Origin of the sequence: Paenibacillus sp. 1_12 (genome assembly GCF_900114475.1) — a bacterium.
Lineage (GTDB): Bacteria > Bacillota > Bacilli > Paenibacillales > NBRC-103111 > Paenibacillus_S.
The window spans coordinates 115,343-173,013 of sequence record NZ_FOTE01000012.1 but is presented as its reverse complement, the minus strand read 5'-3'; the positions used below and the strand labels follow the sequence as shown (position 1 = coordinate 173,013).

Sequence of the window (57,671 nt, the reverse complement as noted above, 5' to 3'; positions counted from 1 at the left end):
CTTGTACCATAAAGGATCGCAGGCTATTCAACAAATTGGGAGTAAGGTGCTGATGAGCAGCGGTAATATTACTTACGTTGTCGATAAGCTTGAGAAAAAGAAACTCGTATCACGTAGGGCTTGTACGGAGGATCGTCGTCTCATTTATGCGGAAATCACCGAGGCTGGCAGGGAGTGGATAGAAGAATCGTTTCCCGGTCACACGGAGATCATCGAACAGGCCATGAGCGGATTATCTGCTGAAGAGAAGCAGACTGCAGCTCAATTGCTCAAAAAACTCGGCAAGCATGCGCAGGAAAGCTTTAAGTAGTTATGCAGCTTTCGCAGCTTCTAGACAAGGTTCAATAGCTCTAATTAGATTGTGCGTGGCAGGTAGCAGTATGGCGTGAGCAGCTTACTGCCTGCAGTACTAATATCTTTAAATTAAGAGTCTTTGATTGTTGTTATTTACATAAAGCGACTATAACGAGGAGGCATTATCATAATGAGCGATTTTATAACATTATTGAAAGCACGTAGATCGGCCACAAAATTTATTCCTGGTGTGGAAATTACGGATCAGGAGCTGGATGAAATCTTTAGTCTTGTAAAATTCGCACCATCCGCCTTTAATTTGCAGCATGCTCACTATGTAGTCATTAAGGATTCTGAGATCAAAAATAAAGTGTATGAAGCCGCCTACAAACAATATAAAGTACAAAGCGCCTCCGCAGCTATTGTGGTTTTGGGTAATAAAGAGGCTTATAAGGACGCAGGTAAGATCAATGAGGGACTGCTGCATCTCGGTGTCATTAACCAACAAGAGTACGATATGACCGTCGAATCCGTTCACAGCTTCTATGAAGGTGGTGGCGAAACGTTCAAAAGGGAGGAAGCGATACGCAATGCCGGAATTTCCGCAATGCTGATGATGCTGGTCGCCAAGGAAAAGGGCTGGGATACATGCCCAATGATTGGCTTTGACCCGGAGGCTCTGAGTAAAGTGTTGAATATTCCGGATACGTATGTTCCTGCTTTGCTGATTACGATTGGTAAAGAAGATACCTCGAAGCTGCGGCCGCGCGGCTATCGCAAGCCTGTGGGAGAGTTTGTCAGCTATAACCAATTTTGAATCAAAACAAACAGGCAATAGCATGATAATTCTAAATGAAGTTAAGGAGCTGGAGAAGATGAGTCAACAAACAAAGGGTATTCATCATGTAACCGCATTTGTTAGAGATGCACAACAAACAGTTGATTTTTACGCAGGGGTGCTTGGACTTCGCTTGATCAAGAAGACGATTAATTTTGATGCGCCCGAGGTATACCATCTGTATTTTGGCAATGAGCTGGGAAGCCCAGGCACAATTATTACATTCTTCCCATATGCAGGCTCGCGTAAAGGGCGGATTGGTGGCGGTCAGGTCGGCTATACCACCTATGTTGTTCCGACAGGTACAATGGATTATTGGGAAGCCAGGCTGAAAAGCTTTCAAATCTCAGTAACGAGAGCAGAGAGGTTTGGTGAGGTGTATGTGCAGTTTGCCGATAAAGATGGGCTGCGGCTAGAAATTGTGGAGCGGGAAGCTGGATCGTTAAGCCAGTGGTCAATTGGCGGCATCCCGTCGGATAAGGCGATCAAAGGATTCGGTGGTGCGATTCTGTACAGCATGGCGCCTGAGCAAACCGGCAATCTGCTGGTAGAGGTGATGGGCCTCAAACAAATCGCGCGTAATGAGACTTATACTCGCTATGCTGCAACAGGCGATTTGGGTAACCTTATCGATGTTAACGTCAACCCTATGGAGCTAGGTGCCGGAGGAGCGGGAACTGTTCATCATATCGCTTGGCGCGCCAAGGATGATGCGGATCACGGACTGTGGAGAAGCCATGTTGAGCAGCATGGCTTTCATCCGACACCTATCATAGACCGACAGTATTTTAATGCGATTTATTTCCGCGAAACCGGTGGTATCTTATTCGAGATTGCTACGGATCCGCCGGGCTTTACTCGAGATGAGCAGCCGGAAGCACTTGGTGAGAAGCTGATGCTGCCCGAATGGCTGGAAGCGCATCGTTCACAAATTGAAAATAATCTGCCCCCAATACAGGTACGGGCATTGGAGGGAAATATCTAATGAAACATGTATTTCGACAAGGCTCGGATCCAAGCGCACCCGTCATGGTTTTGTTCCATGGTACAGGAGGTACAGAAAACGACTTGCTGCCGTTAGCCCAAAACATTGCGCCTACCTCATCCGTTCTTGGTATCCGGGGCAATGTAACGGAGAATGGAATGAATCGGTATTTCCGCAGGCTGGCCGAGGGTGTATTCGACGAAGCGGATTTAATTCTCCGCACTCAGGAGGTCAACGACTTTCTCGATCTTGCCGCAGCAGAATATGCACTGGATCGCCGTAATTTCGTCGCTATCGGTTATTCCAACGGTGCCAATATCGTGGGCAGTCTGTTGTTTCATGTTCAGGATGCATTCCGCGGAGCGATTCTGCATCATCCTATGGTGCCGCTGCGTGGACTTCAACTGCCAGATTTATCAGCAATTCCTTGCTTCATTGGTGCGGGCAGGAATGATCCGCTTTGTACGCCTCAAGAAACCGAGGAGTTAGAAGAGCTGCTGAGCGGCGCGGGTGCTCCTGTAATCGTTCATTGGGAACATGCAGGTCATCAGCTTACGAAAACCGAGGTTGCTGCTGCTGCAGTATGGTACAAATCGCAATTCATAGAAGGTGAATAAATATCAAAATCCGTTCCGAATAGGGAACGGATTTTTTTGTGTTCTGCTGATTTTCCGCGATGTGACAGTCAGAAAAAAATACTTATTCACCTCATAGGAACGAGATTGTAGCCTGCTGGGAGAATGGTCAGTTGTATCATTTTGTATGGTTTTCAGGAGCTGTCCATTCATGTAAGGATGGACTGGGGGTGTGCAGAATACCGTTCATAATAATCTCAAGCCCCCATTTAAAGCGAGTCTCGCCACCCGAGAAAAGTGGGGTCTTCAGATTAAAGATGTGAGGAAATTTTACAGAATCTAAAGAATTAATGATGTTTGCAAGGGGGTCCATACCGATCCCATTGTGATCTCGCGAGCTTTGCTCGAATGCCACAGACGTCGCATACAGAAGCAGTAAATCAACTCCCCATGCAGCGGCGGTAGATTCTAACCCAGCTTCAACAAGAATTCCAAGTATGGTTTCCATGATTTGAAGGTAGTTGGAACCCGACGGAATTGTCGTTTGTGCCAATTCGGCAAGGCCTGGAGATTGATACAAAATGGACAGATACGATTGCAGGAGGTCAAGTAACCTTGTTTTCCAAGGGCCTTCATGTCCAGAAGGTAAAATGACATCGCCTAAGGCAAGGTCCAAAACATAACCATTCAATTCATTCAAATTGGCAACATAAACGTAAAGGGAAGCAGGTCCTGTATCCAGTGCTACAGCCACTTTACGCATACTAAGTCCAGTTAGGCCATCCTTCCTGAGTAGTTCAAGAGCTGTTGTAATAATTGTTTCTTTACTTAAAGGAGCTTTAGCAGGCCGTGAACGACGACTAATAATCGGTTTGTTAGTGTTTGTCATAACTTTATATATAGCACATCGAACATCATTCGTAAATGAACACGTTTATCACTACTTCCTGAGCTCTTCGGTTTGTGTTTACTTCATCCACTCAAGGGATTTGTGTATGGCATTCTCATGTTAGTAGGCACACTTGCACGAATTATTAAGGAATTGTAAACATTCAGTTCGTATTCAGGCGCTGCTTAGAAACAGTTCAGGTAAGCAGGTTAAGATGAGTTTGTAAGCAAGAGAGCTGCACAGGAGTGCTGTTATGGAAAGGGGTGCCACATGAAAAAGCAGCTGAAATATCGCCATGAACTCAAGTTTTTCATCAATCAGCATCAGTTTTACCTGATCCGCCAGCGGCTCAAAGGGTTGATGAGCCAAGACCAAAATGTCGGTATAACAGGAGAATATCATATCCGCAGCCTCTACTTTGATGATGTGAACAATAAAGCGCTTCATGAGAAGCTGGGCGGCATCCGGGATCGGGTCAAGTACCGTATTCGGATTTATAACGTGCAGGACAACGTGATTCATTTTGAGAAAAAAATCAAATTTAACGATTATATCGCCAAAGTGAAAGAACCGATCAGCAGAGAAATGTACGAGGCTATCGTTGCGGGAGATATTGAAGTATTGAATGTACCGGACAAACCTTTATTGATGGAAGTGTATCGGGAGATGAAACACAAGCTGCTGCGCCCCAAAGTGATTGTCGATTATGTACGGGAGCCTTATGTGTGCCCGACCGGTAATGTGCGAATTACATTCGACAAGGAACTTAGGACTGGCCTTCATGGTACAGACATATTCAACAAGGATTTGCAGGCGGTGCGGGCAATTGATGAGAATCTGATCATCTTTGAAGTTAAGTACGATGAATATATTCCTGAATATATCCGGGCTGCCATACAGCTTGAAGGGCTGCATCGGCAATCCGCTTCTAAATATGTGATTTGCCGCAAGTTTTTGAAATTTAATACGTGGGAGGATTATTAATTATGGATGTTGCAATGGCTACAACAACAGAGACGGCTGCTGCCGCTAATACTGCCGGAACGACGGCTACTACTTTTACCAATTTACTAAAAAAGTCTGTCGTCAACAACTTTGTTTCCGATATCAACCTTACCAAAATGATACTTACCTTGGCAGTTGCCTTTTTTATCGGGTTCTTTATTTACCTGCTCTATAAACGGGTATTTAGCGGTGTTCTATATTCGAAGAGCTTCAACATCTCGCTGATCGGCATGACGATGGTAACGGCAATGGTCATTATCGCGGTCAATTCCAATCTGGTTCTGTCACTCGGGATGGTCGGTGCTTTGTCCATCGTTCGTTTCCGTACACCCATTAAAGACCCTACGGATCTGATCTTCTTGTTCTGGGCAGCAGCAGCGGGTATTGTATCCGGGGCAGGCTTCTACACACTGGCTTTTGTCGGTTCGGCTGTCATCGGTGTCATCATGTTTTTGTTTATCAAAAAAACGTCTTTCGAAACTCCCTATTTGCTGGTAATTAACTGCGATGGGGATAACAGTGAGAAGCAAGTCCATACGGCTGTAGAGAAATTAGTGAAAAGATACAACGTAAAGCAAAAGACAGTAACTCATGGCAATATCGAAATTACGCTCGAGCTGCGGCTGAATGATAACGAAGGATCTTTCGTCAACGAGGTTTCGGGAATGAATGGTGTTAAAAATGCCGTTCTAATCAGCTATAGCGGTGACTACGTGTCTTAAATGGAACAACTGGAAAGGAGGTCGTGGAAGATGAAAGCCAAGTGGATGGAGCTGCTGCTGTGTATCATCCTTGTCATCGGATTGGCAGGCTGTATGGCAACAAACAAGTTCACGGGTTCGAGCAGCAGCCCCGTATCTTCGGCAGCAGCTAGCAATCAGCAGAAACAAGCGACAAATGTATTTCCCAAAGATCGTGTGGTTGATGTGAAGATTACAATGGGTGCGGCCGATTTTCAAGATATGCTGGATAACGCCAGCCAGGAGGAATTTAAAACTGCATCCGTGGACTACAATGGACAGCACTTTGACAATGTAGCCATCCGTACCAAGGGCAACCTCAGCTTGAGAAGCGTAGTGAGCTCGGATTCCGATCGGTACAGCTTCAAGATCTCGTTCGATGAATATATATCCAGCCAGCAGCTGGACGGTATAAGTAAAATCAATCTGAACAATAATTACAGTGATGCCTCCTACATGCGTGAGTTTCTAACCTATGAGCTTGCCGAACGATTGGGCTTGCCGACACCTGGATATTCGTTTGTGAATGTCTATGTGAATGGTGAACTCAAAGGCTTTTATTTGGCAGTGGAGCAAATAGGGGAGTCTTATCTGGAACGTAATTTTGGTAATGCATATGGAGCCCTGTATAAAGCTAATGGCGGCAATGGCAGCGAATTGACATGGCTGGAAACGATAGATGCCTATAAAGGACTAGATTTGAAATCGAAGTCCACGAATGGCAACGTCATTCTCGATATGCTCAAGGAGCTGAACACGGGAACAGATTATAGTAAGGTGTTGGATGTCGACGAAGCACTCAAATTTATTGCACTCAATGTGCTGACCGCGAATATGGACAGTTATCTCGGTACCAACAAGCATAATTATTATTTGTATGAGAACAAAGGAGTATTCTCGGTACTTCCATGGGATTACAATATGGCTTTTGGAGGTCTTGGAGGATCAAGCATTTTGATTGATGAGCCGACTCAAGGAACGCTTTCGGAACGGCCCCTCATTGATAAACTGCTCAAAGTTGATGCTAACAAGCAGAAGTACCATCAATTTTTGACGGAAAGCATCCAAGGTTTTTTATCCAATGATGTATTTGCAGCCCGTGTTCAGGAACTGTCACAGTTAATTTCAGGCTACGTGGAAAAAGATCCAACTGCATTTTACACCTATGCTGAATATCAAAAAGGCGTCACGCAGCTGACCACATTCGCCGCTCAGCAGGTCACAACGATTGCCAAGCAGTTGGACGGAACGTCCCCTTCATCGGGAGATGGAAGTGGCAGCGGCGGCGGAATGGGTGGAGGCGGAATGCGTGGCGGCATGGGCGGTAAGCCCGGTGAAGGTGCGGCAAATGTTCAAGATGCCGTTCAAACCTCGCAGACGGATCAGTCGGGTATTGCCGTTCTAGCGTCGCAGCCTGCGCAGATCGCACCAAATGGCCAAGCAGATCAAATTGCTCAAAAAGGACAAGTGGACCCATCGGCACAAACGAACCCAATGGGTCAGGCCAATCCAACTGGCAAATCCAATCAAACTGATCAACCCAATCAATCAAATCAAATTCAACCCAATCAAAATCAGACCAACCAAAATGGACAAACAGGACAAATGGCTAACCGTCAAGGCGGAGCCGGAGGTATGGGCGGAGGACAAGGAGGCCCTCCTGGTGGCATGGGTGGAGGAGGACAAGGAGGCCCTCCTGGTGGCATGGGTGGAGGAGGACAAGGAGGTCCACCTGGTGGAGGCATGGGCGGTGGCCCAGGCGGACAAGTGAACCAGCAGCAGCAGCAGGGTACTGTAACTGAGGCTATAGCTGCTGGCGTGGCCTTCCTGCTGCTGCTGGTATCCTGCATCTTTGTTGCTCGCTATAAACGCAAAAGACTATGAATAGACAAACTACAAAAAAGGACAACCGCTGATGGGTTGTCCTTTTTTGATATAAGTTGTTTTTCTGCCAACATTTACAAATTAGATAATACCTTGGGCAATCATCGTGTCTGCGACTTTAATGAATCCAGCGATATTGGCGCCTACAACGAGGTTGCCAGGATATCCGTATTCTTCAGAAGCTTCAACGGAATTTTTATAAATATTTTTCATGATCACATGAAGCTTGTCATCTACTTCGTGGAAGCTCCATGAATATCTCATACTGTTTTGAGCCATTTCAAGTGCAGATACAGCTACGCCGCCAGCATTGGCTGCTTTAGCGGGTCCGAACAGCACATTAGCCTCCAGGAATACATCGATCGCTTCCAAAGTACATGGCATATTAGCACCTTCGCCAATTGCTTTAACTCCGTAGGCAACCATCGCTTTCGCAGCAGCCTCGTCAATTTCATTTTGCGTTGCGGAAGGAAGAGCGATATCACACGGTATGGACCAAATATTTTCGCAGCCTTCAACGTAAGTAGCTGTTGGGTGCTCCTTCACATATTCGGAAATCCGTTTTCTTTCGACTTCTTTCAATCTACGTACGGTATCAAGCTTGATGCCGTCCTTATCGTAAATATATCCATTAGAATCGCTGCAAGCTACAACCGTAGCACCTAATTGCGTTGCTTTTTGAATCGCATAAATCGCAACGTTACCGGAACCGGAAACAACAACTGTGCTGTCTTCAAAGCTTAATCCCTTGGATTTCAGCATTTCATTAACGAAATAGACCGCACCGTAGCCAGTAGCTTCCGTACGAGCCAAGCTGCCGCCATAAGTCAAGCCTTTACCCGTAAGAACGCCAGCTTCATTGCCGCCGCGGATACGTTTGTATTGACCAAACATAAAGCCGATTTCCCGAGCGCCTACACCGATATCTCCAGCAGGAACGTCAGTGTCGGGTCCGATATATTTACATAGCTCTGTCATAAAGCTTTGGGTAAAACGCATAACTTCGCCATCGGATTTTCCCTTAGGATCGAAGTCGGAACCGCCTTTACCGCCGCCAATTGGCTGACCAGTTAAGGAGTTTTTGAACGTTTGCTCAAAACCAAGGAATTTAATGATACTGGCATTTACGGATGGGTGAAATCTGAGTCCACCTTTGAAAGGCCCGATCGCACTGTTAAATTGCACGCGGAAGCCGCGGTTTACAATAACTTTGCCTTCGTCATTTACCCAAGGCACACGGAATGAAATCATTCGCTCTGGCTCGACGATTCTTTCCAGAACACCATGCTGCATATATTTCGGATGCTTAGCGATGACGGGAATAAGGGATTCAAGAATCTCTTTGACCGCTTGATGAAATTCGCTTTCGTTGGGATTGCGGCTTACGACAGTTTCAAAGACGCTTTGCACATAATTACGTGCAGTTACATCAGCTTCATTCGTGGATTGAACAGTAATCACAGGGTCTAACCACCTTCATCGAGTAATTTCGTAAATTTAAAGACTACAGTGTTTATTTTCACATAATTTGAAGCTCGCGGCAACATTTTTTTGCAAATCGTGTGAAGTATGAGCTCTTTAACCCAGCTGGTTTTGAACTCTGCAGTGCCCGATAACGCAGGAAAACTATAGTCGTGACAACTATTGTAACATTACCATTTGTAAATATATTTGACGAAGCGGTGAAATTAACGGGAGAGTCATTGAAATTATTGGTTATACAAAGAGATTATGACTAATAATTTTGGAGGATTGTATATTGCGCTTACATGCAGTTCGGTTATAATTAGAGATGCTTACTAATGAGATGCCAACTCCGAAGGTCCCCCTCTATGATGGTGAAATACCACTCTAAGATGAAACTCTGTTAACTTCCTAATGGTATTGGAATGAAAAGCGATTGAATTTGCAATGAACGATTTAGGCTTGCAATGCCCAATTATAATGCGTATAATCAAGTTGAAAATGATAATCATTATCAATTGAGTTGCGCTTCAACAATGTACGGCTGTTCGATTTTATATTAAAGAAGTTGAAACTAAGTCTGAGCTTCTTCGTATATGACAACGGGTACACATATATCTACCATGGATTCGAAGAGAGGAAGATTTAATACAATGCTTCATAAGGAACAAGGCAGCTGGCGCAAAGACATCGCACCCTACGAAAGATCGCATCTAAAGCACAGTGTGTGGCAAATCCTGAATACCGTTATTCCTTTTTTCGTCCTTTGGTATCTGGCTTATTTAAGCTTGTCGGTTTCTTATTTGCTTACCTTACCGATAACGATCGTTGCAGGCGGATTTCTCGTACGGGTTTTTATTATTTTTCATGACTGCTGCCATAAATCTTTCTTCAAAAATAAACTGGCTAATGAGATTGTCGGGACGATAACCGGGATTTTGACCAGTGTTCCCTTTCGCCAATGGAGACACACGCACTCCGTTCATCATGCGACCAGTGGTAACCTGGATAAGCGGGGTACAGGAGATATCTGGACGATGACTGTGGATGAATATTTGGCTGCTTCACTGTTGAAGCGGATCATCTACCGGCTGTACCGCAATCCGATAGTGATTCTCGGTATCGGTCCAACATACATTTTTCTGATTGATTACCGTTTTAATCGTAGAAATATTAACATGAAAGAACGGATCAACACGTATATTACCAATATCGGAATATTCGGTTCGGCATTCTTGCTGTGCTGGACATTGGGCTGGGAAACATTTCTGCTCATTCAAGTTCCGATCTTCCTAGTTTCCGGTACGGCTGGCATCTGGATGTTCTATGTTCAGCATCAGTTTGAGGAAACGTACTTTGAGAATAATGACAAATGGGATTATGTAAAAGCGGCTATGCAAGGAAGCTCTTTTTATAATTTACCCAAGGTATTGCACTGGATAACCGGAAATATCGGCTTCCATCATATTCACCATTTGAGCCCGCGTGTGCCTAACTACTATTTGGAAAAGGTCCACAATGTGAATCCAGTATTGCGGGATGTTGAGACGATTACACTGCGCACTAGTCTCCAACTGCTTCGCTTCCGAATCTGGGATGAGCGGGATAAGAAGTTTATCAGCTTCAAGGATATTAAGCATCTGGCTATCAGTCGAAAAGTCGTTGAGGAAATGTAACTCTTACAGCTATCATTACTTTCATAAATATCAACAGGAAGGGCATCCCACAGGGTGCCCTTTTAGTATGTGTTCAACCGATGAATTAACCCGCATCAGCCTGCGCCCATACCGATACACTGCCGCCATTGACTGGAAAGCTTGCGAATCCGTCAGCTCCAATCGTGATTTTATCATCACGCGTGTTGGTAAAGTCAATCCATACTTCGCCTGCTCGCTCCGGCCCAACACACATTCGCTTCTCGCCTTTATCCCCATTGGAGATGACCACTGCACAGCCTGAGCGTTCAATATCCGGAACACCGCGGCGTACCCAGCCAATTGTGTTCGGATGGTCGAAATAGTCCTCCTGCTCCCCGTACGCCTTGTGGTAGCGTGTATACAGCAGGGGATCGATGGCAGCTTTTTTGCCTTCAATTGACGGTTCATCGCCAATGCCGAAATAATCGCCATAAAACACACACGGATAACCGTCCTTACGAAGCAGGATGATCGCGTAAGCGCTTTGCTTAAACCAGTCACCCACCCACGATTCCAATGATTGTCCCGGCTGCGAGTCATGGTTATCGACGAAAGTAACCGCATTTTGAGGATGTGAGGCCACTAATGAGTTCTTAAAAATCGTAGTCAGATTAAAAGCCTTGCCCGCTTGTGCAGCTTCGTTAAAATTATAATGGAGACATACATCGAATAATGAAATCTTGCAATCTACCGTGTCCAAAAATTCCTGACAAGCGCCAGGCTCGGAGTTCCAAAATTCGCCCACTATGTAAAAGTTTTCACCGCGAGCCTTCATGACCTCGGTCACAAAATCCTTAATAAACTCACGACTGATATGTTTAATCGCATCAAGCCTGAACCCGTTGCATTGCAGCGTATCCGCGAGCCACTTGCCCCACTTGATCATCTCTTCCTTGACCTTGGCATGGTTATAGTCGATATTCGCGAACATTAAATAATCATAATTTCCGTACGCATCGTCCACGTGTTCATTCCACTTTTTATTTTCACCGAGGATTCGGTAAATCCCACTCTTATTTTGCTTGGCATCAAAGTCGGTGCCATTGAAATGCTCAAAGGACCACTTGAAATCTGAATATTGATTGCCGCGGCCTGGGAAAGTAAATTTGGTCCAGCCTTCAATATCAAAGGGCTTGGAAATTTCCTCGGTCCGGTTATCTTCTTCCACCTGAATTACCTTAAAAACTTCCTTCTCGTCAGCCCCGGCTTTATGGTTCATCACGAGATCGATGTATACCGCAATTCCGTGCTCCTGACAGGCTTTGATTGCGGCTTCAAGCTCCGCTTTTGATCCGTATTTAGTGCGGACCGTACCCTTCTGATCAAATTCCCCAAGATCGTATAAATCGTACACGCTATATCCCGTATCGTCGACCGATTGGCCTTTAGTTACAGGTGGAATCCATACGGAGTCGATCCCTCTTTCCTTCAGTTCAGGCGCAAGCTTGGACAGGTTTTTCCAATGCTCCCCGTCCGATGCCAAATGCCACTCAAAAAATTGCATCATCGTGTGATTGCGTTCCATTGAGGTTTCCTCCCTATGCTACGTACATATCGATCTTTTAAGAGATTACCCATCCGCATGTTCGGATAAACACGATATAGCAATGAAATCGAGCTTCTTTTTGAATCGGGTCTAAAAAAGACTTTGAGTGAACCGAATCCATTCGCGCGCGGCTAGAGAGAGGTAGCTGTTTTTTCGCCAAATCATGACTAAATGCCAAGGGATTGAGGGCTCGATTAAAGGAATCGCTTTAACATGGGCAGGATCGAGTCTTTTGCAGATGGTTTCCGGTAATAAGGCAATACCGAGATTGGCCGCGGCCATTTCATGGATAAAATCCCACTGCGAGCTTTCATACAACACATGAGGATGGAACCCGCTCCGGACACATTCTGCGATGATCTGATCGTGCAGGGTAAAATCCTTGTGGAATAGGATGAACGTTTCCTGGGCCAATTCCGATAAAGCTACCTCACTTCGCTGTGCGAGTCGATGGGAAGGATGAACGATCAGCTTCAAATTTTCCTGAATAATTAAATGAGTATCGAACAGCTCCTCATTCGTCGGCAGAAGCACGACACCCATATCGAGATGGCCGTTAGCAATTTCGATCTGCAGCTTTTTGGAGCCTTCTTCCACCATTTCTATCGTTAGTCCGGGGTAAAGCTCGCGAAATCGGCTCATGACTTGTGGGAAAAAGCTCGACCCGACCATAGGCGGCAGCCCGATGCGAATATGGCCTTTATGTAAATTCGTCAAATCACTCAGCTCAGACGTGAGGTTATTGAAGGAGCTCACGATATGCTGCGCCTGGGAGAGGATAGCATGCCCGGCGTCTGTTAATTCCACACGTTTGCCAACTCGGGAGAACAGGGTCAGGCTGAGCTCTTCCTCCAGGCTTTTGATCATCTTGCTCAGCGTGGGCTGAGTAATATGCAGCGCATGGGCTGCTTTGGTGAAGCTGTTGTACCGAGCCAGTTCCAATACATATTGCAGCTGCTTGATATCCATCAGTGTATTCTCCTAGCTATAGATAAATGGAATAGTAATCATTCTATATATTCATTTTACCAATGATAGAACTTGAAGTACACTTTAGATGAAAGGAAGGATTCATGATGAGCAAGCTCTTGAAATGTGTGGTTCAGATCGGTTTTTTTATGTTGATTTCGATAGCTATGAATAAACTTGTGGCGCTGCTGCATATACCGATTCCTGGGAGTATTATCGGGATTGTAGTCGTTTTTATAGGATTGCAAACAAAGCTGATCAAGCTGGAGTGGATTGATGCTGGAGCAAGCTGGCTGCTGGCGGAGATGCTGCTTTTTTTTATTCCACCGGCTGTAAGCCTGATTCAATATAAGGAGCTAATGATGTCCAGCGGGCTGCGTATAGTGCTCGTTATGCTGGTCAGCTCCATTGCGGTGATGGTAGGCGCAGGATTTCTGGCGCAATGGATGGTCAAAGACAAAAGGAGAAATGGATGATGCTTACACTCGCAATAGGATGTCTGATCGTAACGATAGCTGTGTATGGGTTGTCCAAAAGGTTGTACCGCTCTTTGCCCAAAGTGTATTTGTCACCGATTCTGCTTACGCCGACTATGGTTATGATTGTGCTGCTGCTTACCGGAACGCCCTATGAAACCTATCATGCGGGTACGGAGTGGCTGAGCGATATGATCGGTCCGGCGACTGTAGCAATGGCCGTACCCTTGTATAAGCATATAGCGATACTAAAAAAGCACGCGCTGACGATTATCGTGAGTGTTTGCTTCGGCTCAAGCCTGGCCATTATATCCTCCGTTTGGCTGGCCAAGGAGCTGCATCTTCAGAATCGAATTATCGACAGTCTGGCTGTGCGCTCCACGACTACACCTATAGCTATGGCTGTGACGGAGATGCTGGGAGGCACACCGGCGATCACGGCGATATTTGTCCTGATGACGGGCTTGTTTGGCATGATAGTGGGTCCGCTGATCATTCGCCTATGCCGGATTGAGCATGAGATTGCTCGGGGTGTGCTTTTCGGCACAAGCGCGCATACAGCAGGTACCTCCAAAGCATTCGAGTTTAGCGTGGTTTCCGGCTCCATCTCCAGTATAGCGATGATTGTGACAGCCTTCTTTACACTTGGTATCGCACCTCTGGTGTTGTTATGGCTGCTGTGATGATATTATCCTTCCGTTTCAGTGAGAAAAAGGCAACCGATTAACTAAACCGGCTGCCTTTTTCTTGGTGATTGTCGTACTCCCATTTTCGTTCGTGTAGTCTTTTCATAAAAATCATATATACCGAGCGATAATCCGAACTAGCTTTGCAGGGAGCTCATTTACAATGGCTTTTTCCAGACAAGCTCTTTTTCTACTTCGGTGAGTTGTCTTGCAGGTGACAAATAATATTCGTTTTCAATCAATTGTAATCCCCCATTTCTTTCAGTAGACGGGACAATACACGAAGTCGTTCTCCAACCAGTTCGCCATCTTCACTAAGAATCTGCGAAAACAGCTTAATATCTTCATCGATCAAAGGATTTTCTGTACAAACGGATACATTCATGGCACCCCCTTGAAGCCCGATACGATCAATCATTGTGTGATCAGGATCATACAGTTTCGGGAAACGATAGGCGTCTTGAAAATATAAGCTGCTTCTACAAATCAAAATGGCAAGGTCAAGAACACGATGCAAAGGCAGCTCTTCTGAATGACCGGACCCTGTTTCTCCACTACATCCCCAGACTTTGGCCGTTATATCAGTTTTCCCATTATCACTCCGCTGAGCCAATCCCAGAGAAAGGCTTTTGGCATCGGTATTTTGGGCGAATCGTCCGTCAATATGCTCATAGCTTTCCGAGACGATAACAGGCTTATATTTTACAGTGGTTTGTATTTTCATTTTCTTTTCCTCTTTTCATTTCATTTTTGGGGCTGCGCCGTAGGCTCCTTTTGTTGGTATGGCAGCTTAAACAGCGGGATGACAAACAGAAGGCCGATGATGAACACAGCGCCTGCAGCTTCGTACACGATAAGAAGTGAAAACTTGTCTTTTACCCATCCTGCTGTGCTCATCGAAATGACCATCATTCCCATGAAAAACGGGTTCAGCACGCCGTTGACGCGGCCGATAAATGACTGCTCCGTATTTTGTAAAATCAGCGTGCTAATACCGATCATGAAGCATGGGAAGAAAAAGCCGATCATGAACTGGGCGACGACCGTGAGCGCTATTGAGGTTGACATCCCCATCGTCGCCAAAGCAATCGCAGCCGCTAGCATGCCGATAGCCAGCAGTCTTTGCGGTGCAACCTTCTTTGATAAGGAAGCGATTAGACCGCCCCCGATCAGCATCGCAGCGCCGTTTACCATCATGAACCATTGTAGATTTTCCTTCGGCAGGTGGAGCCGCTCCGTCAGCAAAAACACGCCGAGCGGCTGTGTTATACCACTTGCGAGTCCGATCGCAGCAAACGTTCCTGCTAAAGCGGTCAATACATATTTGGACTTCACATATTGAACCCCGTCATAGAGCTCCCGCCAAAATCCGGTAGAAGATTTCGCTTGAACCTCGCTACGATCAGCAGGCAGTCGCGTTAGTACGGCAGCGGACAAGAAAAATGCGATTCCCGTCACGACCATCGACGTTTGAATGCCGAACGACTGAAAAACAAGCGTGCCGAATACCGGACCCAATATCATGAAAATCGCTGTATTGGTCTGAAACAGTGCCATTCCTTGCTGAACCTGCTCGGCTGGCACATGCTGCTTGAATAGTTTCATGCTCGAAGGCTGAGAAAACTGAGACAATATCGCCGATACGAGCGTCGCAAAAAATACAGCCTTCCACGACCCGAACAAAAGCGTGGCAAATACAGCAAACACGGAAGTCGCACTCAGCATATCGCACCAAACCATCGTTCGTTTAGGGCGCCATCGGTCTGCGAAAGTCCCACCAATGAAGGAAAACAGAAAGATCGGGGCATATTCCGCTACGGAAATGAGCGAAACCGCGTAAGGGTCATTTCCGGTCTGTTCCATCACAAACAATAAAACCGAAAAGTTTCGTACCCAAATGCCAATTTGTAGCAATATATTGGACAACAAAATCGTCCGGACAAATCGGTTTTGGAAAAGGCTTGATTGGACAGCCTGATTGCCTTTCATTATTCCACACCTCTCTTGTGATAGCCGCTCTTGAACAGTTTCTTCTCGTCTATCCATTTCTTTTCTTTTTTCATATATAAAAAATTCAAACATATAATAAATTTGTTTGATTATACCTAGACATAATAAATTATTGTTTGAAAATAGTCAACAATAAAAACTAGATGTTTGTATATTTTGTCTAGATATTATCTAACTCAGCTTCACTTTTCAGTGCGGCCAAACGGATGTTGTGAAGTTAGAAAAACCCATGGGGGCAACATGTACAGCGCCAACTGTGTCCGCAAAGGGATGCTGACAAACTTGACGGACCTCCCTGAAAAAAAGTGCTGGGCAAACCGCGGGCCGAATTAAGCTGCAACAAAAGGGAATGCTGAAAAAGACCATCCGCAGGAGAATGGCCTTTTTCTTCACATTATTTTTATTAAACTATTTCATACAGATTGGGTTGTCAGAATCTATTTTTTTGATGTCTCAAGAATCGATATATCCTGTAGACAATAAGACCAATCAAACAATAAAGAAATATAGTAAATATGATATTGAATAAGTTGAATGTAAAACCAATGATAAATAAGAACAAAATAATCACTACTATGAAGTTGCTCATTGATTTAATTGTAAGGTAAGTATGGACTTCATTTACTAAAGATAAGGAAAAAATAATGATAACACTCCAACGTACTATCATAAGTGTTTCCTCAGTATGGGGAGACGAATAGTTAGTCCACCATAAGAGAGCTAACATAACCGGAACGAAAAGTATTTCAATAAGTCTGCTCATTCTCTTCCAAGACAGATTCATACACCTCAAATCGGCTTTGATAAATTAAAAGCAGCCTTCTTGAATAGCAAGGCTGCCCGATTAGATACGTTTGACAACTAATTTACATCGCCGCGATTCACATACTTAATGCCTTCGACTTTTACCGAAATGACCCCGGAGGGCACTTCAAGCTGATACGTCTCGTTGACTTGAGACATGAGTAATTGAAATCCCATAGGAGACAAGAACGATATCAGGTTTTGGTTAGGATCGGCATGTTGGGGGAACACAATAGTAAAGGATTCGATCCAATCATCATTTAAATACCGCAGCTCCAATCGGCTTCCGATCAAGGCAACGGAGTTTAGATTTTCCTCGTTCAAATCAGAGATGATTTTTTCAAGAGTTGAAGTATAGACAGATAATATCCGCTCAAACGCACTGCGCTTGTGATTATTTTCAGGATAATAATGATTCAAGAAATTGATTTTTTCATCATCAAAGTAAACAAGCTGATTGATCAACTGCAGTCGTGAACCTACGATCAACGGACTAAGGCTCATAGTAGATTTCGCCTCCTTCACGACTCACGAACCTTCTTGGATGATTACAATCCATTTTCACACAAATCCCTCCCATATAAATAGAGGTCTCCCATACGGAGACCTTTACAGCATTATACCAAGTATTATATGTAAATCCAATCCATTCCTTTTACACAATTCAGTTATGTATTCTGGAGATTCCGTTTCTTAGTTTGACAGTCGTCTAGAAGGGTGCTAAGATAACCTAAAGTGAAGGCATTCCGCAAGTTTGCGGAATGCCTCATTGCATTTTCACACCCCTTTTACATTAAATGTAACCGAATTCAGGTGTGAGCGTGATGAGGTCACTTATCGGAGTGCACATATGTAAAACCATTGAAAAGGAGCTGCTGCAATGATCCAAGTTAAAGAATTTCTCGATACGGATAACTCTTATGCGGAGAACAAAGCAAATGAGTTTTTGGCAGGTTTAAAGGATGATCAATTGATTAACGTTTGTTATGGTTCGGTCATCAAATCAACGCTTTCTGGTGTAGAGCATCAAAGAAGCGCTATTTTGATCGTTTACAAGACGAATGAAAAAAAGCGAGTGACTTAGAAGAGGCCACTCGCTGAATGATGAGGTGGGCTGCTCAATGAAAATGAAGAAATCATTTCTTGACTTTAACAAGTTAAGTAAAGACAAAACGAGAACTTTCTTATTATCAGTATCCATAAGTTCTACTGTAATTCTCGTAGTTTTCGTAATTTATGTTTTCCTTACCGTCTTATTGAAAAAATAATTGTTTTGCAGGAGGCTGGTTTCAATGGAACCCTTAGTGTTATCACACGGAGTACTTGCATCGAGAGTGATCTACAATGGACCATAGTGAAGCATCCAAAGTCGCAGGAACGATGAAATTGCGCAATCCATACCTGCATAAATTTCCTGTGCGTAATGCTGAGTCGGAACTTGAGCAGGTCGATATTTGGAAATGTGGAGACAGCATGTGTACTTGTTGGATGAGGGTCGGAATGACTTTTGAAGAAAGCCCGCTTTGTCCGCTTTGTCAAACCTCCATGATCAAGTCGACCCTACATGCAGCTCCGCTGCAAAAAGTTAACATGTAGCATTTTCAACAAGGAGATCATACCCTGTTTAAGGGAGAGGATCTCCTTTTTCATAAAAGAAACCTTAGAACTCACTAATGGTACAACATAAATTGTATAAATTGGATCTATAGATGAGGCCAATCTCTTGATATGATATAAGAAAATCATGCAGGAGAGTGATCGTTTGTTGGAAAAGGTAGCTTTAACGGGGAAACGGGTCAAGCTGGTTCCGCTTGAGCAAGCACACGTACAAGGTTTATTTGCAGCCGGAAATGATCCACAAATATGGACGTATCTCCCTAGTAAAATGAACGCTTTAGAGCATATGAATGAGCTTGTGCTGGAGGCTCTTGATGCACAGGAAAATGGACTGCAATTACCCTTTACGATTATGGATGTGCAGACCAACGAAATCATAGGATCTACCCGGTTCCTGAACCTCTCGCTGCCCAACAAGAACCTGGAAATAGGCTGGACCTGGTATTCACCTAAAGTATGGCGAACGCACGTAAATACCGAATGTAAGTATTTGCTGCTTCAATATGGGTTTGAGGAGCTTGGGCTGGTTCGTGTTCAATTTCGGGCGGATGCGCGAAATGAAAGGTCCAATAAAGCGATTCTCAGAATTGGAGCCAAGCATGAAGGTACCTTGAGAAAGGATCGTATTCTCCATAACGGATTTATCAGAGATACTCAGCAATACAGTATCATTGAGGCCGAATGGCCGGGGGTTAAAGCAAGTCTGGAAGCTAAGCTCCAGAGAGCATGATGAGTTCGTGATGAATGGTGAAGGCACTTGGACACCCTCTGTGGGTAGCCTAAGTGCCTTTCTGTCTGTATTCACGTTCGCCCATGAAGAAACCGGTGCTGCCTCGGAACTCACGATCACAGGGAAGTAAGTAACCTGAGGCTACTTCTTCGTTGTCTTCACATAACATTTCCTTTTATGAAAGGAGATGGATCGGTAGGTTCTTGCCAGCTTCTTGATCCGGGACTTGGGTATTCCTGCTGGATTCATGCTTAAGCTCTTGTTCAATGCTTTTTTCAGGATGACACGTTTGGGCGAGCTGGCATACAGGAAATTCCCGTACGTCTCAAATTCGGAAAAACCAAACTGTTTGGATTTATTGATGCTGCGAATAATCGCCGAATGCCAGCTGGTATGGTGCCGGGCAGCGATCTTCTTTTTGAGCCGGGCCAGCTTTGCTTTTTCAAACAGCATATAGTGGGTGACGAAGGAGGACGGTCTGGGCGCACGCTTCCCCAGCAGCTTTCGATAGGTGGTAAAGTATTCGGGTTGACTCCAATTGCGGCAATAAAACACCTGTTTGCTGCCTGTTCTGAACAGATGAGGGCGAATAAGCACGGTGTCCGCGTCAATGACGAGATAAAATTTTTGGGAAACCTTCGAGCTGCCACCGAATTTTAACAGCTGCTGAAACAGCCAGCCGGACCGGTCCCATCTGCGGGAGCTGTAATGAATACTTTTTTTGGTTATCGGCAGGACGGTATTTTCATGAACAAAGGTGCAATTTTTTCGTGCGCAGAGGCTTTTGATCCGGTCACTGTTGGGGGACACAATCATAATTTTTCCGATAGGATGCATCACATATTTTCGTACACTATCAATAACAAAAGGCAGAGTGGCTAAATCCTTATCTATCGCAGGGATAAGTACATCGATTTTTGTGCGGCTGCGCCGCTGAATCCCGGTTGAACTGGACATTTGGTCAACTCCATCGGCTAGGTTTTGGACGAAAGCGCTTGTGAGCTGAACATGATTGGACTCCACGTCACAGCCCTCTATGAATTAAGAGTATGTGAGTGAAGCAGGTGGCGTTCCGAATAAGGCATGCAACTTTGGCCCAATTGCGCTAAAATGAAATCAAAGCCGTTAAGGAGCCAATTTATGATGTTCGAGGAACAAGAGGCTAGACGCAATATTGGGATATTCGCTCATGTGGATGCAGGGAAAACGACGACTACAGAACAGATGCTGTATCAAAGCGGCCGTATACGGACGCTGGGCAGTGTAGATACAGGAACGGCACAGACGGATTCACTGGATGTGGAGCGGGAGCGGGGCATTTCGGTTAGAGCTTCCGTTACGCGCTTACTCTGGCAGGGGGTTTCGATCAACCTGGTGGATACACCTGGACACGTCGATTTTCTATCTGAGGTGGAGCGGTCGCTGCGAGTGATGGATGGCGCGGTCTTGATTATTTCAGCCGTGGAGGGCGTGCAGTCGCAAACTGAGGTCATTTGGCAGGCGCTGCGCGATATGCGGATGCCCACGATCCTATATATCAATAAAATGGATCGGGTGGGTGCAGATCCGCTAGCTGTGATGGAGCAAATTCGTCGTCTGCTCACACCCGCTGCAGTGCCGATACAAGCACCGGATGGTGTCGAGGACACCTTTGTCGGCTCAGTAGATCTGCTTGACGAGGGCAGGACTCCATACGAGCCATGGGCAGCCCCTTATAGGAAGCTGCTTGTCGAGTACGCAGCAGAGCAGGATGATGCATTGATGCTGCAGTATATGGATACCGAGGATGTGCATACGGCAGAGCTGCTGCCTGTCCTTATCGATTCCGTTCAACGTTCGCTTTGTGTGCCTGTATGCTTCGGGGCTTCTAATCGGGGTGTAGGTGTAGCGCAGCTGATGGACACGATGGTTCGTCTGCTGCCAGCACCTGCAGGTAGTAACGAAGCGGAGCTTTCTGGAATTGTTTTCAAGCTGGAAAAGGACGCGGCGATGGGAAGAATCGCTCATGTACGCCTCTATAACGGTGTTATCCGCAATCGCGATACGGTGTTTAATCATACGCTTGGCATCGAGGAGAAGGTAACGCAGATTCGCAAGGTGGAGGGGCAGAAGACGATAGATACAGGGATTTTGCAAGCGGGAGATATCGCTTCTGTGTACGGCTGGAGCCGGGCAAGAATTGGAGATATTATGGGTTCCCCTAAAGGTGTGCCAGGTGAGCAGCGGCTGGCGGTTCCACTGCTCACCGTGCAGGTGCATTGGCGTAATGAAGCCGAATATCCGGCTGTCGTAGCTGCGATGCAGGAGTTGGCCGATGAAGACCCTTTGTTGGACCTGCAATGGCTGCAGGATGAGCGTGAGCTGCATCTCAAGGTCATGGGACGGATTCAAATGGAGATCATCATTCATCTGCTAAGCAGCAGGTACGGACTCGTTGTTACCTTAGGTGAACCTTCGGTGATCTATAAAGAAACACCGGTACATGCAGGGGAAGGCTTTATGGCCTATACGATGCCTAAGCCTTGCTGGGCTATTCTGCGATTTCGGATTGAGCCTGGGGCCAGAGGGAGCGGATTGCGTTACAGCTCCATTGTCAGAAATGAACATCTGCTCGAACGGTATCAGAATGAAGTGGCACGCCGGGTACCGATAGCTCTCGAACAAGGTCTGCGGGGCTGGGAAGTCACAGATCTGGTCATCACGCTGATTGAAGGCGAGCATCATGTGTGGCATACGCACCCGCTGGATTTTGTTATTGCAACTCCGATGGCAATTATGGATGGGTTAGCCAACACCAGAACTAAGCTGCTGGAGCCGCTGCTGCGGTTCCGATTGTCTACACCGGAAGAATATGGCGGCAAGCTGATGAATGAGCTCGTGCTGATGCGTAGCCAATTTGATACTCCTGTGCTTCGGAACGGACGGATGGACATAGAAGGTATGCTGCCGGTAGCGACTTCTCTCGATTTCCCTTCACGGCTTGGCTCGCTGACCAAGGGTCGAGGGACGTTATCCGTGTTTTTTGCGGGCTATCAAGATTGTCCGCCGGAGGTAGAGGTGGAACGACAACGAAGAGGGGTTAACCCACTCGATCAGTCCAAGTATATTCTCGCTGTTCGGAATGCGCTTACACAGCTGTAAAGAAGCCAAGAGAATGACATCCATTCAAGATGAAGGAACGAGGCGCTTGTGCATGATACAGTCATATGTACTTCTGATTTTGTGTGTGGTCTGCTGGGGTAGTAACTTTGTTTTTGGCTCGATGCTGGTCCATGAGTTTCCGCCGCTGCTGTTGTCGGCTTTTCGTTTAACAGCGACATCCATCTGCTTGCTCAGTTATGCGTGGGGTACACGGAAGCTGGGCAAGCTGGTCTCTCGGGATTGGAAGCTGCTTATTCCACTTGCGATCTTTGGTACATTGCTCAACCAAACGGCGTTTTTTACCGGACTGCAAACCGTTGATGCGACGACGGCTTCATTGATTTTATCTTTGGCGCCGCTGACCATTGCTGTACTGGCAAGAGTGTTTCTAAAAGAATTGATTACGAAGCGAATGCTGATCGGGTCTGTGATCGCCATTACGGGTATTTTTTTCGTGGTCGGCCGATCGGATGGTCTCCAGATTTCCATAGGCATGCTGTATGTTTTTATAGCGATGTTCACGTTCTCCGTGTCCGTTATTATTATGCGTAAGCTGACAGAACGAATGGGAGCGTTTACGGCTACTGTCTATTCGACGGTAATCGGCTCAGGACTGGTCATACCGGTAGCACTGATCAAGGAGCCGCTTCATCAGGTAAGTCCACATCTGTGGGCGTGGGTGCTGTTGTTTGCAACGGGAATTGTGATGCAGGGTGTGTGCTCCGTCATATGGAATATCCAATTAACGCGGGTAGGTGCCGGCAAGGCTTCGGTTTTTTTGAATTTACAACCGTTTGTCGCGATGATTGTGGGATTCCTGCTCCTTGGCACTGCAGTTTCCATCGTCCAGGTCGTCGGTGCGCTGCTTATTGTTGGCGGTGTTGTGCTGGCTACATTACAGAGAAAAGCAAAGGGAAATGGACTTATAGAACCCGTAGTTGCAATGAATATTAAGGAGGCAAAATAATGAAACATCAGGTGGCATTGATTACAGGCTCAGCAACAGGAATTGGTAAAGCGGTTGCGCTTCGCCTGGCCCGGGAGGGTGTTCATATTACGATCAACTATTCCAAATCGGACAAAGAAGCGGAAGAAACCCGGCAGGAAGTTGAGGCATTGGGTGTACAATGTTTGCTATTTAAAGGTACTGTATCGGACGACTCGTTGGTGAGGCAGATGGTGCAGGCCACAATCGATGCTTTTGGTAGACTGGACATCTTAGTTAATAATGCCGGAGTGACGGACTTTGTCAGCCATGATGATCTGGAGGGTCTAAAAGAAGAATATTGGGATCGGGTGATGGATGTGAATGTGAAGGGGATGTTTTTCTGCTCCCGCGCTGCGTCCGCTGAGTTAAAGAAGAACAGAGGCTGTATCATCAATATCACCTCGGTTGCCGGGCTCACAGGGCTTGGCAGCTCGATTGCGTATGCGGCTTCCAAAGCAGCGGCCAACAGTGTAACCAAATCACTGGCACGTGTGATGGCGCCTGAGGTGCGTGTAAACAGCATTGCGCCTGGCATTGTGCAAACTAGATGGGTTGAAGGTCAGGAGGATCATGTGAAGCGCCTGGGTGAAGGTACTCCGCTTGGCAGAGTTGCTGCTCCTGAAGATGTGGCTGATGTAGTGTATGCGGTCATCGCCCATTCCCATTTTGTAACAGGGGAAATTATTAAGGTTGATGGAGGTATGTACATCTAGTGGGCTAGTCGTATTTCTCATCGTCGATTCTGATGGTTTTTTCTAGAATTAACTCGACTTCAGTCTCAAAATTCAGCAGCAGCGGTTCCGGCAGCACCTCGAGAATTTCCTTCATGACCGGTAACTCCATAGCTTCCTCAAGGGTTTGGGGCCGCTGCTCAAGCTCGTACACCCAATCACGGACAGTCTCGATCCATACATAAAAAGAAGCTTCAAATTGATCCGCCGATGACTCGGCTTCCTCGCTCTTAGACGCAGCCATCGATTTCCAGTTTCTTATAACAGCAGCGAGCGCTTGCTCGATTTTCTGATTCATTGTGCAGCCTCCTGACTATTACCTGCGTTACACTCGTATTCACAATAACATAAACACCCTCAGTAATACGAATGCATCTCCGCTCTACAGGCTATAAAGCCGATAGCCCCGAAATAACAGCTGTATCATATCCAAACAAGAAACCGCCTATCGCAGCAATAATGGAGTATAACGTTGCGACTTGGGTAATGGTTTTATCCTGCCGTTTTACAGTACTCAATATGACCACTCCTTTTATCATTGTGGAACTGCGAGCTAAGTGAAAGCGTAAGAAGTGTGCACTAACCCATATTTCCTTATAAAAGATTAATTATAACGTTTGTGGAAGAAAGGATTGTGGTAAATATTTCAATAAGGCAAATAAAACAGAAAGGTATCGACGATGTACTTGGCATCTTTATCCAGGATTCATATGGAACTAGAGCCTGAGGTACTACATGAATTTAGTACTTTTTTTATGGATTTATTGTAGTAAAATGGAAACCAACCGAATATCACTGAGAAACGGAGGGGAATTCATGGACGAATTTAAAGAACGGCTGGTTTCGATCAAAGATAACCAAGCTGCGTTAATGAAGGAGTATCAAGCTTTAATTCATGAATACGAATCTCATGATTTGATTCATGAAAACCAGATGCTTCGTCAGCAATACGAGGATTACAAGAGCCGTCTATCAGAGCTGCAGGAGAAGTACAGGCATAAGGACGAGGAAAACGCCAAGCTGCGGGTTTCCCTGAACGAGCAGATGATGGATGAAAAGCTGAACCTGATCAAAGTGTCTCGTGCAAAGCTCAATACCTATTTTGCCGGCGTCGATCATGCACATATGAATCGCATGAATGCGTATGAAATGGACGTCAAGAAAAATGTCGACCAATTGATGCAGCGAGCCAATTCAGAGCTGGGGGAAGAAAAGCAGGAAATTATCGGCAGGATTGAGCAGCTTTCCACTGAGCTTAATCAGCAAATCACTGCACATCGCGAGCGATTGGCTGAGCAAGAGCGTCAGCGCCAACAAGATGTTAAAGGTGGGTTTGACCGTTTTGCTGCTGAAGGAGTCAGCGAAGAGGTTATGCAGAAGCGAATCAAGCAGAACCAATTTGAAATGAAAATCGGCTTGAACTGGATCAATAAGCTTGGCATTCTGTTAATTATTCTCGGGGTAGGAGCGGCTTTTAGATACACGTATTCCACCTGGTTTAATGATTATATGAAAGGTAGTGTATTTTTCCTACTGGGAGCGCTGCTGTTGGCAGGTGGAGAATGGTTGTTCCGCAAGCAAAAGCAAACTTTTGCGCTCGGATTGCTGGGTGGCGGTATTTCGATTTTGTACGGTTCGATCTTCTATAGCTATTTTTTACTTCATATTATTGATCTTTACGCTGGATTATCGCTGTCTGTGCTGGTTTCATTAACTGCCGTGCTCTTATCGCTGCGCTATCAGTCGCAAACGGTTTGTGCACTGGGTCTGATTGGCGGTTTTTTGCCGCTGTTTTCGTATGCTGGAGCGATTGGACTGGAAGGGAACGCCATCTATGCAGCGATGGGTTATTTGTTCCTGCTGAACCTCGTTATATTAGTGGTCTCGTTCCGTAAGCGGTGGACCATAATTAGTTATATCAGCTTTGCGTTTAATGTGCCCTCGATGATTGCTCTGGTGCTGTACGCACCAAGTGAAGCTGTAGGAATGATCTATTCCATACTGACCTTCGCGATGTATATCGGTGTCACCTTGGCGTATCCATTTCGATATCAAGCAAAGCTGTCCATCGGTGATGTATGCCTGCTGGCTTTCAATACATTAATCAGCTGCGGCGTCCTGTATGGTCTGATGGTCAAAGCTGAATTGCAGGATTACATGGGCTTGCTGGCGTTGATCTTCTGCTTGATCTACATCGGATTGGGCCGTTTTATCGAGAAAGTCATGCAGCAGGAAAAGGCGACGATGATGCTGTTCTATGCAACGTCGCTGACTTTTGCGGTCCTGATGATTCCATTTCAATTGGGTATTCAATGGCTGGCGATGGGCTGGCTAATCGAAGGAGTCATTCTGATTCTGTTCGGTCGCATCAATCGTTTGAATAAGCTGGAAGGAGCGGGCTGGGCCATATTCCTGCTATGTCTGGGTTCCTTTTACTTGTGGGATGCGGTGCTGCTTGAAGTGCTGCTGTCCAGAGGACAGTATTTCGATATCAAATACAGCTCTGTGATCGTCGGAATGCTGCTGGTGATGCTGTTTTATGCTATTGGCATTCATCGGGGCCAAGGAAATCTTCAAGAGCCTTTACGTTCAGTGCGCCCTTTAATTCGCTATGGTCTAACAGGCTTCAAATATTTTACACTCGCCAATCTGTGGGTATACCTGCTGGTTGAGTGCCATAAGCTGTATGAGCATTGGGTGCCCTATACTTGGGTTCAATATGACTTTTACGAGCTGCTTATGTCAGCGATGATCACCATTGGACTTGCTTATGGGCTGAGTCGAACGGCAGTGCTTTATGACAGGATAGTCAAATACTTCAGCTGGTTTCTGTATATAGTCGGGTATATCCTGTGTCTCGTAATTACAGTGGCAGAACCTGTGCTGCAGCCGAGCTACATGGATAATACGGCAGCCGACTATGTTGCATTGGTTCTGCTGATCGGATTTCATGTGCTTGTATTTTTCAGCGTACGTGATTTCCTGCTGGCGGCTCTACGCCGTACGTATACGAACTCAGAGTTGTATCCAGTTATACTTGGCGTATATGTGCTTGGGGTTTCGACTGCGCTTCTAGACGTCCAGCTTCGGTTGGGTGATATCAGTTTGATGTTCAGCTTTTTGTATCTGTTGTTGGCTATCGGCTATATCGTATATGGCTTCCGCTATAAATATGTATATATTCGCAGGTTCGGTCTCGGGCTGACGCTGTTCGCAACGGCCAAGCTGGTCTTCTACGATCTCAGCTTCATGTCGTCCGGCGGCAAGGTGATAGGTTACTTCTGCTTCGGTCTTGTGCTGCTCGGTATTTCCTATGGCTATCAAAAGGTATCAAGCAAGCTGGAGGTGCCGCCTAATGATCACCACGATCCGTCGCAGTTGGCTCCCTAAGCCTAGTCTCATCGTGGGTATGGTCATAGCGACTCTGGTCGGCAGCCTGCTGCTTAGCAGTATCACTTTCGCTGCCGAACCCGCAAACCGCAGTGATTGGCGGTATACGAAATCGATTGAGCTGCAGGGGAGTGGCAAATATGTGGCCCTATTTCTGGATGAGGAAGTGTATAAAGGCGCACGGGAGGATCTTGGTGATTTGCGGATCGTTAACGATAAGGGACAATTTGTCCCTTACTATGTGGACAGCGGCGCTGCTAAGGCCGCGGACAAGCAGGTTGTCTATCCATCGAATTTGATCAATACGGGTAAAAGTAATAAGGACACCTTCATCGATTTCCGAATTGTTGCTCAAGATGTAACCAAGGATATACAAGGGAATAGGGTAGCGCTAAGCTTACCTGAGCAAGCTTTTCTGAAGCATCTCGAGCTCTATGGGAGCTATGACGGTAATCAGTGGGAGCTGCTGCACAAAGACTATGTGTATCGGACTGAACAATTGGAGAAAAATACGGTAGTGCTCGATAAGACAGTGAAATTTGCTTATTATCGTGTGAAGATTATCGATAATGTCGAGAATTTGGTATTTCCACAGCTGCAGCTGATTCATTATACGCGTGAAACGAGCTGGCAGGAATTTGCAAAAACAACCTCGCTGCCCTACGACACCAAGCAGGATCATGGACAGACATTGTTGTCGATTCGCAATGATAACCGACTGCGAATTACGGCGATACAGTTGGAAGCGCAGGGAAGCTTTCGACGTTCCTATACGGTGCAGACAGCAGAGGGACAGGATATTGCAATTAAGGGAAAGCGGGAGCTGTACCGGCTTGACTTTAAGGATGTACAGCTGCAAAATACGACGATCATCGGGGCTGATCCGATAACGAATCCTGTGTTTACGATCAAAATCAATAACCAGGATAATGCTCCAATCCTGCTAACTGGCTTGAAGATAGATTATGTGATCGATAAGGTCGTGTTTGAACGCCAAGAGGGACGGACGTACCAACTGATGTATGGAAATAGCAGTGCAAGCAAGCCAAGCTACGATATCGCCAGTTTCCGGACACAGATCGAGCAGGAGAATCCCGTGCTTGCCAAGCTTGCGGCACAGGTCGAGGCTCCTGGAGCAGCTAACGCAGACACAGCAGGTCCATCATGGTTTCAATCAAAAACAGCGTTTAATTTCATTATTATTGCCGTATCCGTGCTGCTGGCTGTTATACTGGGTATGAAGCTAAGTCGGTCCAAAAGGTCATGACAGACGTCACCAACCTACATTCCCATCAAGGAGGAACAAGGAATTGAGCATTCATATCGAGCAGGTCAGTGAAATCTTGGACAAGGTGAGGACTAACAATCCGCTTGTTCATAATATTACGAACGTTGTAGTTACAAATTTTACCGCTAATGGGCTGCTGGCTCTTGGCGCTTCCCCAGTTATGGCCTATGCCAAGCAGGAAGTGGCGGATATGGCCAAGATTGCTGGAGCTTTAGTATTAAATATGGGGACATTGGATAAAAAAGTGATTCGTGCGATGCTTATTGCCGGCAAATCAGCGAATGCGCATCAGGTTCCGGTTGTATTTGACCCGGTTGGAGCAGGAGCGACCCCATACCGCACGGAATCAGCGCGGCTTATTATGAAAGAGCTGAAGGTTTCCATACTCAGAGGCAATGCAGCAGAAGTGGCTAATGTGATTGGGGAAGCATCGACGATCAAGGGTGTAGATGCAGCACAATCAGATAACGGGAATGCGGCTGAGCTTGCCGCTCATGCGGCTCGTACTCTTGGCTGCGTCGTGGTTGTAACCGGCAAGGACGATTACGTTAGTGATGGAACGATCGGTTATAAGGTAAGCAATGGGACACCATTGCTAACGAAGGTGACAGGCACAGGCTGCCTGTTAAGCTCGATTATTGGAGCTTTTGCCGCAGTTGAGCCGGATCTGGTTCTGGCCTCAGCTGCCGCGCTGGCTTATTATGGGGTAGCTGCGGAAGCAGCCGTTGCTGTATCCGGTCCGGATCGCCCGGGTGCATTCCAAATCGAACTAATCGATGCTCTGCATCGCACGGATAAAGAGGCGCTGCAGCTGAGCGCAAGCATTCAGCAGCTGGTGTAGATGGGGGAATTGGCTCCGTTCAACAAAGTATCTGCCCTACAATTGCAGTATTGACAACAGCCCTGCCATTATGAATGGCGGGGTTATTGTTTGTGTGCCTCATGTTCGTGGTAATACTGGATATAAGGACATTTTAAGCTATGCAAACCATAAGGGGAGGGCGTCCGAATGAGAACTATTCAACTGTTGGTTATGCTACTGTTTGTCTTTTTTTTCAATTCACCAATTCACGAGGTATACGCAGCGAATGTACCTGAACGATCTGGAGTGGTGACAGACGCAGCCGGATTGTTTACTGCAGATCAAGTCACACAATTACGACAAGCCTTGCAGGGACAAAGCTTTGAGCTGGTTGTTGTTACAGCACGAGGCTTGGATGAGGAAACGATCCAGCAATTTGGCAATGATGTATATAACACATGGAAGCTTGGGGCCAATCAACTTTTGCTTGTTGTCACTGACAAGCCTGGCACGATTCAGTTGGTCTATGATAATGAGCAGGTCGCTAAGGCGGTATCAGGCAGTGAAGAGGGTAATGCGCAAGGGGTTATTGCTTCTCATTATAGTCCATTAGCAGCAAAAGGACGGATAGCAGAAGGCATCGAGGCTGTCAGCAGCTATGTGAATGGTCTGAATGTGCCGGTTACCAAGCCATCACCGCAGACAATCCCGAATGGGGCAGGGACAACACCAATTCAGCCTTCGGCACCAGGAGGAGCCGTGGGATCGGTGACCCCGACTGTGCCTAAAGTGGAAACACCAACAGCAACTATGCCAGGCAGCTCTTCACCGCAAGATCACAGCAGTGGAACCGGAGCAGTGGAGGGAACAGGTACCCAGTCGTCATCAAGTAGCGCTATGACGTTTGCAATTGTCGGGATCGTGCTGCTGCTTGTTATCTGTGTCGTTGTGTATATGCTAAGGCGCTCCCGCAGAGCACAATAAGGTTCGTTATGAAGCTATAGACTCAAGGTCGATTAGCGAAGGATAAGTTGGTGTAAATGATGATGTAAATGATCAGAAGAACGAGACGGAGCAAGACTTCGGTATGAGCACAAAACCACTCCATGATTGAAGCGACCCTAATTGTTAGACACAACTAACAATTGGGTACTTCAGATTCGGAGTGGTTTTCTATTTATAAATTATTTATTTAATATATTATCCTCTAATACAGCCGACTTATCCCCGTATATTTTGGTAATATGAATATCTCCCCATGCGCATAATGCGCTTAATATGCTATCCAGACTCCATCCATATTCACTGAGTTCATATTCCACCTTTGGGGGAATTTGATGATAAATAATTCGATTAATAACCCCATCATCCTCTAACTCCCGTAATTGCTGGGTGAGCATTTTTTGTGTGATATCCGGCATCAGGCGTTTTAATTCGCTTGTGCGCTTTTTCCCATGTGTCAGATGGCAAAGAATTACGCATTTCCACTTCCCGCCTATGACCTCCAAGGTCGCTTCCACTGAAATATTGTATTTCTTTTTCAGCATCCCAATCCTCCTCATTTATAGGTACTTTTAAGTACCTATAAAACTTTATAGTGCCTATAGAACTTAAAAGTACGTACTTTTATTTATAACTCATATAGATCATAATAACATTTGTCGTCTTGCTGCCACAACAACAACTAGAATTGGAGGTTATGAAATGGTCTTGGATAAAAGAAGAAGTACGCTGGCCCTGCTGGCTTTAGCGGTTAGTGCATTTGCGATTGGAACGACCGAATTTATTAGTGTTGGCCTGCTGCCGCTCATAGCCGCCGATTTACAGGTTTCTATGACAACCGCCGGATTAACCGTTTCGATATATGCATTGGGGGTCACCTTCGGAGCACCAATTCTAACGTCGCTTACCTCAAGGATGTCACGCAAATCCTTATTGCTATGGATTATGGTCGTTTTTATTATCGGCAACGGTATTGCGGTTAGTGCTGCCAGTATTAGTGTTCTACTCACGGCCCGAGTTGTAGCCGCGTTGGCACATGGTATTTTTATGTCGATTGGCGCTACGATTGCAGCGGATTTAGTGCCGGAGAACCGCAGAGCCAGTGCGATCGCGATTATGTTTACAGGACTTACCGTAGCGACCGTGACAGGTGTCCCTTTTGGTACCTTCATTGGACAACAGTTTGGCTGGCGATTTGCCTTTCTCATTATTGTAGTCATTGGAATTATTGCTTTGGTGGCCAACACCATTCTGGTTCCGTCGGATATTAGAAAAGGCGCCCGTACTACATTGCGTGATCAGATGAAATTGATTACCAACGGGCGTTTATTGCTTGTGTTTATTATTACGGCTCTTGGCTATGGAGGGACTTTCGTAGTCTTTACTTACCTGTCTCCATTGCTTCAAGAGATTACCGGCTTTCAGGCAAAAACAGTTGCAATCATTTTACTTGTCTATGGAATTGCGATAGCTATAGGGAACACGATTGGCGGAAAGCTTGCTAACCGTAATCCGATTCAGGCTTTATTTTATATGTTTCTTGTACAAGCAGTGGTACTTGTGATCCTGACGTTCACGGCTCCATTTAAGGTAGCTGGTTTAATTACGCTTTTTGTGATGGGATTATTCGCTTTTATGAACGTGCCAGGACTTCAGGTGTATGTGGTGACGCTGGCCCAACGTTTTGTTCCGAGTGCGGTAGATGTGGCCTCTGCTATCAATATAGCCGCGTTTAATGTGGGAATTGCGCTTGGTTCCTTCTTGGGAGGGATGATCGCCGATTCTATCGGACTTATTCACACAGCCTGGATAGGCGGACTGATGGTTTTTGCAGCTATGCTTTTGACAGGCTGGAGTCGTGCATTGGAGAAAAAGGATCAGAAAGCTGAAGCATAAGTTGAACATCATAGGATTATTACTTTTTGTTATTTGTTATTAGCGCCCATCTGCACGAAGTATTGACTTCCCTCGTATTTATATTTAAACTTAATCTAAATATAAAAATAGAGGGTGAGATGACAATGACACGAAAAGGAACGTTGACCGTACAGCGCAAAACGATTTTGGATATCGTATCGATGGCAACTGATCATCCGACTGCGGCTGATGTGATGGAAAGACTAAAGGAGCGCGGCTGTCAGTTTGCCTATGCGACGGTATATAATTCACTCCGCTATTTGACGGAGGAAGGGATGATTCGCGAGCTGAAGCTGGATGGCGACTCCAGCCGATACGATGCACGAACCGAGGATCATCAGCATATCGTCTGCATTTCCTGTGGCCGGGTCGATGAAGTATTCACCGAAGCACCGCAGGAATGGCTGCATCGTGTAGCGGAAGAGACCGGTTATACGATACAAGAGCAGCAATATTTGTTTAAAGGAGTGTGCGCGGCATGCAAAAAATCAACCAAACCGATGCATTGAGTCTAAGTCCGCAGCTCATCCCACCGCAATCTGCCCCAGCAGACTACCCGCAGGATGGTGACTTTTGCGACACCACTCGAAGAATCATGATCATCAGTCCATGGCCTGCCTCGCTGCATAACCTAGTGGGCGAATTAACGATTCGCTGTTATGATGTCCTCTTGTTTCATCATGCCGATGATTCTGCACTTAGCCTGCTGCAAGGTGACCTGCTGCTGCTTGATCAGACGCGGGGCAGGATGACGGGGGAAGAGATTCAACAATTACGTGCGCGCGACATTCCGATGCTGTCTCTGGTCAGTGAAGGAACGCCGTCGAGTCAGGTAGGGAGTGATTTCATTGTTTGGCCTTCATCGATGGAGGTACTGGTGGATCGTATTCAATCGTTCGATGCCCCTAGCAGCCGTCCTGTATTCGGAGGCACAGATCAATTGCAGCACAAGGATATCCGGATGGATTTGAAACGGATGACTGTATCCCTTGGAGATGTTCGGATCGATTTGACCAAAACCGAGTTCGATTTGCTGAAGGTGCTGCTCAGTGCTGACGGCAGTGTGCTTTCACGGCAAACGATGATGGATCTTGTATGGGGAGATCAATATTTCGGAGGCAGCAATACCGTGGATGCGCATATTAAAAGCTTGCGGCACAAGCTGGGCGACGATCCGAAGCAGCCGCAATATATTGTAACCGTTCGAGGTGTAGGCTACCGATTGACCGATTAAGCTCTTCATGAAACCTTCACGATACCTTCATTATACCTTCATGCAGTCATCTTGCTTGAATGGTATTCTTTTTTTAGCAAGTTTTTAAACTTAGTCTAAATTCAATAAAGGGTTGATCGAAACCCCATCCAAGGAGTGAATACGATGTCCACAGCTACAGCGAACGTCATTGTCTATACTGGTAACCATTGTCCCTATTGCACACAGCTCAAGAAATATTTAACCGAGCAAAATGTCGTTTTTGAAGAACGTAATGTCGAAACTAACGACCAATATGCAGACGAATTGCAAAATATGGGGATGAGCTCCATACCCGTAACCGTCATCGGGGAGCACCGAATTCTCGGGATGAACACAACACGAATCAAAAAAGCGTTAGCCGGAGAATAAGCTGGCGCACCGCCCACTATATAACCCAAATTAACCATCAGGAGGAACATCTAATGACAATACAAACACAACAACTTCCAGTAGCAGCCCAAGCCAAAATTGGGGAAAAGGCTCCTACCTTTAACTTACCTTCCACCAAAAATTTATCTACTCTTGAGGAAAATGTAGCTTTAGAGGATTATGCAGGCAAATGGCTGCTGTTCTTTTTCTGGCCGTATGATTTCACTTACGTATGTCCGACCGAAATTATCGCCTTTAGTGATCATGCAGAAGCGTTCCGTGAGCTGGATTGCGAGATTGTAGGCGCATCTGTGGATAGTGTGTACACACACCGTGCCTGGATTCAAACGCCGCGCGATCAAAGCGGCATCGGCAGTATTCAATACCCGATTGCCTCCGACTTTACAAAAGAAACCGCACGCGCCTACGGTATTCTTGACGAAGCCACAGGCTCTGCACACCGTGGATTGTTCATCATTGACCCTGAAGGCATTTTGCGTTATCAGGTCGTGACCGACATGAACGTGGGCCGCAGTGTGGAGGAAACGCTCCGTATCTTGCAAGCTTTGCAAGCTGGTGGCTTATGCCCTGCCAACTGGAAGCCAGGACAAAAGCTGCTCGGATAAGCGACCAAATAACAACCATTGTATGTATTCGAAAAGGAGCTGCCGCGGCAGCTCCTTTTACTTGAACACAGTCGTAGGATGCGTTATATAAGCTATCATAACACAGCTATGAATGGGAACGTATGTATGGTATAGTCGGAATAGATGTTTACTTGGAACCGATATTCCTGATCAACGGATAGGTGATACGATGCAAGGGAACGAACCAACCCAGCCCACAACACCCATGAAGCCAACAATTTCAGAAGCCGTTACTACAATGGCTATATCCAATAAAACCGAAGTATCGACCATACAAATAGCAGTACGGGCCCTGGTTGAATATGTATGTCGCAGCGGGAGTATCGAATCGGGGTTCCGGACGGTAACCACGCTGACCGAAGGCACCAAGGCCCATCAAAACATTCAGAAGCAGTATGGCGAGCAGGACTTGAAGGAAGTGTACCTGACAACGGAGATCCCTTATGGCGATCTCTTGTTTGTCATTGATGGACGGTGTGACGGGCTGCTGCTGTCGGAGGCTGCTGCATGCACTGCAGCATACACGATTGATGAAATTAAATCGACGTCGATGCCTATTGAGCTGATTACCGAGGATATGTACCCGGTCCACTGGGCGCAGGCCAAATGTTATGCCTACATGTATGCGCAGGCGCAGGGACTTGAACGGATGCGCGTGCAGCTTACCTACATGCAGGTAGACACCGAGCAGCAGAAGCGGTTCGTGCAAGAAGCAACGTTGGCAGAACTGGAGCTGCATATGCAGGAGATGATCCGGCAGTATGCCCCCTACGCGCAAATGCTGCAAACGCATATAAGGCAAAGGGACAGCCGTATCCATGAGCTAAAATTTCCTTTCGAGGCTTACCGTGAAGGACAGCGCAAGCTGGCAGGTGCGGTGTATCAATCGATAGAAACAGGCGGCAAGCTGTTCGCCAAAGCGCCTACAGGTACAGGGAAGACGATATCGACGATTTTTCCTGCGGTCAAAGCGATGGGCAAAGGGCTATTGCAGCGTATTTTTTATGTAACCGCGAGAACGACTACTAGAACGGCAGCGGAGGAATCCTTTTCACTCATGCAAGCGTCGGGGCTGCACATACATACGGTGACCCTGACCGCCAAAGATAAAATATGCTTCAAGGATGAAGTCAGATGCACGAAGGAGCATTGCGAGTATGCGGATGGCTATTATGACCGGATTAATGGCGCGCTGCTCGATTTGTTATCGCAGGAAACGCTGATTAATCGGCCCGTCATCGAGCAGTATGCCCGTAAGCATCGGGTATGTCCTTTTGAAATGTCGCTCGATGCGGCTTATGCAGCTGATGTGATCATCTGCGATTACAACTATGTGTTTGACCCGCGTATATCCTTGAAAAGGCTGCTCGCCGAACAGAAGAAGCAGACGGCAATTCTTGTCGATGAAGCTCACAATTTGGTGGATAGGGCGCGTGAAATGTTTTCCGCTGTGCTGCATAAATCGGACTTTTTGAACGTTCAGCGCGAATTCAAAGTACTGAGTCTGAGCGTCAGCAAAGCGGCGAAAGCCGTCAATGAGCAGTTCATCTCTTTAAGAAAGCAAAGCCCAGAGCCTGTTCGGATTACCGAGGAGCCTCCGCAGGGGCTGCTGGATGTGCTGGAAAGTTTTATCGTCCAAGCTGAAAAGGAGCTGGCCGTCCATGGAGGGAAGCCGACCCATATGCTGCTGCTCGACACCTATTTTGCTGCTCAGAGCTTTGTACGGATTGCGAAGCTGTATGATGAACGGTACGTGACCTACTCCGAATGTACGAAAAGCGAGGTAGAGATCAAGCTGTTCTGCCTGGACCCGTCTTACCTGCTGCAGCAGATGGGTAAGGGCTACCGTTCCCATATTTTTTTCTCGGCTACGCTGGCTCCATTCGCTTATTTTATGAGGATGCTGGGAGCGGGAGAGGATGATTATACGGTGTCGATCCCGTCCCCATTTTCGAGAGAGCAGCTGGATGTAGTTATTCAACCACTCTCCACCAGGTATCAGGATCGTGAGCGTTCGATAGGACCGCTTACACAGATGCTAAGCCAGCTGATGGATACGAGACCGGGTAATTACCTGTATTTTTTCCCTTCTTATGCTTATATGAATGTGGTATATGAGGCTTTTACTGCTTTGGCGCCACATAAAAAGACACTTCTGCAGCGGGCGGACATGATGGAGGAAGATCGCGATAGCTTTCTGGGCGCATTTGTTGCCAATAATCGGGAAGCCTTTGCGGGATTTGCTGTAATGGGCGGGATCTTCTCGGAAGGGATCGATTTGGTCGGAGATCGTTTAACAGGCGTTGTGGTCGTTGGCGTTGGACTGCCACAGCTTGGTCTGGAACGCAATATCATCAAGGATTATTTTAATGCATCGGGTCTTCATGGCTATGATTATGCTTATGTGTTTCCAGGTATGAATAAGGTGCTGCAGGCCGGAGGCAGATTGATCCGCTCGGAGCAGGACCGCGGTCTGCTTATGCTGGTGGATGATCGCTACCTTCAACCCCAGTATCAACGCCTGCTCCCAGAGGAATGGAGGCATTATACAGTGCTTCGGCTCGACGACGGGATAGCAGATTTGCCATAAATATGCTTACGATAAAGAACAATTATAGTTAAAATTTCCATGAAAAATGATTGACAGCATCTTACGCACCATGTTAACTTACACTATATCCAATCGATCTTATTTGAATCTGTAACACTTCATGCATCCCTAATAGTTCTAGAAAAGGAGGAATCTACGATGAATAACATGAATACAAGCACAATGCATCACCATTTCGGGAATCACAGATTTGTTCTTAATTTCATAGTTGATGACGTGGCCTCCCTGACCTTTGGATGCTTGATACGCAGTTAGCCCTACGTGGGGTATTGCTAATGAATCCAAGGCTCATGTCACGTTTCTCGTGGCATGGGCCTTTATGATATAAGGCACATCGCATCCGAGCGGTGTGTTTTTTTGTATTTTGAGATAGGAGAGTGACCTATGATTGATGTGCTGCACAAGCTGGGATGGTTTTTTAAGCTGGAGCGCAGGCGGTATACCGTGGCGATTATCCTGCTTACCATGGCGGGTATTCTGGAAATTATTCCACCGATGCTGGTCGGGCGTACGGTGGACCTGATTCAGCTCGGACAAGTGACATGGCAAGGAATTACGATGACGCTGCTTCAACTGGCGAGTATTTTGGTAGGCGTTTATGTACTGTCTTATTTTTGGCATTATAAGCTGTTTGGCGGTTCTTTTGTGGTCGAGCGAATGATGAGGTCAAGGCTAATGAGTCATTTTCTGAAAATGACACCGACGTTCTATGAACGGAACCGGACTGGGGACCTGATGGCACGTACGACCAACGATTTGAAAGCCGTCGCACAAACGGCCGGGTTCGGGATCTTAACATTTATTGATTCCACACTGTGGATGGCGACCCTGCTTGTGACGATGACCGTGTTTGTTTCGTGGAAGCTGACGTTGGCCTCGATTATCCCGCTGCCAATTATGGCGATACTGGTCAGCTTGTATGGGAAGTGGATTCATCAACGATTTATGGACGCGCAAAATGCTTTTGGCCACATGAATGATGAGGTGCTGGAAACGATTTCGGGTATCCGCGTGATCCGTGCGTATACACAGGAGCGAGCGGCAGAGCGTGATTTTGCCGATATTACACAGGATGTGCTGGATAAAAATTTGGCAGTTGCCCGTATTGACGCTTTATTTGAACCGACGATTAAAATATTGGTAGGAGCCAGCTACCTCATCGGGCTGGGATATGGTGCCTATCTGGTTTACCACAATGAGCTGACCATAGGCGGTTTGGTATCTTTCAACGTCTATCTTGGGATGCTGATTTGGCCGATGTTTGCCGTCGGTGAGCTGATCAATATTATGCAGCGGGGTAATGCTTCGCTCGATCGTGTGCATGAAACGCTGGGCTACAAGCCGGATGTGCCTGAGCCTTCGGTGAGTGAGACCACGGTGGTTGAGCAGCCTGCACAAATTGAATTCAACCACGTGACCTTTCGGTATCCATCTTCATTATCTGACAATTTAAGTGATGTCTCCTTTATTTTGAAGCAGGGCAGCACACTGGGGATTGCAGGGCGCACTGGCAGCGGCAAAACCACGCTCATCAAGCAGCTGCTGCGGGAATATCCTTCCGGACAGGGGACTATCTCGATCTCGGGTGTACCCATCGAGCAGTTGGATATGGATCGGTTGAAGTCATGGTACGGATATGTACCGCAGGAGCCCTTTTTATTTTCCAGAACGATTCGCAATAATATTTGCTTTGGTAATGATACTGCGGAAGAGGAGCTGGATCGTGCACTCCGTGCAGCGGCACTCAGCAAGGATTTGGCCTATTTGCCGAATGGTCTGGAGACGCTGGTTGGGGAAAAGGGAGTTGCTCTATCCGGTGGACAGAAGCAGCGTGTATCCATTGCCAGGGCACTTATTAAGAATCCGCCTATTCTGATGCTGGACGATGCTCTGTCTGCTGTGGATGCACGGACCGAGGCGGAGATTATCTCCAACGTCCGTTCATTGAGGGCAGATCAGACGACGATTATTGCGACCCATCGATTATCGGTCATACGGCATGCCGAATGGATCTTGGTGCTGGACGCAGGACGAATCATCGAGCAAGGCACACATGAACAACTGATGCAGCTGAAGGGCTGGTATCAAGAGCAGTATGAACGGCAGCAGTTCGAAGCCGAAGGAACCGAAGGCGGGTGATCAAGATGAGCTTGGACAAGGAAAGCAAGGGAAAGAAAATAAATACCAATAAAAATCCGGAGCGGAGACCGGTTCAGCAAGAAGCGGAACCCTCTCAACTAGCCGATCGGGGAGTGTTAGCTGACGGCGCTGAGAAGCGCCCGACAAAACCTCCCATCAAGGATAAACAGCAGCTGGAAGGGACTGATCTTCTGCTGGAGCTGGACAACGAACCGCCCAAGGGCAGTAAAACAGCGACGATCCGAAGGCTTATCGCTTATGCATTTCATTACAAAAAGCAGCTGCTGATGGCGCTGATTATGCTGTCGGTCGCCGTAGGCACCGATCTCGCAGGACCCTTCATAGCCAAACGGATCATCGATGTGCATATTTCCGGCATCAGCAAGCCTTGGTATACAGCGGGAGCTGACGGACCGTATACCGTTGCTCTTGAAGGCGTTTTGTACAAAAGGGCCGATCACTTTGCAGCAAATGAAGCGCATGGCGGCGAGGTACGAGTGCTGCAGGTCGGCAAGGATTACTACTTTATAGCAGAGCCGATCAAGTCAGACGGGCTGCGAAGCATCACGAATGAAGGGAAGATCTCCATAGACAGCGGTATGAATGTCAGTACCTACCCTGCGAAAAGGCTGAATACCGGGGAGCTTGTCCGATTCTTCGAGCCGGAATTCAGCGGATTGATTCGCTTATGCGTGTTTTATCTCGGTTTGCTTCTGGTATCGGCTTTGTTCTCTTATGGACAGCGTTATTTCCTGCAAGCTTCGGCCAACCGGATCATTCGCCGTATGCGTACGGATGTGTTCGGTCAAATTAATCGATTGCCGATTCGTTATTTTGATAATCTGCCCGCAGGCAAGGTCGTATCGCGCGTCACGAATGATACGGAGGCAATCCGCGAGCTGTATGTGACGGTGCTGGCCAACTTTTTTACAGGAACGATTTATATGGCTGGTATTTTTTTGGCACTGTTCCTGCTGGACGTACGGCTGGCCGCGATTTGTTTGTTTATCTTGCCGCTGCTTGTACTGTGGATTTACGTGTATGGCAAGTTTGCCAAGCGTTACAACCGAATTATCCGTGCAGCGGTCAGCGAGATTAACGGGATCGTGAATGAATCGATACAGGGAATGCCGATTATTAAAGCTTTTCGCAAGGAAAAAAAGATGAGCGGCGAGTTTGAAGCGTTCAACACGGAGTTATATAAGTATCAAAACAAGCTGCTTAGCCTCAACTCAATGACTGGACATAATTTGGTCGGGGTTCTCCGCAACTTGGCGTTTCTCTCTCTCATTTGGTATTTCGGCGGGATGTCCTTAAGTGGGCCGGAGCATGTGATCACGCTTGGGGTGATGTATGCATTCGTGGATTACTTGAATCGATTGTTCAATCCGATTGTCAATATCGTGAATCAACTGCCTAATCTGGAGACAGCCCTAGTATCGGCGGAGCGGGTGTTCGAGCTGCTGGATGTAGAAGGAACGGACGTAGCCGACGGTAAAATGGACCGTTATCAGGGTCATGTGCAGTTTAACGATGTATGGTTCGCCTACAAGGAAAATGAATATGTATTAAAGGGTATATCGTTCGAAGCGATGCAGGGGCAGACGGTGGCGTTCGTTGGGCATACCGGCTCCGGGAAAAGCTCGATCATGAACTTGTTGTTCCGTTTCTATAATGCGGGGAAGGGCAGCATCACGATAGATGGTATGGACATAAACCGCCTGCCGCAGCAGACACTGCGCGAGCATATGGGCATCGTGCTGCAGGATTCGTACCTGTTTACCGGAACGATAGCGTCTAATGTGTCTTTGAATGATCCGGCAATCTCGAGACAGCGGGTGATAGCGGCACTTGAGGCTGTTGGTGCCGATCGGCTGCTTCAGCATTTACCTCATGGCATTGACGAACCTGTCATTGAAAAAGGCAGCACGCTTTCCTCTGGGCAGCGGCAGTTGATCTCGTTTGCCCGCGCGCTGGCGTTCAATCCGGCCATTCTAATTTTGGATGAAGCGACCTCCAACATTGACACCGAAACGGAGACTGTGATTCAAGAAGCGTTGGAAGTGGTGAAAAAAGGCCGCACGACCTTCGTGATCGCCCATCGATTATCAACGATCAAAAGCGCCGATTTAATTCTCGTATTGGATCGTGGACAGATCGTTGAGCGTGGGTCTCATGATAGCCTAATGAGTGAGCGCGGCAAATATTATCAAATGTACCAGATTCAGCAGGGAGAGCTGCTGGCTTCGATATGACTACTCGATAAATCCAATTCAGACAGTGTGAGCAGTAATACTGTATGGGGCAGGGGCGGCTTGCTGCCCCTGCATAATGATGAAATCAGAGCTGGAAATAACTATATTTGTTAAATCGTTCGCTACAACTTGCTATCCTTAATTATGTGTGGTAAGATGAAGTCAATAAAGAATCCGTAACCAATATTCACATATTGCAAAGGGTTATCATGCTCGATGGAACCTTTTGTAATGTGTGAATTTTTTATTTGTGGTAATAAATAAAAACAGCATGTTAATAAAATTTTGGAGGTCATTACACATGGCACAAACAGGTACAGTTAAATGGTTTAACGCAGAAAAAGGATTTGGTTTTATCGAAGTTGAAGGTGGAAACGATGTATTCGTACATTTCTCCGCAATCACTGGCGAAGGCTTCAAGTCTTTGGACGAAGGTCAACAAGTAGAATTCAACGTTGTTCAAGGCAACCGTGGACCACAAGCTGAGAACGTTGTAAAATTGTAATTTAAAAAGCTTTACAAGCTGCCCTTAACCTACGTTGGGGGCAGATTTTTTTTGAGATCATTGAGGAGGCTCATCATGTATTTTCGGAAAAAATCGACTGAGGATATCCCTTTGGAAAATACCGCGGTTTGGTCATGCGAGAATGAATCCTGTATGGGATGGATGCGAGATAATTTCGCGTTCGAATCGGCTCCGATCTGCAGCTCGTGTCAAGCCCCTATGATCAGCGGCATGAGAATGCTGCCTATGCTGTCCAACACGAACAGTAACTTCAAATCGCTCAAAAAAGGTGTTCAGATTTCGTAGTCTTCGATAAGATGGTGTTAATCTCAACGCTTACTCAACATATAAACAAGGATCGCCCCATTGGAGCGATCCTTGTTTGTATTGTGGCACATGCTTACAAAATAACTTTTTCTAATCGCAGCTACACAGTCGTTTTGGAATCATAGCTGGAGGACCACTCATGGTATTCCTTCTCCGCGCGATCTTTTTCATAACCGTATCGTTCTTGGATTTTGCCGATCAGCTTCTCACGTTCACCATCAATAACGTCCATATCATCATTCGTCAGCTTCCCCCATTGCTTCTGGGTTTCACCCTTGATTTGCTTCCATTTTCCTTTAAATACGTTGTTATCCATCTTAATCACTCCTCGTAAGTTTGATTGGATAGATCATTATGCTCAAGATACTATTACCCGTGGATGCCCTTTTTTAATCAAAAGGTATCCATTTCTCCGAACTTGGAATGGTCGTTTACATTGCGTTTATATAATTAGGGTATAGTCAACTTAATGAATCGTAATCCATGACATAAACCATGATAGGAAGGTTGATAGCTATGAAACAAACCAATAAAACCAGTGGCTGGAAAGATTTCGTCCAACTGATCTGGCAGACGAAACCTCCGCTCCTGCTCATGGGCATTGCGCTTGTGATGAGTATGAGCTCTACATTAGTTGGACTCAGTATTCCGCTATTTACTAAAAATTTGGTGGATAGCTTTTCGCTTGCCACGCTCGACCGGATTCACATTATTGGTCTGGGGGCGGCTTTTATTATGCAGGCGGTTGCCGCGGGGGTCTCGATTTTTTTGTTGAACCGTGCGGGCCAGACGGTGGTCGCGTCGCTGCGGGATCGGCTATGGAAGAAACATTTGCATTTGCCGATTGCCTATTATGATAAGAATCAAACCGGAGAAATGATCAGTCGGATCATCAATGATACGGGTGTCGTTAAAGGGCTGATTACAGAAAATTTGACTAATCTGATTACCGGATCCATCTCAATTATAGGCGCTATAGGGGTACTGCTGTATCTCGATTGGAAAATGACGCTGCTCATCATATTGGTCATTCCACTTTCCATGCTGTTCCTGCTGCCATTAGGCCGCCGGATGTACAAAATTTCCAAAGGCTTGCAGGAGGAGACCGGGAAGTTCAACGCAGTGTTAGGTCGGGTATTGACTGAGATACGGTTGGTGAAAGTATCCAATGCGGAACAGGTCGAGTATGACAATGGCAAGCAAGGGATCGACCATTTGTTCCAATATGGCTTGCGTGAGGGGAAGATTCAGGCTTTTGTTGCACCGCTTATGTATTTTGTGCTGATGCTGCTGTTTGTGGCCATCATTGGTTATGGGGGGCTTCGGGTATCCTCAGGAGAGCTGACGTCCGGGGATTTGGTTGCATTCCTGCTGTACTTGTTCCAGATCATCATGCCGATTACGCAAGTATCGAACTTTTTCACGCAGTTTCAGAAGGCAATGGGCGCTACCGAACGGATTATCGCAACCTTGCAGGTGAATGAAGAGGAACTGCACAGTGGCGTTACACTTGAGGATAGTCAGCAGGCAATTCGACTGGAGGAGGTATCCTATGCCTACGAGTCTGGTGAACCTGTGCTGAAAGATGTGAGCTTGACCGTCGAGCCTGGTAAGGTAACGGCGATTGTCGGCCCAAGCGGTGGAGGCAAAACGACATTGTTCTCATTGCTGGAGCGTTTCTATGAACCACAGAGCGGGATGATTCGGATGGGAACGGAATCTGTAACTGATATGTCCTTGAAGTCATGGCGCGGTCAGATTGGTTATGTATCCCAGGAAAGTCCGTTGATTGCAGGCACGATTCGGGATAATATTACGTATGGCACTGAGCGGGAAATCACAGATCAGGAATTGCATCATGCCGCGCGATTGGCTTACGCAGATGTATTCATCGATGGGCTGCCTAACCAGTACGATACAGAGGTTGGAGAGCGTGGAATCAAGCTTTCGGGTGGCCAGCGGCAGCGAATTGCAATCGCAAGGGCACTGCTCCGAGATCCGCAAATATTGATGCTGGATGAGGCTACGTCCAGTCTAGACAGTATGTCTGAGGTTGTTGTGCAAAAGGCATTGAAGAATGTGATGCAAGGAAGAACAACTATTGTAATTGCCCACCGTCTATCGACTGTTGTAGATGCTGATCAAATCGTATTCATCGAGAAGGGCAGAGTGACAGGCAGCGGTACACATGAACAGCTGTACCAGACGCATTCGCTCTATCGCGACTTTGCCGATCAGCAGCTGCGGATGCAGCCGTTGGTTTAATAGGAGATATATTTAGTTTAGGTTAGGCAGGCTGAATCGAGCCAGATGTGGACGGACGATAAGGATGTCGCGGGCAGACGCGATTGTCTGCTTCGCAGTTGGCACAGTAGGTTTGCTATGAGGAAGCAGTGCAGTAAATAAAATTCTGATGTATTGGAGGTGTAAGTACGATGCCTGTAATAATGGTTGCTGATGATGATCCGCATATCCGTGAGCTGGTGCGCTTATTTTTGCAGCGGGCTGGGTTCGATGTGCTGGAGGCCGCAGATGGAGAGGAAGCTCTCCATAAGCTGGAGGAAGTCAAGGCGGATATGGTCATTTTGGATATTATGATGCCGAATATGGATGGCTGGGAGCTGTGCAGAGAGCTGAGGGAACACTACGATATGCCGCTTTTGATGCTGACTGCCAAAGGTGAAACGGCTCATAAGGTGAAAGGCTTCGAGCTCGGGACCGACGATTACCTGGTGAAGCCGTTCGAGCCTGCTGAGCTCGTTGCCAGAGTAAAAGCACTTTTGAAACGATATCGAGTAGCGGCATCCCAGGAGGTACAGATTGGTTCGCTGCACATGAACCGCCATACGTTTGAGGTGAGTCTTGGCGCTCAAGCATTGACGATGCCCTTAAAGGAGTTTGAGCTGCTATTCAAGCTGGCCAGCTATCCGGGCCGAACTTTGTCGCGAGAGCAGCTGATCGAGGATATTTGGGGTTATGATTTTCAAGGAAATGAACGCACATTGGATGTGCATATAAACCGTTTGAGGGAGCGATTCACGGACGGTGATCAAGTATCTTTTAAAATCAGTACGATCCGTGGGCTGGGCTACAGGCTGGAGGTGGAGAAGTGAAGAAGGATCGTCTGCGGAATTTCGCAAAGTTCATGCAGGGTACGTCTATGGTACTGCTGGCCGAGGTTGCCTGCTGTGCGCTGGCGTATGCCGTGACCTCCTGGTTTTATGCATATAAAGGCATAGAAGTATCCGACTTTATCAGTCAGCTCATTAATGTGGCGCTGGGAACGATATTCGCGGTGTCCATTATTCTCGTAATCGGCTTCACCACAAGGCCCAGGCAGCTGCACTTTATTCATGCGGTGATGGAGGCTATGCGGCAAATAAGCCAAGGGAATTTTAATGTCAGCCTGGACAAGACGGCTCGCCATCAAGGCCACTTCGAAGTGTTCGTTGATAGCATCAACCATATGGCGCAGCAATTAAAGCATATGGAAGCCATGCGTCAGGAATTTATCTCCAATGTATCGCATGAAATTCAATCACCGCTTACGAGTATTAATGGCTTTGCCCAGGCGCTGCAGCATGATCGTCTAAGCGAAAACGAGAGACAACATTATTTGCATATTATTGAGACGGAAAGCAAACGCTTATCACGGTTAAGCGATAACCTGCTGAAGCTGACCTCGCTGGAATCCGAGCATTATCCTTACGATCCGAAGCAATATCGGCTTGATAAACAGCTGCGTAATTTGGTATTGGCTTGTGAACCGCAGTGGCTCAGCAAAAAGATCGATATGGATATATCGCTGGCCGATCTGGAGATTGTTGCTGACGAGGAGCTGTTGAGTCAAGTATGGGTTAATTTACTATATAACAGCATCAAATTTACACCGGATGGCGGTATGATTACAGTTCGTTTGGTAAAGGAGCTGGATCAGGTTATTGTAAGTATTGCTGATACCGGGATCGGGATTGCCGAAGAGAATCAGTCACGAATATTCGAACGTTTTTTTAAAGCGGATGTATCCCGGAATCGAGCGGTCAGCGGCAGTGGACTGGGCCTGTCCATCGTACACAAAATTATAGAGATGCATCAAGGAACCATATCTGTAGAGAGCAAGCCGGGGATAGGGACGACGATGATCGTTGCATTGCCAGAGACGGCGAAACCTCTCCCGGAATAAAGGGGATAGCCGCCTACACAGGATTCCGCAGTGTGAAGTGTTAGGATTACAGCGGTCTAGTCCCAAAGCTAAGTGAAACTTCTGACCTGATTCCGTCCCTCCTGCTTAGCCTGGTATAGTGCTCTGTCCGCTTTGCTGATGAGCACATCCTTATCCATATGGGAGTAAGGGATGATCGTCGCCACACCGACGCTGATGGTCACGACATTATTTCCCTTGGAGCCTTTGTGCTGGATGGCTTCAGCTTCAACCGCTTTTCTGATTCTCTCAGCGATCAATAAGGCATCCTGTGCATTCGTCTGGGGCAAAATAATCCCAAATTCTTCTCCGCCATAACGAGCGATAAAGTCAGGCTTGCGGTAAAGCGATTTCTGGGCTATGGAAGCTACCCGCTTCAAGCAAAAATCTCCGCCCAAATGTCCATAGGTATCATTATACAGCTTGAAAAAATCAATATCGAACATGATTAAGGATAACGCCTCTGAGCTGCGTTCCGCTCTTTTCCACTCGCGTTCCAGATTTTCCTCAAAAGAACGTCGATTCGCAATCTCCGTTAACCCATCCATCATGGATAGCTGATGCAAAATACGGTTGGCCTCCAGCAGTTTTTCCTCTGCCTGCTTCTTCTCTGTAATATCTGTACCGATACCCAGATAACCGGTGATTTGATGATCATGATCTCTAATGGAGCTAACGATCATATTGACTTGCAGGTGGCTCCCGTCCTTTCGGACGTAGGTCCATTCTTTTTGCTGTGAGTCCGAATGCTTAGCGAAATCGACCAAAACATCAAATCCTTCAATCGGATGCTTGTGTAGGCGGCTTAATTGTTCGCTGTATTCCTGGATTTCCGATGGCAAATGCAGCAAATAAGGCGTATGCCTGCCAATCAGCTCCTCTGACTGATAGCCGAAAAGTCTTTGTGCGCCTGTGTTGAACAGATGAATAACGCCTTTGGCGTCCGTTGCAATAATGGCAACATCTTGAGCGGCATGCAGAATCGTATCATATAACGTAAACAGGCTGCGGTAGCGCTTTTCGCTCTGTTCAACGGTAATGAGCAATTGATCGGACTTTTCCAGAAAACGGATCAAATAAGCAGCCAGCAGGCCGCTTGCTAACATCATAGGCAAAAAATAAGGTAATATTTCAGTGCTTTGGGCCGGTACAAGAAGAAGGATGGATGATATCGCCAGTATGATATTTACCGATATGGAGCTTAACCATGCTTTCCAATATCCGGACACCTTTTGGAAGAGAAGGACGGATAAGAGGGAAATGATGAACGCATTGAATGTCCCCATAAGCGAGGAGGGATTAATGCCGCCAAACAGCAGAACGCGTCCTGTGGATATAATTAGGGTCGTGATCAGGGCGGAATAAATGCCGCCAAAATAGGCTGAAACGACGATTGTATTATTTCTGAAATCAAACATAGTCTGGGCCGATACGCTTACACTAAAAAACATAAGGATAACGCCAAATAGACCATGAATGATACCTACCTTTACTTTGTTGGGCATCGAAGATGAATGTGCTGTAGGTTTGAGTTTGAACAATCGGCTGGAGAAAAATAGAAAGGTCGTAAGTAGTGCCAAATTTGATAACAATGTTTGGATCATAGCTGCAGCCACCAATCGTAGATGTGAATTAATTAACAGTAATTGGAAAAGTATTCGACATGATCGGCCTATTTCCTCTGTCTTTTTTGTTGTTTTCTCAAATAAATTCAAAATGGAAAAAAGACTTTATTTCGGTTGTGATCGTTGGGGGATCAAGCTAATCCCACTCAGGTTCATATGCCCATATAAAGATTGGACAAGAAGTCATGGCAACCCAAATGGTAATATCGTAATATAGAGGAAGGGAAAGTAGAATCAGCGGGTGAAGCGCCTTTTCCTGCAGGAGAGGAGAGATAATTAACGATGAAGCTTGAGAGAAAAGCTGAACACAAGCACACAGCCGGGAAGCCTTCTTCCCGATATCGAATAGGTTTAGGGGTATTGAGTGTATTGGTATGTGCGGCTGTCATAGTATGGTTTCAACCCTCCGTAAAGGCACCGGATGCAAGCGGCTCCGTTACGGCTGTCAACCCCAAAGCAGAGGTGAAGAAACGGGAGCTGCTCGATTTTCACATGGATAGCTTGTCTCATGGCTGGGTTCGGTACACAGATGGCATGATGGTTACCCAGGACGGGGGCGTCCATTGGGTAGCTGCTGCGACAGACACTGCTAATACTGCCCCATCCTCAGAGACCACTAGTGTAAGCGATATTCCGGTAAGCTGGATGAGCGGCAAGGAGCAGAATCCGCTCGTCATTCATGTGTTGGCTGAAGATTATAAAGTACAGAAATCGCAGTTTCTAACTCGCAATGTGGGTTGGGTACAGCTTGAAAATGGATCAAAAGCGGAAGCACCGCTGTGGGTAACGGTTGATGGCGGTGTTACTTGGCATAGTAAGGTAACGACGGATATTGCCAAGGAAATGGATGCAGAACGTGTGCGGATACAGGCGGCCGTGAAAGAGGCTTCCTTTTATAATGAACCGGAAACCGCACAAAAGGCAATGGAGGCCCAATGGACAGTTCTGCCGGAAGCTGCATCTCCTGGAGATGTTGTACTCGTAAGGCATAGGGAGCCAGGAGAAGTCACCTGGGAAGGGAAAACCTATAAGCTGGAGCCCTTCGGTGCAGGCTATTTTACTTATTTGCCGATGTCACTTGGGATCAAGGCGGGCAGCTACCCGATTGGTGACAGTACGCTTACTATCAAGGCGAAAAAGTTCCAAACCCAGTACCTGCAGGTCACCAAGCAAATGGAAAGCATGAAGCAGGACACAAAGCGTATTGAGGATGATCAGAAGATAATCGATAAAGCACGGAGTGACTCCCAGGGTGAGTTTCTATTCAGTACGAACTTTATCAAGCCGATAGAGGGGATTTTAACCACACCCTATGGCTATACCCGCTATGTGAATGGGAAGTTCGACAGCAGTCATCGTGCCCTTGATCTGGCGGCCAAGGAAGGTACTCCGATCAAGGCAGCGAATGATGGTATTGTCGTTTTGTCGGAAATGCTCTACTTGACGGGGAATTCGATTTATATTGATCACGGCATGGGCTTGTTTTCGCAATATGCGCATATGTCCGAGCTTCGTGTGAAGGCTGGAGACCATGTTAAGCAAGGAGATATTATCGGACTGGTGGGCACAACGGGATTCTCCACCGGCCCGCATCTGCATTTCACATTTTGGGCTCATAATGTGCCGGTGAACCCGGATCTGTTTTTCGATACGACTCCGTTTCATTGGCTGCCTAAGGCGAGCAATGCCCTCCCGCAGTAAATTCATAGAGTCAATTCCAACGCCAACGCCGAAATCGAATTCTCTAACCGGACTTGTAACAGCTTTATAGTTACCTATATGTAATTTACATTCTTATCGATACTAACTGAGCATGAATTCAGCTCTTCCTTCCATCGGTTATATTAGGTATGATTCGAGATAATAAATCATAGCTTTACCGAAAGGAGACCTTATGACTTCGGCAGCTGCTCCACGTTCTTACCGTATTCCTATGTTCTGTGCTGTGACGTTATTATTCTGGTTCTCGATGTACACCTGTGTGCCGATCTTGACAGCCTATGTCGAGGATTTGGGTGCATCGCATAAAATGGCCGGACTGATTGTTGGCATGTATGGCTTCAGCCAAATGCTGCTGCGTATTCCTGTAGGGATCATGTCCGACCGGTTTCACAAAAGAAAGCTGTTTATTACGTTTGGCCTCTTATTCTCAGTGCTTGCCGGCGCAGGTATATTGGTCACAAACAGTCTGACCTGGATTTTGATCCTGCGTGCGTTGGCGGGTGCAGCGGCGGCGACCTGGGTCGATTTTACGATTCTGTTTACCAGCTATTACAAGAAGGATGAGACGACCAAAGCAATTGGCACGATCAGCGTCTATAACACATTGGGACAAATGCTCGGGATCTTGTGCGGTGGGTGGTTTGCCGATATGTATGGCTGGGAGTCATCTTTCCTGATCGGTGCGGTTGTGGGAATGATCGGGATGGCCGGGTCCTTCTTCCTCATTGAGAAGTTTGATGACAATGCACAGAAGATTACTGCCCGCGGAGTTATGGAGGTCGCCAGTGACCGCACACTGCTGGTCGTTTCGTCTCTCGCCATATTATTTCAAATTTTGACCTTTGCAACCGTTTTCGGGTTTACGCCAGTGTATGCGCTGTCGCTTCATGCGACGAAGCTTGATATGGGGCTGCTGACGTTCTTTTCGACCTTTCCGACAGCTGTGGCGGCATGGGTGGGAGGCAGGCATTTGGCGCAAAAGTTCGGGGATAGGCCGATTATTATATTTGGCTTCGTGCTTAACGGTGTATTCAGCATGATGATCCCGTTTACATCGGATTTGGGCTGGCTGATCTTCACACAGGCGATTGCCGGGTTTGGCCGAGGACTGGCTACGCCCATTCTGATGTCGCTCAGCATCAAGCATATGCATCCAGATAAGCGGGCGACGGCGATGGGATTTTATCAGGCGATCTACGGTTTTGGAATGTTCGTCGGACCGTTCTTTATGGGAGTCGCAGGGGATTGGCTGACGCTAAAGGAAGGCTTCGTTATTATAGGGGCGCTCGGCTGTGCGTCTGCAGTACTAACCCACTACTTATTGAGACAGAAGCCTTTGCCCAAAAGTATTGACGGCAAGTCGATATCAAACTAATCAGGAATCGAAGAGATGACTACGTTTCACATTGAGCCAGCCAGCGTTTGCTGACGCAATTGTCGGCACGACCAATCTTGATCGTTAGCTGCCAAATGCCGCACTCGCCGATAAAGGCGATCAAGCCTCCATTCAGCAGACATTAGAACAATATCAAGGCAAGCAAAAGACCCTGTTTTCTACTCAGTAGAGAACAAGGTCTTTTATGCATGCTTAGCCTCCAAACTCCTCGTTTCGCACCTCATTTAGGGGGATTGCTTGGATGCAGGGGCTATAAGGTAATGATAATCAAGGTCCCTTTATTTTCTTCCGATTGAATAGTCAGGGTTCCCCCATGCTTTTCTACAATATTTAAACAAACCATTAAGCCAAGCCCTGTGCCTTTTTCTTTTGTCGTATAAAACGGTTCAAATAACTGAGCCATTTTGGCTTTAGGTATGCCGCAGCCCGTATCCGAGATTTGCAATTCAACCTTTTCCTGATTTTGTCTGGTGACGACAGTGAGCGTTCCGCACTCATCCATAGCTTCCATTCCATTTCGTATGAGATTAAGCAGAAGCTGCTTGATCTCCTTATCATCCAGCAGCAGGTCGCTTATCGTTTCATCCAGGTCGAGTACCATGGTATGCCCTTGGAGGTTAGCTTCCGCTGATATGATCGGATACAGCGTATGTATGATGTCGTTGAGGCTGCGCATTTTCTTCTCAATGACACGATTTTTGGATAACGCTAGGAAGTCGCTGATGATATCATTAGCCCTATCGAGCTCGTCAAGGATGATAGGATAGTAGGCCTGCGGATTTGTAGTGTTCATCTCACTGAGCAACTGAATAAATCCGCGGATGGTCGTTAGCGGATTCCTGATTTCATGTGCAATACTTGCAGCCAATTGACCAATTGTAGATAACTTGTCCGTTCTGCGCATTAGCTCTTCTTGTTCATCTCGCAATAATTCCAATTTTTTTCTATCCATAATGTCTTCAATTTGTGCAATAAAATATAAAGGGTTACCTTCATCATCGTGGACTAGAGACACGCCGAGTAATGCCCATATGATCGATCCATGCTTATGGATATATCTTTTCTCCAGAAAAAAATGACTTGCGGCTCGGTTCATAAGCATATCCAACAATTGCATATGTTTATTTAAATCTTCCGGATGAGTAATATCCATATAACCAATTTGCAGCAGCTCCTGCTCGGAATAACCGATGATGCTGCACAGGGTTTGATTGACTTTGAAATACTGTCCATTTAAATCGACAAGTGCCATCCCGATCGGTGCATGGCCGAAAGCGCTCTGAAAGCGCTCTTCACTTTGCCGCAGATTTTCTTCCGCCTGCTTACGTTTAGTGATGTCTCTCGCGATGCTTATATTATACTTCAGAGTGCCATCTTCATTTTTTATACTTTTGAAAGCGGATTCAAACCACAAATAGTGACCAAACTTGTGACGAAACCGGAAGCTTGCAACGCCACCCGCCTTGTTGACACCTAAGCTGTGCAGAGCGTTTATATCATCGGCATGAATAAAATCAAATGTTCGTTTACCAATTAATTCTGCCGTTTCATAGCCGAGCAGGGATTGAACCGAGGAAGACACATATTTGCACAATCCGTCCCCTGTACTGTAGGAGATCACATCAGAGGTATTTTCTGTAATTAATTGGAATAATTCATTGATTTCTTGCAGCCGTTTTTCGGTGTTGGTATGCCAAATGCTTTCCATGGAATTCATTTTCATATGTACTGTTCCTCCACGTCTGGTTGAAAGCCAATTCAAGATTGATGGTAGTCGCAAAGACGCTCATAGAATTGTGTGATATATACGAAGAAAGACATACTTGAAAGACTCCCTTGTTAATAATTCCTTAGTCATTCAGCAGTTATGGCAGCAGCTCTTGAAATAAAGATTTGTACCCTTAACTATTTTTTATTTCGTTTCCTTTATTTAGGACTATATTACCATTTTAATAACACTTTGTCATGGGCACGAAACAAATAGCTGTTCTTGGAGATGTATGGAAGTGTTAATGAAATCATGTGGATATATGTGCATGAATTGTGGATAAAATTGTGGATAACTATGGAAAAGATGAATAAATAGCGGTTTTTTATGTTTATAAATACCAATTTACATAATTAGGAAGGTTTGCGGTAGAGAAATTGGGGTAACTGTAGTCTAGTAATCTGCTTTTTATGATTTACTATTTTACATTGCCTTAAGGAGGACCTATACGCATGGATCAAAGGAATATAAAATCACTGTATGTTCTTCTGTTTTTTTGCATACTGGGATTGAAACTGGACTTGCATTCATATGCTAGCAGTAGCTGGGAGCTGAACGCTGCTTCGATGGCTGAGTCCGATGCCAAAGCTGATAGCACCATGAATGGTCCCGTTTGGGAGCCGAGCCAACAGTCTGAGCTGGAAGACGTACAGCGCAACCAACCAAAGCGAATTCTATATCAGGTTAATGAGGGGGATACCCTTGAGCATATTGCGCAGCAGTTTGGTAATTCCGTGAATTCTCTTGCCGAGGAGAACCAGTTGGAGCCCACGCAGCTTCTTGCTGCAGGACAACAACTGCATATCCCTGCTGCTGAAGCTGTCATCCCCATACCAGATGATCAGCCCAAGGTCATTAGTCAGGTGATGAGTTCAACCTTAACTGCTTATACAGCGGGTAAGGAGTCTACAGGCAAGTCGGAGGGCCATCCGGAATACGGCATTACCTTTAGCGGAAGTAAAGCGGAGGAAGGACGTACAATCGCTGTAGATCCAGCGGTGATTCCAATTGGCACCGAGGTGTTCATCGATGGAGTCGGCATACGGACGGCTGAGGACACGGGTTCGGCCGTCCGTGGCGCCCGAATTGATGTATTTATGAACGATGTGGGAGAAGCGCTAGAATTTGGTGTCAAACGGAATGTGAAGGTGTATGTGCTGTCTGCAAGCCGTTAATTGAGAGCTGGGCAGGGTGAAGTCAGGGGGACCAGCCTAAATGATATTAAGCAGCCGCTTGATTTGCGCGGTGTCTATTGGCTTTCCTGACAATAGGGGTATAATAAAGTGTAGTGCTTAAATACAATTATATTCTTAAACGAATCAGGTGGAGAAATGAGAATAGCTTTTTTTGATTCGGGATTAGGCGGTATCACGGTTCTACATGAAGGCATGAGACGCTTTCCCCAAGAGGATTTTTACTATTACGCAGATACGCTACATGTTCCATATGGAACAAAACCGAAGCAAGAGGTTAAACAGTATATTTTTGAAGCGGTAGACCGGATGATGCAGCTGGATATTAAAGCGCTGGTTATCGCCTGTAATACAGCCACAAGCATTGCGATAGCAGAGCTGAGAAGCGTCTACACCTCGATACCCATTATTGGTATGGAGCCAGCAGTGAAACCTGCTGTACAGCTGAGCCGTGCGAACGGAAGGCGGGTGCTGGTTCTGGCTACGCCATTGACCCTGCGTGAATCCAAATATATCGAATTGGTGAACCGAATAGACGACCTCAGTATTGTGGATTCATTGCCACTGCCTGAATTGGTCCAATACTGTGAGCAACTGCAGTTTGACGAGACCGTAATGGCAAACTATTTCACAGCCAAGTTCGCGCCGTATGATCTGAATAATTATGGAACGGTAGTATTGGGATGCACGCATTATCCTTTTTATAAACTGATCCTAAGAAAGCTACTTCCCAAGCATATCCAAATTATTGATGGCAGCAGTGGAACGATTAACCATCTGGATGAGCTGCTAGTTAGCCATTCCTTGCTGGAGAGTTCGGGATGTGCCGATGTGCAATTTATTTGCTCCGACAATAGCCCGTCCTACTTGCAAAGAATGGAGCAGGCACTGAACATTTACAAGAACCATCACAGCTGATTCATGGCTGTCTGGCTGTCTGCTAAACGTATCGGTGTTGGGCGTAATCCTAACTCTTTACCTGTTTGAATTCAGAGGGTGATAAGCCGGTGTATTTTTTAAAGCAGACACTAAAATACTGTGGGTTGCGATAACCGACCTTTTCGGCGACCTCATACGATTTGAGATCTGATATCCGCAGCAGCTCCATGGCTTTATTCATCCGCAGTTGGTAAAGGAAATCGCTGAAATTAATATTTTTTTCCTTTTTGAAAATAATGCTTAAATAGGTGGGGCTGATGTGCACGACGCTGGATACATTCTGTAGTGACAGCCCCTCTTGATCGTAATGCAGCTCCATGTATGCGACGGCTCGATGAATCAACTTCTTGATCTGGTGATCGCGTTGATTGTTAACGATCGCGACAAGCTGAATGACGAGCTGGCGTATCGAGGCAAAGATTTCATACACGGTTTGCATCTGCTGCTGCTTCGTATAGACGGCATAGAAATCATCCAATTGCTTCGCCTGCTCCTCCAACTCCTTATACAGCAGTACGGAAATCTCTACGCCAATCAGACGCATTCGGGATAAGGAAACCGATTGGCTCTCGATAATTGCCTGTTCCATGCTGCTCAGGACAGATAGTGCCTCGTCCTCCAAGCCCAGCTTGACCTTAACGGCCAGCTCCTTTTCCAGAACACTTAATTCAACAGATTCCTTATGTGGAGCATCGCCGGTATCGGCTACAGTCAGGACGCGATTGGTTCCCAGGATATGCCGAAATTCCAAAGCAGAACGTGCGCCTTGATATGACAGCGCGATTTCTGCAGTGTGCTCATACGCGAACCCAATGCCCGCTGTGACGGTGGTTTTCAAAAACTTCTCTACGTTGCCGCGAATCGTCTCTGCAATCTCATACGCTTGCTGTTCGGCTTCCTTCTCTTTGCCATCGGCGCAAACAATAAGTACGACTTCATCCTCGAAGGAGTTAAACACCAGTCCCTTGCCCAAGCTGGTCAGCGTTTCTTCGGATACGTTGAGTATGCAATATTTGAGCACCTCTTTACCAAACCGATTCTGGTATTCCGGATAGCTATAGTCATCAGCCTTGAGCAGAATAACGGCATAGCGCGAGGCAGCTAGTTGGAGGTCGAGAAATTCACTACCGGAACGGATCTCCGAAAGCGTAAGCTTTCCGTCGATCAGCTTTTCGAGAAAACGCTGCTTCAGAAGCGGCATGCCCTCGACGACCTTTTGCTTCATGACGCATTCATATTCAAGCTCCTGCATGGCTCGCTTGGCGGTGTCCAGCAATTTTTCACTGTCTACAGGTTTAAGTAAATAATCAAATACCTTTAGCTGGAGCGCACGCTTGGCAAATTCGAAATCATCATAGCTGGTCAGCATGATAATCTTTGTGTCTGGGTAAGCCTTGACGACCTGCTCGGTCAGCTCGAAGCCATCTACGAAGGGCATACGAATATCCGTAATAATGAGCTGGGGCCGTTTTTCGGCTATGAGCTTCAAGCCTTCCTCTCCATCCGATGCGGAGCCGATCAGCTCGAAGCCGTTCCCCTGCCAATCTATATTTTTGCTTAACCCGCGAATGATAATGACTTCGTCATCAATGATGGCTACTTTGTACATGTGGGGATCCCCTCCTAAAAGTTGTCCGTAGGAAAACGACTTTGCAAGCGTTACTGAGCTTCCTGTCGGAAAACTACTGTTTTCTAAATGTGACAATTGCTACGGTTCCCGTCTCGGGGCTGCTCTCATAACAGAGGCCGTAGGACATTCCGTAATTCAGCTGCAGCCGCTTGTGCACGTTGCACACGCCGAAGCCGACCGCCTCTTCACCTTTATTCATGACCTCCAGCAATGCGCGGTTGATGTGCACCAGCTGCTCAGCCGACATCCCGGCACCATTATCCTCCACACGAATTACGCCATCTTCGCCTTGGATCGTTCCAACGATACGAATATGGCCTTTCCTGCGGATTTGCTTCATGCCGTGATAGATCGCGTTTTCCACAAGAGGCTGCAGGGTCAGCTTGACCATTTTATAATCGAGCAGCTCGGGGTCGACTTTAATGCTATACGTAAAGCTGTCACCATACCGCATTTGCTGGATCGTAAAATAATGGTTGATATGCTCAATTTCCTGGGAAACAGGGATAATTTCACTGCCTTTGCTGATCGAGATTCGAAAAAAATCGGCAAGTGCGGACACCATTTGACTGGCTTCCTGTTTTTCGTCCATTTCGATCAGATGCTTGATAGAGTAAAGCG

Annotated in this window: 53 protein-coding genes (2 of these 53 running past the window's edge); 37 read left to right on the top strand and 16 right to left on the bottom strand. The window is 46.5% G+C overall.

Features of this window, described 5'->3' with window-relative positions:
- The 4 genes from BM210_RS23790 to BM210_RS23775 form a co-directional block, all read left to right on the top strand.
- Nucleotides 1–310, top strand: the 3' portion of a protein-coding gene (locus tag BM210_RS23790; RefSeq protein ID WP_091174286.1) for a MarR family winged helix-turn-helix transcriptional regulator. 134 nt of this gene lie to the left of the window's left edge; only the last 310 of its 444 coding nucleotides appear in the window; its start codon lies beyond the left edge, outside the window; its stop codon occupies nt 308–310.
- A 174-nt stretch (nt 311–484) separates the two neighbouring features.
- A complete protein-coding gene (locus BM210_RS23785) occupies nt 485–1,111 on the top strand; it encodes a nitroreductase family protein (protein WP_091174282.1) in 627 nt (208 codons plus the stop codon).
- Between the two features lie 58 nt (nt 1,112–1,169).
- Nucleotides 1,170–2,117 (top strand): ring-cleaving dioxygenase, encoded by a 948-nt coding sequence (locus tag BM210_RS23780; RefSeq protein ID WP_091174343.1) that lies wholly within the window; start codon nt 1,170–1,172, stop codon nt 2,115–2,117.
- Entirely contained in the window at nt 2,117–2,734 is a 618-nt protein-coding gene (locus tag BM210_RS23775; protein WP_091174280.1) for an alpha/beta hydrolase, read from the top strand. The genes BM210_RS23780 and BM210_RS23775 overlap by 1 nt, the downstream gene beginning before the upstream one ends.
- 136 nt (nt 2,735–2,870) lie before the next feature.
- Here BM210_RS23775 and BM210_RS23770 read toward each other — a convergent pair whose 3' ends face one another.
- The gene (locus BM210_RS23770) at nt 2,871–3,581 is read right to left on the bottom strand and encodes a TetR/AcrR family transcriptional regulator (protein WP_091174277.1); all 711 of its coding nucleotides are present in this window, start codon (nt 3,579–3,581) and stop codon (nt 2,871–2,873) included.
- A gap of 270 nt (nt 3,582–3,851) precedes the next feature.
- Here BM210_RS23770 and BM210_RS23765 point away from each other — a divergent pair, with 270 nt between their 5' ends.
- Genes BM210_RS23765 through BM210_RS23755 form a run of 3 tightly spaced genes read left to right on the top strand, consistent with a single transcriptional unit; the run spans nt 3,852 to nt 7,210 of the window.
- Nucleotides 3,852–4,565, top strand: coding sequence for a polyphosphate polymerase domain-containing protein (locus BM210_RS23765; protein ID WP_091174275.1), 714 nt, complete (start codon nt 3,852–3,854; stop codon nt 4,563–4,565).
- Between the two features lie 2 nt (nt 4,566–4,567).
- Entirely contained in the window at nt 4,568–5,308 is a 741-nt protein-coding gene (locus tag BM210_RS23760) for a DUF4956 domain-containing protein (RefSeq protein WP_371263529.1), read from the top strand.
- Between the two features lie 30 nt (nt 5,309–5,338).
- Nucleotides 5,339–7,210, top strand: coding sequence for a CotH kinase family protein (locus tag BM210_RS23755; protein WP_091174272.1), 1,872 nt, complete (start codon nt 5,339–5,341; stop codon nt 7,208–7,210).
- Between the two features lie 81 nt (nt 7,211–7,291).
- On the opposite strand, the gene gdhA is transcribed toward BM210_RS23755, so the two are convergent.
- Complete coding sequence (gene gdhA / locus BM210_RS23750) at nt 7,292–8,668, bottom strand: NADP-specific glutamate dehydrogenase (protein WP_371263530.1); 1,377 nt, start codon at nt 8,666–8,668, stop codon at nt 7,292–7,294.
- A 659-nt stretch (nt 8,669–9,327) separates the two neighbouring features.
- On the opposite strand from gdhA, the gene BM210_RS23745 reads away from it, so the two are divergent.
- Nucleotides 9,328–10,350: a Delta(5) desaturase DesA gene (locus tag BM210_RS23745; RefSeq protein WP_091174266.1), complete on the top strand. Its 1,023-nt coding sequence runs from the start codon at nt 9,328–9,330 to the stop codon at nt 10,348–10,350.
- A gap of 85 nt (nt 10,351–10,435) precedes the next feature.
- On the opposite strand, the gene BM210_RS23740 is transcribed toward BM210_RS23745, so the two are convergent.
- Nucleotides 10,436–11,896: an alpha-amylase gene (locus BM210_RS23740; RefSeq protein ID WP_091174264.1), complete on the bottom strand. Its 1,461-nt coding sequence runs from the start codon at nt 11,894–11,896 to the stop codon at nt 10,436–10,438.
- Nucleotides 11,897–12,007: 111 nt separating this feature from the next.
- A complete protein-coding gene (locus tag BM210_RS23735) occupies nt 12,008–12,886 on the bottom strand; it encodes a cidABC operon transcriptional activator CidR (RefSeq protein ID WP_091174261.1) in 879 nt (292 codons plus the stop codon).
- Nucleotides 12,887–12,990: 104 nt separating this feature from the next.
- Between BM210_RS23735 and BM210_RS23730 the strand changes: the two genes are divergently transcribed.
- Complete coding sequence (locus BM210_RS23730; protein ID WP_371263528.1) at nt 12,991–13,362, top strand: CidA/LrgA family holin-like protein; 372 nt, start codon at nt 12,991–12,993, stop codon at nt 13,360–13,362.
- Nucleotides 13,362–14,045 (top strand): LrgB family protein, encoded by a 684-nt coding sequence (locus BM210_RS23725; protein ID WP_091174257.1) that lies wholly within the window; start codon nt 13,362–13,364, stop codon nt 14,043–14,045. The genes BM210_RS23730 and BM210_RS23725 overlap by 1 nt, the downstream gene beginning before the upstream one ends.
- 241 nt (nt 14,046–14,286) lie before the next feature.
- Here the strand turns inward: BM210_RS23725 and BM210_RS23720 are convergent, their stop codons facing one another.
- From BM210_RS23720 to BM210_RS23710, 3 genes are all read right to left on the bottom strand, one after another.
- Nucleotides 14,287–14,772, bottom strand: coding sequence for a DUF6530 family protein (locus tag BM210_RS23720; protein ID WP_091174256.1), 486 nt, complete (start codon nt 14,770–14,772; stop codon nt 14,287–14,289).
- Nucleotides 14,773–14,792: 20 nt separating this feature from the next.
- A complete protein-coding gene (locus BM210_RS23715; protein WP_091174254.1) occupies nt 14,793–16,037 on the bottom strand; it encodes an MFS transporter in 1,245 nt (414 codons plus the stop codon).
- A gap of 882 nt (nt 16,038–16,919) precedes the next feature.
- Nucleotides 16,920–17,366 carry a GreA/GreB family elongation factor gene (locus BM210_RS23710; protein ID WP_091174251.1) on the bottom strand — a complete coding sequence of 149 codons (447 nt, stop codon included), beginning with the start codon at nt 17,364–17,366 and terminating at the stop codon, nt 16,920–16,922.
- Between the two features lie 376 nt (nt 17,367–17,742).
- Here BM210_RS23710 and BM210_RS23705 point away from each other — a divergent pair, with 376 nt between their 5' ends.
- The 3 genes from BM210_RS23705 to BM210_RS23695 all read left to right on the top strand — a co-directional run bounded on the left by BM210_RS23705 (nt 17,743) and on the right by BM210_RS23695 (nt 19,209).
- Complete coding sequence (locus tag BM210_RS23705) at nt 17,743–17,946, top strand: sporulation protein Cse60 (protein WP_091174248.1); 204 nt, start codon at nt 17,743–17,745, stop codon at nt 17,944–17,946.
- Nucleotides 17,947–18,206: 260 nt separating this feature from the next.
- The gene (locus tag BM210_RS23700) at nt 18,207–18,458 is read left to right on the top strand and encodes a cold-inducible protein YdjO-related protein (RefSeq protein ID WP_256223972.1); all 252 of its coding nucleotides are present in this window, start codon (nt 18,207–18,209) and stop codon (nt 18,456–18,458) included.
- 166 nt (nt 18,459–18,624) lie between these two features.
- Nucleotides 18,625–19,209: a GNAT family N-acetyltransferase gene (locus tag BM210_RS23695; protein WP_091174246.1), complete on the top strand. Its 585-nt coding sequence runs from the start codon at nt 18,625–18,627 to the stop codon at nt 19,207–19,209.
- 141 nt (nt 19,210–19,350) lie between these two features.
- Here BM210_RS23695 and BM210_RS23690 read toward each other — a convergent pair whose 3' ends face one another.
- A complete protein-coding gene (locus BM210_RS23690) occupies nt 19,351–20,166 on the bottom strand; it encodes a DUF6492 family protein (protein WP_091174336.1) in 816 nt (271 codons plus the stop codon).
- A 186-nt stretch (nt 20,167–20,352) separates the two neighbouring features.
- Here BM210_RS23690 and BM210_RS23685 point away from each other — a divergent pair, with 186 nt between their 5' ends.
- The 3 genes from BM210_RS23685 to BM210_RS23675 are packed head-to-tail and all read left to right on the top strand — an operon-like array spanning nt 20,353 to nt 24,051.
- On the top strand, nt 20,353–22,350 hold the full coding sequence (locus BM210_RS23685; RefSeq protein ID WP_091174333.1) for an elongation factor G: 1,998 nt from the start codon (nt 20,353–20,355) through the stop codon (nt 22,348–22,350).
- Nucleotides 22,351–22,402: 52 nt separating this feature from the next.
- A complete protein-coding gene (locus BM210_RS23680; protein WP_091174330.1) occupies nt 22,403–23,317 on the top strand; it encodes a DMT family transporter in 915 nt (304 codons plus the stop codon).
- A complete protein-coding gene (locus BM210_RS23675; RefSeq protein ID WP_218184963.1) occupies nt 23,317–24,051 on the top strand; it encodes an SDR family NAD(P)-dependent oxidoreductase in 735 nt (244 codons plus the stop codon). The genes BM210_RS23680 and BM210_RS23675 overlap by 1 nt, the downstream gene beginning before the upstream one ends.
- A 4-nt stretch (nt 24,052–24,055) precedes the next feature.
- On the opposite strand, the gene BM210_RS23670 is transcribed toward BM210_RS23675, so the two are convergent.
- Together BM210_RS23670 and BM210_RS35780 are read right to left on the bottom strand one after the other, a co-directional pair.
- Nucleotides 24,056–24,367, bottom strand: coding sequence for a hypothetical protein (locus BM210_RS23670; RefSeq protein WP_091174240.1), 312 nt, complete (start codon nt 24,365–24,367; stop codon nt 24,056–24,058).
- A gap of 91 nt (nt 24,368–24,458) precedes the next feature.
- Nucleotides 24,459–24,587, bottom strand: a complete 129-nt coding sequence (locus tag BM210_RS35780) for a hypothetical protein (RefSeq protein ID WP_256223971.1) — start codon at nt 24,585–24,587, stop codon at nt 24,459–24,461.
- Nucleotides 24,588–24,885: 298 nt separating this feature from the next.
- On the opposite strand from BM210_RS35780, the gene BM210_RS23665 reads away from it, so the two are divergent.
- The 4 genes from BM210_RS23665 to BM210_RS23650 all read left to right on the top strand — a co-directional run bounded on the left by BM210_RS23665 (nt 24,886) and on the right by BM210_RS23650 (nt 30,533).
- Nucleotides 24,886–27,459, top strand: coding sequence for a DUF2339 domain-containing protein (locus tag BM210_RS23665; protein WP_091174238.1), 2,574 nt, complete (start codon nt 24,886–24,888; stop codon nt 27,457–27,459).
- The gene (locus BM210_RS23660) at nt 27,425–28,726 is read left to right on the top strand and encodes a DUF3999 family protein (protein ID WP_177237966.1); all 1,302 of its coding nucleotides are present in this window, start codon (nt 27,425–27,427) and stop codon (nt 28,724–28,726) included. Before BM210_RS23665 ends, BM210_RS23660 begins: the two co-directional genes overlap by 35 nt.
- A 49-nt stretch (nt 28,727–28,775) precedes the next feature.
- Entirely contained in the window at nt 28,776–29,588 is an 813-nt protein-coding gene (thiM, locus tag BM210_RS23655) for a hydroxyethylthiazole kinase (RefSeq protein ID WP_091174327.1), read from the top strand.
- A 168-nt stretch (nt 29,589–29,756) separates the two neighbouring features.
- Nucleotides 29,757–30,533: a TPM domain-containing protein gene (locus tag BM210_RS23650; RefSeq protein ID WP_091174235.1), complete on the top strand. Its 777-nt coding sequence runs from the start codon at nt 29,757–29,759 to the stop codon at nt 30,531–30,533.
- Nucleotides 30,534–30,733: 200 nt separating this feature from the next.
- On the opposite strand, the gene BM210_RS23645 is transcribed toward BM210_RS23650, so the two are convergent.
- The gene (locus BM210_RS23645; RefSeq protein WP_091174232.1) at nt 30,734–31,096 is read right to left on the bottom strand and encodes a winged helix-turn-helix transcriptional regulator; all 363 of its coding nucleotides are present in this window, start codon (nt 31,094–31,096) and stop codon (nt 30,734–30,736) included.
- Nucleotides 31,097–31,253: 157 nt separating this feature from the next.
- Between BM210_RS23645 and BM210_RS23640 the strand changes: the two genes are divergently transcribed.
- The 10 genes from BM210_RS23640 (at nt 31,254) to BM210_RS23595 (ending at nt 42,555) form a co-directional block, all read left to right on the top strand.
- Nucleotides 31,254–32,447, top strand: coding sequence for an MFS transporter (locus BM210_RS23640; RefSeq protein WP_091174229.1), 1,194 nt, complete (start codon nt 31,254–31,256; stop codon nt 32,445–32,447).
- A gap of 125 nt (nt 32,448–32,572) precedes the next feature.
- Nucleotides 32,573–32,977: a Fur family transcriptional regulator gene (locus tag BM210_RS23635; RefSeq protein ID WP_091174225.1), complete on the top strand. Its 405-nt coding sequence runs from the start codon at nt 32,573–32,575 to the stop codon at nt 32,975–32,977.
- Nucleotides 32,947–33,702 carry a winged helix-turn-helix domain-containing protein gene (locus BM210_RS23630; protein WP_091174222.1) on the top strand — a complete coding sequence of 252 codons (756 nt, stop codon included), beginning with the start codon at nt 32,947–32,949 and terminating at the stop codon, nt 33,700–33,702. The genes BM210_RS23635 and BM210_RS23630 overlap by 31 nt, the downstream gene beginning before the upstream one ends.
- A 144-nt stretch (nt 33,703–33,846) precedes the next feature.
- Nucleotides 33,847–34,092, top strand: coding sequence for a glutaredoxin family protein (locus tag BM210_RS23625; RefSeq protein ID WP_091174220.1), 246 nt, complete (start codon nt 33,847–33,849; stop codon nt 34,090–34,092).
- Between the two features lie 53 nt (nt 34,093–34,145).
- Nucleotides 34,146–34,718, top strand: a complete 573-nt coding sequence (locus BM210_RS23620) for a peroxiredoxin (RefSeq protein WP_091174217.1) — start codon at nt 34,146–34,148, stop codon at nt 34,716–34,718.
- 259 nt (nt 34,719–34,977) lie between these two features.
- The gene (locus tag BM210_RS23615) at nt 34,978–37,329 is read left to right on the top strand and encodes an ATP-dependent DNA helicase (protein WP_091174324.1); all 2,352 of its coding nucleotides are present in this window, start codon (nt 34,978–34,980) and stop codon (nt 37,327–37,329) included.
- A 405-nt stretch (nt 37,330–37,734) separates the two neighbouring features.
- Entirely contained in the window at nt 37,735–39,489 is a 1,755-nt protein-coding gene (locus BM210_RS23610; protein WP_091174214.1) for an ABC transporter ATP-binding protein, read from the top strand.
- A gap of 287 nt (nt 39,490–39,776) precedes the next feature.
- Complete coding sequence (locus tag BM210_RS23605) at nt 39,777–41,744, top strand: ABC transporter ATP-binding protein (protein WP_256223975.1); 1,968 nt, start codon at nt 39,777–39,779, stop codon at nt 41,742–41,744.
- Between the two features lie 301 nt (nt 41,745–42,045).
- Nucleotides 42,046–42,249 (top strand): cold-shock protein, encoded by a 204-nt coding sequence (locus BM210_RS23600; protein WP_076235817.1) that lies wholly within the window; start codon nt 42,046–42,048, stop codon nt 42,247–42,249.
- 75 nt (nt 42,250–42,324) lie between these two features.
- Nucleotides 42,325–42,555, top strand: coding sequence for a cold-shock protein (locus BM210_RS23595; protein ID WP_091174208.1), 231 nt, complete (start codon nt 42,325–42,327; stop codon nt 42,553–42,555).
- Between the two features lie 121 nt (nt 42,556–42,676).
- Here BM210_RS23595 and BM210_RS23590 read toward each other — a convergent pair whose 3' ends face one another.
- Nucleotides 42,677–42,892 carry a CsbD family protein gene (locus BM210_RS23590; RefSeq protein ID WP_091174205.1) on the bottom strand — a complete coding sequence of 72 codons (216 nt, stop codon included), beginning with the start codon at nt 42,890–42,892 and terminating at the stop codon, nt 42,677–42,679.
- Nucleotides 42,893–43,092: 200 nt separating this feature from the next.
- Here BM210_RS23590 and BM210_RS23585 point away from each other — a divergent pair, with 200 nt between their 5' ends.
- From BM210_RS23585 to BM210_RS23575, 3 genes are all read left to right on the top strand, one after another.
- Complete coding sequence (locus BM210_RS23585) at nt 43,093–44,841, top strand: ABC transporter ATP-binding protein (protein ID WP_091174204.1); 1,749 nt, start codon at nt 43,093–43,095, stop codon at nt 44,839–44,841.
- 170 nt (nt 44,842–45,011) lie between these two features.
- Nucleotides 45,012–45,689 carry a response regulator transcription factor gene (locus BM210_RS23580; protein ID WP_091174201.1) on the top strand — a complete coding sequence of 226 codons (678 nt, stop codon included), beginning with the start codon at nt 45,012–45,014 and terminating at the stop codon, nt 45,687–45,689.
- Nucleotides 45,686–46,759 (top strand): sensor histidine kinase, encoded by a 1,074-nt coding sequence (locus BM210_RS23575; RefSeq protein ID WP_256223969.1) that lies wholly within the window; start codon nt 45,686–45,688, stop codon nt 46,757–46,759. Before BM210_RS23580 ends, BM210_RS23575 begins: the two co-directional genes overlap by 4 nt.
- A 68-nt stretch (nt 46,760–46,827) precedes the next feature.
- Here BM210_RS23575 and BM210_RS23570 read toward each other — a convergent pair whose 3' ends face one another.
- A complete protein-coding gene (locus BM210_RS23570) occupies nt 46,828–48,381 on the bottom strand; it encodes a diguanylate cyclase (protein WP_091174200.1) in 1,554 nt (517 codons plus the stop codon).
- A 303-nt stretch (nt 48,382–48,684) separates the two neighbouring features.
- Here BM210_RS23570 and BM210_RS23565 point away from each other — a divergent pair, with 303 nt between their 5' ends.
- Both BM210_RS23565 and BM210_RS23560 read left to right on the top strand, forming a co-directional pair.
- Nucleotides 48,685–50,103, top strand: coding sequence for a M23 family metallopeptidase (locus BM210_RS23565; protein WP_091174197.1), 1,419 nt, complete (start codon nt 48,685–48,687; stop codon nt 50,101–50,103).
- Between the two features lie 193 nt (nt 50,104–50,296).
- On the top strand, nt 50,297–51,499 hold the full coding sequence (locus BM210_RS23560) for an MFS transporter (RefSeq protein ID WP_091174195.1): 1,203 nt from the start codon (nt 50,297–50,299) through the stop codon (nt 51,497–51,499).
- 271 nt (nt 51,500–51,770) lie between these two features.
- On the opposite strand, the gene BM210_RS23555 is transcribed toward BM210_RS23560, so the two are convergent.
- Nucleotides 51,771–53,243, bottom strand: coding sequence for a PAS domain-containing sensor histidine kinase (locus BM210_RS23555; RefSeq protein ID WP_091174191.1), 1,473 nt, complete (start codon nt 53,241–53,243; stop codon nt 51,771–51,773).
- 497 nt (nt 53,244–53,740) lie between these two features.
- Between BM210_RS23555 and BM210_RS23550 the strand changes: the two genes are divergently transcribed.
- Nucleotides 53,741–54,463, top strand: a complete 723-nt coding sequence (locus tag BM210_RS23550; RefSeq protein WP_256223968.1) for a 3D domain-containing protein — start codon at nt 53,741–53,743, stop codon at nt 54,461–54,463.
- Between the two features lie 156 nt (nt 54,464–54,619).
- On the top strand, nt 54,620–55,399 hold the full coding sequence (murI, locus tag BM210_RS23545) for a glutamate racemase (protein WP_091174189.1): 780 nt from the start codon (nt 54,620–54,622) through the stop codon (nt 55,397–55,399).
- Between the two features lie 49 nt (nt 55,400–55,448).
- Here murI and BM210_RS23540 read toward each other — a convergent pair whose 3' ends face one another.
- On the bottom strand, nt 55,449–57,029 hold the full coding sequence (locus BM210_RS23540; protein WP_091174187.1) for a response regulator: 1,581 nt from the start codon (nt 57,027–57,029) through the stop codon (nt 55,449–55,451).
- A gap of 73 nt (nt 57,030–57,102) precedes the next feature.
- Nucleotides 57,103–57,671: the 3' portion of a cache domain-containing sensor histidine kinase gene (locus BM210_RS23535; protein ID WP_177237965.1), read on the bottom strand. Its footprint extends 1,219 nt past the window's final position; only the last 569 of its 1,788 coding nucleotides appear in the window; its start codon lies beyond the right edge, outside the window — the gene reads right to left on this strand; its stop codon occupies nt 57,103–57,105.

What these genes read in the sequence shown, in the direction of transcription:
- BM210_RS23745 (WP_091174266.1), top strand. Translation starts at nt 9,328, where the DNA reads ATGCTTCATAAGGAACAAGGCAGCTGGCGCAAAGACATCGCACCCTAC.
- BM210_RS23680 (WP_091174330.1), top strand. Translation starts at nt 22,403, where the DNA reads ATGATACAGTCATATGTACTTCTGATTTTGTGTGTGGTCTGCTGGGGT.
- BM210_RS23690 (WP_091174336.1), bottom strand. Translation starts at nt 20,166, where the DNA reads ATGTCCAGTTCAACCGGGATTCAGCGGCGCAGCCGCACAAAAATCGAT.
- BM210_RS23720 (WP_091174256.1), bottom strand. Translation starts at nt 14,772, where the DNA reads ATGAAAATACAAACCACTGTAAAATATAAGCCTGTTATCGTCTCGGAA.
- BM210_RS23640 (WP_091174229.1), top strand. Translation starts at nt 31,254, where the DNA reads ATGGTCTTGGATAAAAGAAGAAGTACGCTGGCCCTGCTGGCTTTAGCG.
- BM210_RS23755 (WP_091174272.1), top strand. Translation starts at nt 5,339, where the DNA reads ATGAAAGCCAAGTGGATGGAGCTGCTGCTGTGTATCATCCTTGTCATC.
- BM210_RS23705 (WP_091174248.1), top strand. Translation starts at nt 17,743, where the DNA reads ATGATCCAAGTTAAAGAATTTCTCGATACGGATAACTCTTATGCGGAG.
- BM210_RS23685 (WP_091174333.1), top strand. Translation starts at nt 20,353, where the DNA reads ATGTTCGAGGAACAAGAGGCTAGACGCAATATTGGGATATTCGCTCAT.
- BM210_RS23715 (WP_091174254.1), bottom strand. Translation starts at nt 16,037, where the DNA reads ATGAAAGGCAATCAGGCTGTCCAATCAAGCCTTTTCCAAAACCGATTT.
- BM210_RS23770 (WP_091174277.1), bottom strand. Translation starts at nt 3,581, where the DNA reads ATGACAAACACTAACAAACCGATTATTAGTCGTCGTTCACGGCCTGCT.
- BM210_RS23675 (WP_218184963.1), top strand. Translation starts at nt 23,317, where the DNA reads ATGAAACATCAGGTGGCATTGATTACAGGCTCAGCAACAGGAATTGGT.
- BM210_RS23765 (WP_091174275.1), top strand. Translation starts at nt 3,852, where the DNA reads ATGAAAAAGCAGCTGAAATATCGCCATGAACTCAAGTTTTTCATCAAT.
- BM210_RS23780 (WP_091174343.1), top strand. Translation starts at nt 1,170, where the DNA reads ATGAGTCAACAAACAAAGGGTATTCATCATGTAACCGCATTTGTTAGA.
- BM210_RS23540 (WP_091174187.1), bottom strand. Translation starts at nt 57,029, where the DNA reads ATGTACAAAGTAGCCATCATTGATGACGAAGTCATTATCATTCGCGGG.
- BM210_RS23645 (WP_091174232.1), bottom strand. Translation starts at nt 31,096, where the DNA reads ATGCTGAAAAAGAAATACAATATTTCAGTGGAAGCGACCTTGGAGGTC.
- BM210_RS23605 (WP_256223975.1), top strand. Translation starts at nt 39,777, where the DNA reads ATGGCGCTGATTATGCTGTCGGTCGCCGTAGGCACCGATCTCGCAGGA.
- BM210_RS23570 (WP_091174200.1), bottom strand. Translation starts at nt 48,381, where the DNA reads ATGATCCAAACATTGTTATCAAATTTGGCACTACTTACGACCTTTCTA.
- BM210_RS23635 (WP_091174225.1), top strand. Translation starts at nt 32,573, where the DNA reads ATGACACGAAAAGGAACGTTGACCGTACAGCGCAAAACGATTTTGGAT.
- BM210_RS23595 (WP_091174208.1), top strand. Translation starts at nt 42,325, where the DNA reads ATGTATTTTCGGAAAAAATCGACTGAGGATATCCCTTTGGAAAATACC.
- BM210_RS23665 (WP_091174238.1), top strand. Translation starts at nt 24,886, where the DNA reads ATGGACGAATTTAAAGAACGGCTGGTTTCGATCAAAGATAACCAAGCT.
- BM210_RS23740 (WP_091174264.1), bottom strand. Translation starts at nt 11,896, where the DNA reads ATGGAACGCAATCACACGATGATGCAATTTTTTGAGTGGCATTTGGCA.
- BM210_RS23565 (WP_091174197.1), top strand. Translation starts at nt 48,685, where the DNA reads ATGAAGCTTGAGAGAAAAGCTGAACACAAGCACACAGCCGGGAAGCCT.
- BM210_RS23775 (WP_091174280.1), top strand. Translation starts at nt 2,117, where the DNA reads ATGAAACATGTATTTCGACAAGGCTCGGATCCAAGCGCACCCGTCATG.
- BM210_RS23760 (WP_371263529.1), top strand. Translation starts at nt 4,568, where the DNA reads ATGGATGTTGCAATGGCTACAACAACAGAGACGGCTGCTGCCGCTAAT.
- BM210_RS23580 (WP_091174201.1), top strand. Translation starts at nt 45,012, where the DNA reads ATGCCTGTAATAATGGTTGCTGATGATGATCCGCATATCCGTGAGCTG.
- murI (WP_091174189.1), top strand. Translation starts at nt 54,620, where the DNA reads ATGAGAATAGCTTTTTTTGATTCGGGATTAGGCGGTATCACGGTTCTA.
- BM210_RS23560 (WP_091174195.1), top strand. Translation starts at nt 50,297, where the DNA reads ATGACTTCGGCAGCTGCTCCACGTTCTTACCGTATTCCTATGTTCTGT.
- BM210_RS23620 (WP_091174217.1), top strand. Translation starts at nt 34,146, where the DNA reads ATGACAATACAAACACAACAACTTCCAGTAGCAGCCCAAGCCAAAATT.
- BM210_RS23550 (WP_256223968.1), top strand. Translation starts at nt 53,741, where the DNA reads ATGGATCAAAGGAATATAAAATCACTGTATGTTCTTCTGTTTTTTTGC.
- BM210_RS23615 (WP_091174324.1), top strand. Translation starts at nt 34,978, where the DNA reads ATGGCTATATCCAATAAAACCGAAGTATCGACCATACAAATAGCAGTA.
- BM210_RS23585 (WP_091174204.1), top strand. Translation starts at nt 43,093, where the DNA reads ATGAAACAAACCAATAAAACCAGTGGCTGGAAAGATTTCGTCCAACTG.
- BM210_RS23600 (WP_076235817.1), top strand. Translation starts at nt 42,046, where the DNA reads ATGGCACAAACAGGTACAGTTAAATGGTTTAACGCAGAAAAAGGATTT.
- BM210_RS23700 (WP_256223972.1), top strand. Translation starts at nt 18,207, where the DNA reads ATGGACCATAGTGAAGCATCCAAAGTCGCAGGAACGATGAAATTGCGC.
- BM210_RS23670 (WP_091174240.1), bottom strand. Translation starts at nt 24,367, where the DNA reads ATGAATCAGAAAATCGAGCAAGCGCTCGCTGCTGTTATAAGAAACTGG.
- BM210_RS23735 (WP_091174261.1), bottom strand. Translation starts at nt 12,886, where the DNA reads ATGGATATCAAGCAGCTGCAATATGTATTGGAACTGGCTCGGTACAAC.
- BM210_RS23650 (WP_091174235.1), top strand. Translation starts at nt 29,757, where the DNA reads ATGAGAACTATTCAACTGTTGGTTATGCTACTGTTTGTCTTTTTTTTC.
- BM210_RS23710 (WP_091174251.1), bottom strand. Translation starts at nt 17,366, where the DNA reads ATGAGCCTTAGTCCGTTGATCGTAGGTTCACGACTGCAGTTGATCAAT.
- BM210_RS23630 (WP_091174222.1), top strand. Translation starts at nt 32,947, where the DNA reads ATGCAAAAAATCAACCAAACCGATGCATTGAGTCTAAGTCCGCAGCTC.
- BM210_RS23660 (WP_177237966.1), top strand. Translation starts at nt 27,425, where the DNA reads ATGATCACCACGATCCGTCGCAGTTGGCTCCCTAAGCCTAGTCTCATC.
- BM210_RS23610 (WP_091174214.1), top strand. Translation starts at nt 37,735, where the DNA reads ATGATTGATGTGCTGCACAAGCTGGGATGGTTTTTTAAGCTGGAGCGC.
- BM210_RS23590 (WP_091174205.1), bottom strand. Translation starts at nt 42,892, where the DNA reads ATGGATAACAACGTATTTAAAGGAAAATGGAAGCAAATCAAGGGTGAA.
- BM210_RS23785 (WP_091174282.1), top strand. Translation starts at nt 485, where the DNA reads ATGAGCGATTTTATAACATTATTGAAAGCACGTAGATCGGCCACAAAA.
- BM210_RS23555 (WP_091174191.1), bottom strand. Translation starts at nt 53,243, where the DNA reads ATGAAAATGAATTCCATGGAAAGCATTTGGCATACCAACACCGAAAAA.
- BM210_RS23730 (WP_371263528.1), top strand. Translation starts at nt 12,991, where the DNA reads ATGATGAGCAAGCTCTTGAAATGTGTGGTTCAGATCGGTTTTTTTATG.
- BM210_RS23625 (WP_091174220.1), top strand. Translation starts at nt 33,847, where the DNA reads ATGTCCACAGCTACAGCGAACGTCATTGTCTATACTGGTAACCATTGT.
- BM210_RS23725 (WP_091174257.1), top strand. Translation starts at nt 13,362, where the DNA reads ATGCTTACACTCGCAATAGGATGTCTGATCGTAACGATAGCTGTGTAT.